This window comes from Xenorhabdus bovienii, assembly GCF_024721015.1.
Lineage (GTDB): Bacteria > Pseudomonadota > Gammaproteobacteria > Enterobacterales > Enterobacteriaceae > Xenorhabdus > Xenorhabdus bovienii.
The window spans coordinates 57672-98377 of sequence record NZ_JANAIF010000007.1 but is presented as its reverse complement, the minus strand read 5'-3'; the positions used below and the strand labels follow the sequence as shown (position 1 = coordinate 98377).

Sequence of the window (40706 nt, the reverse complement as noted above, 5' to 3'; positions counted from 1 at the left end):
CATCCACTTTAGCCATTAATGACTCTCCAGTAAATTGCCCTATATTACATGATGTTCACCGGATTGAATACATGACCCCAAATATACTACTCATAAAGCTATCAAATCCTTCTTATTGATTTCCATTATATTTAATATGTTTGCTAACGAAAGTTATATTGATCAAAAAATGATTTTATGTTGGAATAAAAATCTACATATAAGACATATATCAGCCAAATAACCCAATCATTAACTAATTAATAGATTTTGTTAACTGCCTTATGATGTATCAAGTCAGCCAATGTCGTGTGGTCAACATTCTATTTCGGCATTACTGGCGTTTTTTTATTGTTATAGGTATAGCTATGCACAGAAAATTCGATAAGTCGTGGCCGCAGAATCAGCCTCCCCTGCTGAAACGAATGGCTTGGGCGAACATTATCATCCAACTGACGTTACCGGTAGCAGGTGCATTTACCCCCATTATCGCCGCAGCCAAAACGCATACGACTTCTCACGATCAACAATTGACGGCACTACCGACAAAACCTTATATCCTGAAATCCGGGGAAACGATCGATTTAATAGCTAAACGTTATAGCTTAACCGTCGATGATCTAAAAAAAATCAATCAATTGCGTACCTTTAGCAAATCCTTTTCAACATTGGGTATCGGTGATGAAATTGATGTACCCCGACCTCGCCTCAATAAGTTTCTACCTTTTAATTATTCTCCGTTAGACGAATCTGACAGCAAAGATGGGACAAATAGCCGTCTGTCTAATGCCGCTATTCGCGTCGGCGATGTGCTGAAAAGTAATAACATCAGCAATAGCGCAAAAATCCAGTTAAACGGTCTTGCAGTCAGTGAAGTTAATCAGCAGATACAGAATTGGCTGGGACACTACGGCACTGCACGGGTACAGGCCAATATAAGTGATCGGGGCCGATTAGATGGCAGCCAGCTTGATATGCTACTCCCTCTGTATGATACAAAGAGCCAGCTGACTTTCACCCAATTCGGCCTGCGGCGGCTGAATAAACGCAATACCGTCAATCTCGGTGTTGGGCAACGCCGTTTCTTTGACGGCGGAATGCTGGGATATAACGCCTTTTTTGACCATGACTTTACCGGAGAAAATACCCGATGGGGGATTGGGGCTGAATATGCCCGCAATTATCTGAAATTGGGTGCTAATGGTTACTTCCGCTTAAGCAATTGGAAAGAATCCCACCTTCTGACCGATTACGATGAGCGCCCGGCTAATGGTTTTGATCTGCGAGTTCAGGGCTATGTACCTACCTTGCCACAACTCGGCGGCAAGTTGATGTATGAACATTACTTCGGGAGTGAAGTTGGGTTAATCAATCAAAATCATCGCCAGAAAGATCCTTCTGCCTTTACCGTAGGAATTAATTATACGCCGATCCCATTGCTGACTTTCGGCATTGTTCGAAAGCAGAGTACTTCCGGTGGTGGCGAAACCCAGTTCAATATGGAGTTGAACTATGAAATAGGGACACCGTGGGAGAAGCTAATTGATCCCGATGCCACGGATTTCAAGCGCACCCTACAAGGCAGTCGCTATGATCTGGTCGACCGCAATAACCAGATTGTGCTGGAATACCGCAAGCGTGAAATTATCCGCCTCACAATGGACAGCCTGATTACCGGACATGCTGGTGATATCAAGCCACTTCACCTTACCGTGGACAGTAAATATGGTTTGAAAAATATTCAGTGGGAAGCCGTAAATCTGTTTGCCGATGGGGGTGAGATCGAGCGCCAAGGCGGCTCTCACTATCTGCTGACTCTGCCGGAATACCACCATCAGGGCAACAATACTTATATTCTCAGTGCCGTGGCCTATGATGAGCACGGCAATGCTTCTCAGCGGGTAGAAACTCAAGTACAGGTGCTGCCAGCCGCAGTACGTGATAATAAGTCCACTTTCACAGCAAAAGATAATGAACTGCTGGCTGATGACCGTGCCACCACCATGCTGAAATTAACCTTAGAGGATAAAGAGGGTAAGCCAATCCGTGATGTTGCCGGCGATATCAAATGGGTTACTAATCAGTTGAGTGGAGAAGGCAGTGATCCGACGATCGGAAAAATAAAAGAAACTCAATCAGGTGTCTATGAAGCCATACTCACGGCTGGCAAAAAAATAGGGATACTGAAAATTACGCCTGAAGTGGATGGAGTTCATATCAAGCCATTAAAAATCATATTTGTGCATCCTGACGCACCGTTTGTCAAAAATCTGACTATTGTTGGTAAATTGGAAATCGGGCAAAAATTGAGTGCAACTTATACCTTTAACCCTAATGGTGGCGAAAAAGTGGATAAATCCCGCTATATATGGGGTGACAAAGGTAATATCGATATTACCAACGGTCATACGATCGTCGAATCAGGCAAGCTCCCTAACTATGCATTGGAACTGTCAGATGCAGGCCGGGTAAAAGCCGTTGCAGTGCAGGCACAAAATGGCCTTGGACTCATCGGGAATACTATGATTGTTAATACCAGCATGAGCCAAGAGAGTGGCAACCGTACTCACGGTGGCAGTGAAGGCGGAAAAGTCAGAGGGATTGCGGATGATATCGCTGCCACAGTGAATACTGATAATACTAAAAAAAGCAACGCAATCACTTTGACCGTAAAGACATTCAAACACGGGCAACCCGTCAGAAATGTGGCCGTTGAGGTGCAAGCGACCCAAGCCATAAACCGCCAGAATAAACCTCAGACGATTACCTTGCTGATAGGCGGCAAACCTGCTCTCTATCAAGGCGTGACAGATGAGCAGGGCGTGCTGTCTATTCCTGTCACCGATCCAAACGGGAACGGTGTAAAAACCGCTCTTAAGATAACAGCATATGGTTCTGCAAAACCTAAAACTCAGGATCTCATCTTTACCGTCCCGACCAGCCCCGATACCCCTCTGGCAAACTTTTGGGGACATATGTCCGAATCAGTAATGGGTGCCAATGGCGCTGTCTTTATGCGCCCCCAGTTGCAAATTGAACTGAAAGGGAATATGAAAGGGATGGCCACATTTTTTGAAAGCGGTGAAATATGGCCGCGTCGGGTTTACAGAGGAGCTAAATGGTACTGCGGAAAAATACATGCCAATTTGCCAACACAAGAGGATTTGCAGAGCCTGTATCGTGCATATTCGGCAAATGAAATGCACGATCTGCACGGCTGGCCACAACACCGCTCTTATCGTTCTTCAACGCCTGCAGAGGGTAACAAAGTGCATATTGCCGTGAATATAGACAATGGAATAGCACATCCCATCGAGGACAACATTGTCAGCGATTATGTCATTTGCCGTCAGTAAAACAATGAATATTTGACATACAAATCCGCCTCTCAAAGGGGCGGATCACCCTCTCTCTTCTCAACAGAATGATTTTCTCTTCCCAATGTCCTATTGACGGGCTTAAATTCAACCTTTGATAATGGCGATCTAAATTTATTTATAAAAATTAATCACGCAATGAAAATAGAAAAATATGCATGAATTTAATCTTGTTTTGTTACTACTTCAGCAAATGTGTGTCTATTTGGTTATCGCCTGGCTGCTGAGTAAAACGCCTCTGTTTATCCCCCTGCTGCAAGTTTCCGTTCGCTTGCCACATAAGCTGATGTGTTATCTCATTTTCTCCATTTTTTGCATTATGGGGACGTATTTTGGATTGAGTGTCAATGATTCCATCGCCAATACCCGCGCCATCGGTGCTGTACTGGGTGGCTTTCTCGGCGGGCCGGCGGTCGGTGCTATGGTAGGATTCACTGGGGGATTGCACCGCTATTCCCTCGGTGGAATGACCGCGTTTAGTTGTATGGTGTCCACTATTGTAGAAGGCATACTTGGCGGCCTTGTGCACAGTTATCTGATGAAGCGGGGACAAATCAATAAGCTGCTGAATCCGTGGACTGCCGCCATCGTCACCTTCCTGGCTGAATGTATCCAGATGGGCATTATCCTGCTGCTTGCCAATCCGTTCAGTGATGCTCTTAAGTTGGTGAAAAATATCGCCGCTCCCATGATTATTGCCAATAGCATCGGAGCGGCCATGTTCATTCGGATACTGCTCGACAGGCGCGCCATCTTTGAAAAATATACCAGCGCCTTTTCTGCCCAAGCCCTGAAAATCGCCGTCTGTACAGAAGGAATACTGCGTAAAGGGTTCAATGAGGATAACAGTATGCGCGTAGCAAAGGTTATTTATCAGGAGTTAGAAATCGGGGCGGTTGCAATTACCGACAGGGAAAAATTACTGGCGTTTATCGGTATCGGCTCCGATCACCATTTGTCTGGTACTCCCATTGTTTCCGAGCAATCACATCGTGCGATAGAAAATAATGAAGTCGTGTATGCCGATGGTAATGAAACGCCCTATTGCTGCTCTCTCAGCCCAATCTGTAAACTCGGCTCGGCTTTGGTGATCCCTTTACGGGGAGAAAACCAACAGGTGATTGGCACCATCAAACTTTATGAAGCCAAGAATCGTCTATTCAGTTCAATCAATCGTACATTAGGTGAGGGCATTGCCAGCCTGCTTTCTGCCCAAATTCTTGCCGGACAATACGAGCGGAACAAGCAATCTTTGCTGCAATCAGAAGTGAAGCTACTTCACGCGCAAGTAAATCCTCACTTTTTATTTAATGCCTTAAATACGTTACAGGCGGTGATCCGGCGGGATAGCCAACAGGCCGGGCAGCTTGTGCAATATCTTTCAACATTTTTCCGCAAGAATCTGAAACGACCAGAGGAAATTGCCACGCTGGAGAATGAAATAGAGCATGTGAATGCTTACTTACAAATAGAGAAAGCCCGTTTCCGTGAGCGTCTCCAGATTGCCATAGCAATACCTGAATCCCTGCGCAGCGCAAAATTGCCCGCCTTTTCCCTGCAACCTATGGTAGAAAACGCCATAAAACATGGCACTTCACAGTTACTGGATACAGGCCGAATTACTATCCGAGCCCATCAGGAAGCTAATTTATTACTGGTTGAGATTGAAGATAATGCAGGACTTTATTGTCTAAAAAAAATGGGGGATGGACTTGGAATGAGTCTGGTAGATAAACGTCTTCAGCTTCGCTATGGTGAGCGCTATGGTGTGCATGTTGATTGCCAACCAGAAAAATTTACCCGTGTCATTTTATGTTTACCATTGGAAAAAGAAGCTGACAAAGCGGTGTAAGTATGAATGTATTGATTGTTGATGATGAACCACTGGCTCGTGAGAATCTGCGTTGCCTGCTAGAAGAGGAAACGGATATTCAAATCATCGGTGAGTGTGCCAACGCAGTGGAAGCGATTGGTGCTATCCATCGCCTGAAACCGGATGTGGTTTTCCTCGATATTCAGATGCCCCGCATTACCGGGCTTGAAATGGTGGGGCTGCTTGATCCTGAGCATCGCCCTTATATTGTTTTTCTCACTGCCTTTGATGAATACGCAGTGCAAGCCTTTGAAGAACACGCGTTTGATTATTTGCTGAAACCGCTGGAAAAGGAGCGTCTGAGCAAAACGTTGCAGCGGCTGCGTTCAGGCTATCAGAAGCAAAATCTGGCAGATCTGCAACAGGAAGATGAGCAGCTTAAATATATTCCCTGTACAGGGCACAGCCGGATATGGCTGATGCAGCTGGATGAGGTGCTGTATGTCACCTCACGCCTGAGTGGAGTTTATGTGATGAGCGCTAATGAACAGGAAGGTTTTACCGAGTTAACCCTGCGCACGCTAGAAACCCGGACTTCCTTGACCCGCTGCCATCGCCAATATCTGGTCAATATGACTCATTTGCGGGAAATCATTTTTGGAGAGAATGGACAGGCAGAACTGGTGTTACGAAATAATGAGCGTATTCCAGTCAGTCGCCGGTATTTAAAACCACTAAAAGAAGTTCTGGGGTTAAATTAATCATTTTTCCGGGCGAAAACATCGGGTACTTATCCACCCGCTGGATCAAAACGAAGGGGGACTCTGTTCCGTAGAAGAACGTGTGCTGTTAGAAATGGTTCATGGTGGCTTTCAAGCCAGAACAAAGAAAGTCGTCATTCATCAAAGTGAGCGCTTACTTTCAGATGTCGAGGCCAAGAATGTGCTGAACATAAGCTGATGGGTATTGATGAAATCTAAATGTTAATGTTACTTCAATATTAAAAAGCCCCTTCTCTATTAGGAAAAGGGGCTTTATCTTCAAGGCATTATTTCAATGCACTTTGTCTTATAAGCTTATGCGTTGCCGCTGTTTTGACGACGACGTGGTGCGCTATTGCTCTCATCACCACTGCGGCCACGGGAATTAGCGCGATCGCCACGGCGTTCAGTGCTAAAACGACGGCCACCATTACCAAAGCCTTCACGATCACGACGTGGAGCATTACCGCTGTTGCTACCGTTACCGCCAGTGCTACCATTACCGCTATTGCTACCGTTGCTACCGTTACCAGTACGACCACTACCACCGCCACGACGTTCGCGACGTTCAAACGGTTGTGCATCACCCATCAACTGCATATTCAGTGGCTTGTTCAGGATGCGGGTACGTGTGAAGTGAGACAATAAATCCCCCGGCATTCCTTTTGGCAGCTCAATGGTGGCGTGAGTAGCGAACAGCTTGATGTTACCGATATAACGGCTGCTGATATCACCTTCGTTGGCGATTGCACCAACAATGTGACGCACTTCAACACCATCATCACGACCCACTTCAATACGGTACAGTTCCATGTCTCCTACGTCACGGCGTTCGCGGCGCGGACGATCACTTTTGTCGCCACGGTCACCTTTGTCAGCACGGTCGCCACGGTCGTTTCTGTCACCTCTGTCATTTCTTTCACGACTGACGAAACCATCACGGCGACGGTCATCACGATCATTGAATTCACGACGAGGACGACGAACTGGGTCTGGTGGCAGAATCAGTGGGCGCTCACCCTGTGCCATTTTCAGCAATGACGCTGCCAGCGTTTCCATATCCAGCTCATCGTTAGTGCTCAGTTTAGACAACAGTGCACGATACTGATCCAGATCGCTGCTTTCCAGTTGCTGCTGAACCTTAGCCGCAAATTTCTCCAGACGACGCTGGCTCAGAAGTTCTGCATTCGGCAGTTCAACTTCCGGGATGGTCAGTTTCATGGTACGTTCAACGTTACGCAGCAGACGACGCTCGCGGTTTTCAACAAACAGCAGAGCACGGCCAGCACGACCAGCACGACCAGTACGGCCGATTCGGTGTACATATGATTCCGCATCCATTGGGATATCGTAGTTCACGACCAGACTGATGCGCTCAACATCCAGACCACGAGCCGCTACATCTGTCGCAATCAGGATATCCAAACGGCCATCTTTCAAACGTTCCAGTGTCTGCTCACGCAGCGCCTGATTCATGTCACCATTCAATGCCGCAGAGTTATAACCATGACGTTCCAGGGTTTCTGCTACTTCCAGCGTTGCATTTTTGGTACGCACGAAAATAATCGTAGCGTCAAAATCTTCTGTTTCAAGGAAACGTACCAGTGCTTCGTTTTTACGCACGCCATGTACAGACCAGTAGCTCTGGCTGATATCTGGACGAGTAGTAACACTGCTCTGAATACGAACTTCCTGTGGATCCTTCATGAAACGACGAGTAATACGACGAATCGCTTCAGGCATAGTTGCTGAGAACAAGGCAGTCTGGTGCTCAGCAGGGATCTGGCTCATGATGTTCTCAACATCTTCGATAAAGCCCATGCGCAGCATTTCGTCGGCTTCATCCAGTACCAGACCTTTCAGGTTGGACAGATCCAAAGTACCACGCTTCAGGTGATCCAGCAGACGACCCGGCGTGCCTACCACAACCTGTGGCCCTTGACGCAGTGCACGCAATTGTACGTCGTAACGCTGTCCACCGTAGAGTGCAACAACGTTTACACTACGCATTTGCTTGGAGAACTCTGAACATGCTTCAGCAACCTGTACCGCCAGTTCACGGGTTGGCGCTAACACAAGGATCTGTGGAGCTTTAAGCTCAGCATCAATGTTGTGCAGCAAAGGCAAGGTAAATGCTGCAGTTTTACCACTACCGGTCTGTGCCATACCCAGCACATCACGACCGTTTAACAGGTGAGGAATACATTGTTGTTGGATAGGGGAAGGCTTCTCATAGCCCATGTCTCCCAGTGCAGCAAGAATAGGTGCTGATAAACCTAAATCAGCAAAAGAGATTTCAGTCTCAGTGGTCATGTAATGGTGCCTCATTAATCGTGGCGGCCAGTCTACATAACACAGTGAAAAGAATTTCTGTCATTTTCATTTAAAATGTGAACTGGCTCAAATTATGTTATTAAACGAACAAACAAGCCCCCACCTATCAAGATGTGGACTTAAAAATCTGTCATGAAAATGTTCGTCAGCTATTGTTGGTTCGATTCCGATAGGTCATCTTGTCTCTGGCCTAGCAGCGCTAATTCCAACAATGCATAGCGGTGCTCAACAAAATTATGGACATTGTTAGCTACCGTCAGCTTGAATAACGCAACCGCGTTATCCTCATCCCCCAGACTTAGGTAATGCTTACCTAAATAGAAGTCAGTTTCACTGAGATGCTCAGCGAGCGAAGTGTTATCTGATGAATTCTCCTTCAGGCGATCCATCAGTGTTTTCTCACTGATTTTGCCTAAATAGAACTCAACAATATTCCAGCCCCATAGCCCCCGGTTCGCTTTGTCAAAATGGCGTGACAAATTGGTCATTGCAACCTTGGGATCGATTTTATCTTCCACAAGGTACAACCACAACGAACGGAAGGGATCATTTGGATCGTCTTGATAAAACGCCTGCAGATCATCCTGCGCTAAACGATAGCGGCCACCATAATACAGTGTAATGCCGCGATTCATTCGCGCGTAGTTGTAAGTTGGATCAAGCTCTAAAACAGAATCAAACGCTTCATAGGCAGCATCAAAATTGCCTGCCTGCGTAAAATAAATCCCTAAGTAATTGAAAATTTCGGGAATATCAGGACGGATAGACAAAGCCACTGAAAAATCATTCTGCGCCAATGCCCTCAGCCCGAGGCTATCATACAGCACACCTCTCTCATATAAAAGCTGTGCATACTCATCTTCCGTAAGCGAGCGACTGGCAAGTATTTGTTCCATACGAGCCAGGATGACCTCTTGTTGCAATGTCGGTTGTAATGGAATAGCAATCATTTCATTTTTACGCCATCCAGTGCTGCTGCATCCCACAAGGAGAAAGATAACCGCAACATAACACCAGCGCAGAAAAGAATTCATTTCCTACTCCCGAAGTCAGACATTAATCAGAATGCCCTGTTACTCCACCCACATTGTATATTTCAGGCGTCCTGCCCAAAATTGACTAAACGGCGCCCTTTTTACAGGACGCCGTTCTTTACGTCAAATTTATTCTACTGATGATTCCGGTGATTGTAGTGCTTCATCGGTAGTGGTATTGGTCACAGCTTCTTTCATGCTCAGACGAATACGGCCCTGACGGTCGATCTCCAGTACCTTGACAGGCACTTCCTGAGCGAGTTGCAGATAGTCTGTCACTTTCTCAACACGCTTGTCTGCGATCTGAGAAATATGTACCAGACCTTCTTTGCCACCACCAATAGCAACGAACGCACCGAAGTCAACAATACGGGTCACTTTACCATTATAAATGCGGCCAACTTCAACTTCAGCAGTAATCTCTTCGATACGTCTGATAGCGTGATGGGCTTTATCACTGTCAGTGGCTGCAATCTTCACAGTACCATCATCTTCGATTTCGATGGTTGTGCCAGTTTCTTCTGTCAGCGCACGGATCACTGAACCGCCTTTACCAATCACATCTTTGATTTTGTCTGGATTGATCTTAATAGTGTGGATGCGTGGCGCAAATTCAGAGATATCATTGCGTGGGCTTTGGATAGCCTGTTCCATCACGCCAAGAATGTGCAGACGAGCACCTTTGGCTTGATTCAGAGCAACCTGCATGATTTCGCTGGTGATACCTTCAATTTTGATATCCATCTGCAATGCGCTGATACCATCACGGCTACCCGCGACTTTAAAGTCCATGTCACCCAGATGATCTTCGTCACCCAGAATATCAGACAGAACAACAAAGTTATCCCCTTCTTTCACCAGACCCATAGCGATACCAGCAACCGCAGCCTTAATGGGTACACCAGCATCCATCAGTGCCAGTGAAGCACCACAGACAGAAGCCATAGAAGAAGAACCGTTAGATTCGGTAATTTCAGAAACTACGCGAATAGTATATGGGAATTCGTTGGCGGTTGGCATTACAGCCAGAACACCACGTTTCGCCAGACGACCGTGACCAATTTCACGACGTTTTGGTGAGCCGACCATACCCGTTTCACCAACAGAGTACGGAGGGAAGTTGTAATGGAACAAGAAGCGATCGGCACGCTCGCCCATCAGTTCATCAATAACTTGGGCATCACGCTCAGTACCCAGTGTCGCTGCAACCAACGCCTGAGTCTCCCCACGGGTGAACAGGGATGAACCGTGAGTACGTGGCAGTACACCAGTACGAACGTCCAGCGCGCGAACCATGTCTTTTTCACGGCCGTCAATGCGAGGCTCACCACGCAGGACACGGCCACGAACGACGTTTTTCTCCAGAACAGACAGCACGTCAAGAACTTCTGATCCTTCCAGTTCAACACCTTTTTCTGCTGCTTCTGTAACGATAATCGCAGAAACTTCTTCTTTGATGGCATTAACCTGAGCGTAACGTTCCTGTTTTTCGGTAATACGGTAAGCATCACCCAGACGGCTTTCTGCCAGTTCAGCAACGCGATCATGCAGTGGCTGGTTGATAGATTCTGGTGCCCAGTCCCACTTATCTTTACCCGTTTCAGCAACTAATGCATTGATGTGATCAATCACAATCTGCTGCTGTTCGTGACCAAAGACAACGGCACCCAGCATCTGCTCTTCAGTCAGCAGCTCCGCTTCAGATTCGACCATCAGTACCGCGCCTGCTGTACCCGCAACCACTAAATCTAAACGGCTGTTTTTCAGTTCATCACTGGTTGGGTTCAACACGTATTGATCGTTGATGTAACCGACGCGTGCAGCACCAATTGGGCCATTGAATGGAATGCCTGACAGTGCCAGTGCAGCGGATGCACCAATCATGGCAACGATATCAGGGTTCACCAGTGGATTAACAGAAACAACTGTCGCGATGATTTGAACTTCGTTCAGAAAACCTTCTGGGAACAGTGGACGCAGAGGACGGTCAATCAAACGGGCAACAAGGGTTTCACCTTCACCTGGACGGCCTTCACGGCGAAAGAAACTTCCTGGAATACGACCAGCAGCGTAGGTACGCTCCTGATAGTTAACGGTCAGTGGGAAGAAATTCTGACCTGCTTTCATTTTTTTCTGGCCAACAACGGTAACAAATACCGCAGTGTCATCCATATTTACCATAACGGCCGCTGTCGCCTGACGAGCCATCATGCCGGTTTCAATGGTCACGGTATGCTGACCATACTGGAATTTACGAACAATCGGATTCAGCAAAATCATATTCCTTGGTTAGTGTTGCCGACTCTAAATATCAGCAACAATAGACATTCTCTTTTTGCTACACCCTCACGACTAATGACAACACTTAATTCCCTTAAGCACTCTCATTAGCCGCGCGAGTCCCTGTAGCGGAAGAGGTTAAAATTTCAGAAACAGAACTTAAGTTTTTAACGTTCCGCTTCCCGCTTCGCTTCCTAGAAGAAAAGGGGCCCTATTAGGCCCCTTTTCACTGAAACTCATCAATTAGCGACGCAGTCCCAGACGCTCGATCAGTGCAGTGTAACGTGCAAGATCTTTACGCTTCAGGTAGTTCAGTAGCTTACGACGCTGTGCAACCATGCGCAGCAGACCACGACGGCTGTGGTGATCTTTTTTGTGCTCTGAAAAGTGGCCTTGCAGGTGGTTGATTTGAGCGGTCAGCAGGGCAACCTGAACTTCGCTAGAACCACTGTCGTTAGTGCCACGGCCAAACTCAGCAACGATTTGCGCTTTTGCTTCAGTACTTAGAGACATAGTATAACTCCAAATATAAATTAAAAATCATGAGTGCCAATCTCTAATTCAGCAACTCATATATAGACGCGCTATTCTACGCTGCAAATAGGTGAAGCGCAAGACAGCCCAGTGATCACCATTTCCATGCTCCAGTACAATTTGTCTGTTTCTTATCTATGCCAAATTGCCTGTTTTAAACCACACACAATTTATGCGATTGGTTTTTATAGTTGTTCTGTTTCTACCACCAGACGACGCGGAGCTACCAGACCATCATCATCAATTACTGCGATGCCGATGAATTTGTTTTCATCCCCTTCAGTGACTCGCACCCATTCACCGGACGTTAAACTGTGTTTACTGCGAACTGGCTGCCCCTGCTTAAAATAAGCAGCAACAACTGATGCCAACTGAATGACTGGAAAATGTGCAACCGCTGTATCCATTGGCAATAACAATGAGTCGAGCAATTCTCCCGCATCAATCTCTTGCTCTTCAGATTGTTTTTTTAATTCATGCAACTGTTCCAGTGTCACCATTCTATGAGTGGGATAATTGGCAACCTGCAAACGGCGCAGATAAATCACATGCGCACCACAGCCCAATAGCTCGCCTAAATCATCAATGATGGTACGGATATACGTTCCCTTGGAACAGTGTATTTCCAGCTCTAGCTCATCACCTTCCCAGCGAATGAACTGCAATTCGTAAACAGTAATCGGACGCGCTTCCCGCTTAATTTCAATTCCCTGACGGGCATATTCATACAGCGGTTTTCCATGATGTTTCAGCGCAGAATACATGGAAGGAACCTGCATGGTATCACCACGGAATGTATCCAATGCGGCTGCAAGCTGGGGCTGGGTGATCTGCACTTCACGTTCACAAATGATTTTTCCATGTGAATCCGAAGTGTCTGTGCGCTGTCCCAAACGGGCAATTACCCGATAGCGTTTGTCAGAATCCAGCAGGAACTGGGAAAATTTGGTCGCTTCACCAAGGCAAATTGGCAGCATTCCGGTAGCCAGTGGATCTAGTGCCCCCGTATGGCCCGCTTTGCTGGCATTGAAGATCCGCCTTACTTTCTGTAACGCATCATTAGAGGAAATATCCTGCGGCTTATCCAGCAGCAATACGCCGTGTATCGCACGGCCCCTACGACGACGCCCCATCACTTTTCCTCGTTGTGATCCGCAGAAACACGACGCTGCTCATCGTTTTTCACGACTTTAGTAACAAGGTTCGACATGCGCATTCCGTCTACCAGAGAGCTGTCGTAAGAGAACGTGAGTTCGGGGATAACACGCAGACGCATAGCTTTGCCCAGCAAGGAACGAATAAAACCAGAAGCTTCATTCAAGGCCTTAATGCCCCCGTTGACCATCTCCGAATCTTGTCCTTCGACCAGCACATTCAGAAAAGTTACAAATACTTTGGCATAAGCCAGATCACGAGAAACCTCAACACCAGAGACTGTTGCCATACCGATACGGGGATCTTTAACTTCGCGCTGTAAAATGATGGCAATTTCTTTTTGCATTTCCTGTGCAACGCGCTGAGTTCGACTGAATTCTCTTGCCATTGTTTTATCTCCTGACATTTTGGGGGGCATAAAGCCCCCCAAGAATGGAATGAATCTATGATGGTATTAAACGATGGAGCGTTTGATTTCAATAATTTCAAAGACTTCAATCATGTCACCAACACGGACGTCATTGTAGTTCTTCACACCGATACCACATTCCATACCATTACGGACTTCGTTAACGTCATCCTTAAAGCGACGCAGGGATTCCAGCTCACCTTCGTAGATAACCACGTTGTCACGCAGGACGCGGATAGGATTATTACGCTTGATGGAGCCTTCTGTCACCATACAGCCAGCAATAGCACCAAACTTCGGTGATTTAAAGACATCACGGACTTCTGCAAGACCCATGATCTGCTGTTTGTATTCTGGCGCCAGCATACCACTCATTGCCTGTTTGATTTCATCAATCAGACTATAGATAACGGAGTAGTAACGCAGATCAACACTTTCGCTTTCAATAATACGACGTGCAGAAGCATCCGCACGGACGTTGAAGCCCAGAATGATTGCGTTAGACGCTGCGGCAAGAGTCGCATCAGTTTCAGTGATTCCGCCGACACCAGAACCGATGATTTTCACTTTCACTTCATCAGTAGACAGTTTCAGCAGTGAGTCGCAGATCGCTTCACATGTACCCTGAACGTCGGTTTTCAGAACGATGTTCAGTTCAGATACCTTACCTTCTTCCATGTTAGCAAACATGTTTTCCAGTTTAGATTTCTGCTGGCGAGCCAGTTTCACTTCGCGGAATTTACCCTGACGGTACAAGGCCACTTCACGAGCTTTCTTCTCGTCACGTACCACAGTCGCTTCATCACCCGCTGACGGTACGCTGGAAAGACCTAGAATTTCGACTGGAATGGATGGGCCAGCAGACATGACTTCAAAGCCAAGTTCGTCACGCATCGCACGGATACGGCCATATTCAAAGCCACACAGGACGATGTCGCCCTTATTCAGAGTACCTGATTGAACCAGAATGGTTGCAACTGGGCCACGGCCTTTATCCAAGAAGGATTCAATGACCACACCATTAGCCATACCAGTACGCACAGCGTTCAGTTCAAGCAGTTCAGCCTGTAGCAGAATAGATTCCAGCAATTCATCAATACCGATACCTGCTTTAGCAGAAACGTTCATGAACTGGTTTTCACCACCCCATTCCTCAGGAATGATACCGTATTGTGTCAGTTCATTCTTGACGCGATCTGGATCTGCGTCTGGCTTATCGATTTTGTTCACAGCAACAACAACAGGTACGTTAGCTGCCTTGGCGTGCTGGATGGCTTCCACGGTCTGAGGCATCACGCCATCATCCGCTGCGACAACCAGAACTACGATATCCGTCGCCTTGGCACCACGAGCACGCATAGAAGTAAACGCAGCATGTCCTGGGGTATCAAGGAAGGTGATCATACCTTTTTCAGTTTGTACATGGTACGCACCGATATGCTGGGTAATGCCACCTGCTTCGCCAGAAGCTACTTTAGTAGAACGAATGTAGTCCAGCAGTGAGGTTTTACCGTGGTCAACGTGACCCATGATGGTAACAACAGGCGCACGTGATTCAGCTAGCGTTTCACCTGTGTCACGATCGCTCATCAGCGCTTCTTCCAGTTCGTTTTCACGACGCAGGATAACTTTGTGCCCCATTTCTTCAGCAACTAGCTGTGCGGTTTCCTGATCAACAACTTGATTAATGGTCGCCATTGCGCCCATCTTCATCATGGTCTTGATAACTTGGGAACCTTTGACCGCCATCTTGTTGGCTAGTTCAGCTACGGTAATGGTTTCACCAATCACAACATCACGGTTAACCGCGGCAACTGGCTTGGTGAAGCTCTGCTGTAAGGTACTCGGTTTACGCTGTTTGCCTTTGGTACGGCCGACTGCACGTGCTTCTTCGCGATCAGCTTTCGATTCAGAATGTTTGTTATTCTTCTTCTGGCGGGTAGCTTTGCCGCCACGGCTACGGGTACGGCGATCGCCTTCAACTTTAGCGTCATTTTCGTCTTCCGCAGCACGGGCGTGTTGGGAAGTGGTTACGTGATAATCATCAGTACTTTCGCTGGGTTCAGCGGTTTCTGACCATTTATCTTTATTTTCTTCTGCCATGCGACGCGCTTCTTCCGCGACACGTTTCGCTTCCGCTTCAACTTTGCGGTGCACCTCTTCTTCAGCTTTGCGTTTTAAATCTGCTGCTTCGGCTTCACGGCGTGCTTTTTCACTTTGCACGGCAGGCTCAGTCTGAACTGATTTTGGTTTGTTTTCGGTATGTTGCTTAGTCACTTTTTCTTTTTCCGCCGCCTCACGCTGAGTCATTTCAACCCCTTCGCGTTTAGCTTTTTCTTCTGCTTCACGTTGAGCGCTCTTTGCTGCTTCACGTTTTGCCTGTTCTTCAGCATCACGTTTAGCTTGCTCTTCCGCGAATTTTTTCGCTTCAGTTTCAAGCCGCGCCTTTTCTTCTACCTCGCGCCGAGCCTGCTCTTCCGCTTCACGCTTCGCCTGTTCTTCCGTTTGAGATTGTTCAATCGCATCACGGTTCACATATGTGCGTTTTTTGCGGACTTCAATCGCTACCGATTTACTTTTGCCACCGGTGCCAGGAACGTTTAGTGTACTGCGAGTCTTACGCTGTAGTGTCAATTTACCTGGCTGGCCGCCAGAACCACCTTGTTCGCGGTTCAAGTGTGCCAGCAAAGATTCTTTTTCTCTCTGGGAAACAGAGTCAGTTGCGGTTTTCTGAATGCCAGCATCAGCGAATTGCTGGATCAGGCGTTCAACCGATGTCTGGATCTCTTCTGCCAGTAATTTTACGGTTACCTCTGTCATTCTGTTCCTTCCTGCTACAGTTTATTTATGCATCATCGCCAAACCAACAGATATTACGGGCTGCCATAATGAGTTCTCCTGCTTTCTCATCACTCAGTCCTTCGATATCAGATAAGTCGTCGATACCCTGCTCGGCAAGATCTTCCAGAGTACAGATGCCATGGGCAGCCAGGTTAAACGCCAAAGTACGATCCATGCCAGATAAATTCAATAAATCTTCGGCAGGTTGCTGATCACCAAGGCTCTCTTTCTGAGCCAGTTCCAGCGTCGTCAAGGCCGCTTTTGCACGTTCACGAAGAACTTCAACGGTTTCCTCATCAAGGCCTTCTATTGCCAGAAGTTCATTGATTGGCACATAAGCCAGTTCTTCTAGCGTAGAGAAGCCTTCCTCGACCAATACGGTGGCGAAATCTACATCAATGTCGAGATGCTTGGTAAATGTATCAATAGAAGCATGTGCTTCTGCCTGATGTTTTGCTTGCAACTCTTCCGCAGTCATGACGTTCAGTTCCCACTTGTCATCACCACGATGTTTTTTCAGCAGTTGTGCCGCCAGGCGGACGTTTTGACCATTACGGCCAATCGCCTGAGCAAGATTGCTGTTTTCCACGGCAACATCCATCGTGCAGTTATCTTCATCAACTACGATAGATGCAACATCCGCCGGAGCCATTGCATTAATGACAAACTGTGCAGGATTATCATCCCACAGCACAATGTCAATTCTTTCACCGCCCAGTTCGCTGGAAACGGCCTGTACCCTCGCACCACGCATACCTACGCAGGCACCAACTGGATCGATACGTTTGTCGTTGGTTTTTACTGCGATTTTCGCGCGAGAACCTGGATCACGGGCGGCTGCTTTAATCTCAATGATCTCTTCGCCAATCTCAGGCACCTCAATGCGGAACAGCTCAACCAACATCTCAGGACGAGAGCGGGTGATGAAAAGCTGTGCACCACGAGCTTCTGGACGAACATCATACAGGACACCACGCACACGGTCACCTGGACGGAAGTTTTCCCGTGGCAACATATCTTCACGTAAAATGACCGCTTCAGCGTTATTACCCAAATCAAGGGTAATATTCTCACGGTTCACTTTCTTGACCTGAGCAGTCACGATCTCACCCTGCTGCTCACGGAACTGATCAACCACCATCGCACGTTCAGCTTCACGTACTTTTTGTACGATAACCTGTTTTGCGGTCTGGGTCGTGATACGGTCAAAAGTTACTGATTCAATTTGATCTTCAATATAACCACCCAGTTCCATTTCTGGGTCTTCATATTTTGCAGCTTCCAGCGTGATTTCGCGGGTTGGCAGGGTTACTTCATCAACCGCCACCCAACGACGGAAGGTATCGAAATCACCGGATTTACGATCGATGCAAACACGAACGTCGATTTCCTGCTCATACTTTTTCTTGGTGGCTGTCGCCAGTGCAATTTCTAATGCTTCGAAGATTTTTTCGCGGGGGAGAGATTTTTCATTAGAAACCGCTTCCACAACAGCCAGAATTTCTTTATTCATCCTAGTTGCCTCATCCGAACTTTAAAAGTGGGGTACCAGGTTCGCTTTCTGGATGTTGCTCAGTGCGAACACTTCGTCTTTTCCATCCACCGTAACCGTAATCATTTCACCATCGACAACTTTGATAATACCTTGCCATCTACGGCGATTCTGCATTGCCATACGTAAAACCAGACTAACTTCTTCACCCATAAAACGCTGGTAATGTTCAGCCTTAAACAGTGGACGTTCAAGTCCTGGTGAAGATATTTCCAGGTTATAAAGCACTGAGATCGGATCTTCGACATCGAGTACTGCACTGACCTGGTGGCTCACATCAGCACAATTATCAACAGTGATACCCTCCTCACTATCGATATAGACCCGCAGTGTTGATACACGTGCACGGATAAACTCCAGGCCCACTAATTCAAACCCCAAAGCTTCAACTGGTGCTGAAATCATCGCTGTTAATTTTTGCTCTAATGTGGACAAGCCCACCCCCAAGACATAAAAAAAGGGCTATATTAGCCCAGTAGTTCTGCTGTCAAATAACAAAAAACCCCGATACTCGGGGCTTTATGCAACTGGACCCTGTTTACTGCCAGTGGTCTCAACCAACTTCTTTTATACCTATCAAAACAACCTTTCAAATCAGGATCGATATCTCTATGGCTGCTGAATTATGACTCTTGAAAAGGTACATGTTGTTAAGAAGTGGTTGCGGGAGCCGGATTTGAACCGACGACCTTCGGGTTATGAGCCCGACGAGCTACCATGCTGCTCCATCCCGCGTTCGAAAACGTGGCAAATCTTACGCTGATAATACTAAAAACGCAAGTTTCTAGATTATGGTGCCGAGGACGGGACTTGAACCCGTACGCCCGTTGTTTAGGCACTACCACCTCAAGGTAGCGTGTATACCAATTTCACCACCTCGGCACTGATTATAAAACTGTTATTTCAACCTGTCGCTTCTTACTACTTAAACTAACAACCTGGTTAAACTAACAACTCCATTTTAATTCTTTTACTGAAAATTACTGTGGGATATCACTATTTGGTTTTACTGGCGACGCTGGTACTTCTGCTTGTTTTTCAACTTTTACAGGCTCAGCAAGATTTTCCCACTTACTGTCTGAACCAGTTCGGTTACTGGTCATGTTACCCAGAATCAAACTGATAACAAAAAACAATGTAGCGAAAACAGCCGTCATACGGGTCATAAAATTACTAGAGCCCGATGAACCAAACAGTGTTGCAGACGCACCCGCACCGAAAGAAGCACCCATATCAGCACCTTTACCCTGCTGTAGCAGAACCAGAGCAATCACTCCAAGACCAGCCAGCAAGAATACACCTAAAAGAGCTTCATACATATGTCGTACCCGTTTTCTCGTGGGGATTTACCACAATTCTGTAGCAACGTTATACTGCATCACCCGCTCATAATTAGAAAAATTAACTTATTGAGCGGGTGTGAATACTAACCAAAGCGTTTCAGACAAGCAAGGTTAATTTCAAATACTGGCGTTGATCGAAGAAAAAATCAACAAATCATCCTATTTTTTTCACGGCATCAGCAATACGGTGTGCCAATGCAGTGACCAATTCTTCATCTTCACCTTCCACCATCACACGGATAAGTGGCTCTGTACCCGATTTACGTAGCAGTACTCGACCACGGCCGTTCAATTCAGCCTCAACCGATTTAACGGCTTCTAGCACAGGCTCTGATTGCAGAGGATCGTTGTCACCCGTAAAACGGACATTTACCAGAATTTGTGGCAGAAGTTTCATGCCGCTGCACAAATCATGCAGGCTCATATTATTCCGTACCATTGCGCTCAGTACCTGCAATCCTGCCACAATGCCATCGCCAGTCGTGGTTTTGTCCAGCAAAATCACATGGCCGGAATTTTCCGCTCCCAGACGCCAACCTTTTTCTTGCAATTTTTCCAGTACGTAGCGATCGCCCACTTTTGCTCGCTCAAATGGGATACCAAGCTGTTTAAGCGCTAATTCCAGCCCCATATTGCTCATCAGAGTACCAACCGCACCACCGCGCAGTTGCCCCTGTCTCAATGCCTCACGCGCGATGATATAGAGGATCTGGTCTCCATCCACTTTCTGTCCCAGATGATCAACCATGATAATGCGATCACCATCACCATCAAATGCCAGACCAACATCAGCCTGCTCTTCCTGTACCCGCTTCTGTAACAGGCGAACATCTGTTGCACCACACTCTTCATTAATGTTGATGCCATTCGGCTCACAGCCAATGGTCACAACATTCGCACCCAGTTCTCTGAGAACGTTCGGGGCAATATGGTAGGTTGCCCCATTGGCACAATCCAATACAACTTTCAATCCATTCAGGCTTTGTTCACTCGGGAATGTGCCTTTACAGAATTCAATGTAACGACCAGCCGCATCAACAATCCGATTGGCACGCCCCAACTCAGCAGACTCTACGCAGGTCAGTGGTTTTTCCATTTCAGCCTCAATGGCTTCTTCAACATTATCAGGCAGTTTGGTTCCATCGATAGAGAAGAATTTAATACCGTTGTCATAGTAAGGATTGTGAGAGGCTGAAATGACAATTCCCGCTTCTGCGCGGAAAGTACGTGTCAAATAGGCCACAGCCGGTGTTGGCATGGGGCCAGTAAAAGATGCCGATAGACCCGCTGCTGCCAACCCTGCTTCTAGAGCAGACTCCAGCATATAGCCGGAAATACGCGTATCTTTACCAATGATAATTTTGCGAGAACCATGACGCGCCAGTACTTTTCCCGCAGCCCAACCGAGTTTCAAAACAAAATCAGGGGTAATTGGGCTATCACCCACTTTGCCACGAATACCATCAGTACCAAAATATTTACGGCTACTCATAAATTTTTTCTTCCTTTGCTGAACGTGTTCTTTGCTCACAGCGTGTTCTTGGCAGCCAGTGTGTTTTTCGCTGACAGTGTTGCCTGAACAATTTGCATTGTCTGTACAGTTTCTTTTACATCATGCACACGGATAATCTGGGCACCTTGCATCGCTGCAATCACAGCGCAGGCGATGCTTCCTGTCACACGCTCCTGCGGTGGTACATGAAGCAATTGGCCAATCATCGATTTGCGTGACATTCCAGCCAGAATAGGCAAGCCAAGATGATGGAATTCTTCCAAATGAGCCAATAGCTGATAATTATGCGATAAGTTCTTCCCGAAGCCGAAGCCTGGATCAATGATCAGTTTGTTTTTTGCGATGCCTGCCGCACCACAGCGATCAATCTGCCTCGTCAAAAATGTTTTGGCTTCCCAAACGACATCTTCGTAGTATGGCTCTGCCTGCATCGTGCAGGGCTGTCCCTGCATATGCATCAGGCAAACAGGCAATCCCGTCTTTACCGCTGCGTCAAGTGCACCAAACTCCTGCAACGAACGAATGTCATTGATCATATGAGCACCGACTTTAGCAGATTCCTGCATCACTATGGCTTTTGAGGTATCGATGGAGATCCATACATCAAAGCGCTGCGCCAATGCTTCAACCACGGCGACAACGCGATCCAGTTCTTCCTGCTCACTCACATCCACGGCACCAGGGCGTGTCGATTCTCCACCCACATCAATAATGGCTGCACCTTCCTCGATCATGGTGGCTGCGTACCGCAGCGCGGCATCAAAGGTATTGTGATTGCCTCCATCTGAAAAAGAATCAGGAGTAACGTTCAGAATCCCCATCACTTGTGGACGGGAAAGATCGAGGACACTGCCTCTGGCTGTCAGTTTCATCGCTAGGGGGCCTTAATGTCAAAACCCCAGGAAGACCTGGGGTTTAATAAGTACAGTCTGTCAAATCCAAGGGCAACAGCCTGTAATTGCCCTTGATTTGATAAAGGTTGTTAACTGCGTTATGCGGTTGGATTACCATCCGCAGGTTTCACAGTCTGCTGCGGGGATGACGTATTATGACGGTTATTACCGCCATTATTGTTGTCACCTTCCCAACCTGCTGGTGGACGTACTGTTGTTCGATTCATCAAGTCATCAATCTGAGGTGCATCAATGGTTTCATACTTCATCAACGCATCTTTCATCGAATGCAGGATATCCAGATTATCCATCAGAATTTTACGGGCGCGTTGATAGTTACGATCGACGATAGCTTTCACTTCATGATCAATTAAACGCGCAGTATCTTCCGACATATGTTTCGCTTTAGCAACCGAACGGCCAAGGAAGATTTCGCCTTCTTCTTCCGCATACAGCAGTGGGCCCAGTTTTTCCGAGAAGCCCCACTGTGTCACCATGTTACGGGCAATGGATGTCGCCACCTTAATATCGTTGGATGCGCCAGTAGAAACACTGTCTACACCGTAGATAATTTCTTCTGCCAAACGGCCACCGTATAATGTTGAAAGCTGGCTTTCCAGTTTCTGGCGGCTCGCGCTGATCTGATCACCTTCTGGCAGGAAGAAAGTCACACCCAACGCACGACCGCGAGGAATAATCGTGACTTTATGAACAGGATCATGTTCTGGTACTAGACGGCCAATGATGGCGTGTCCTGCTTCATGATAAGCCGTGGATTCTTTCTGCTCTTCCGTCATGACCATGGAACGGCGTTCTGCACCCATCATGATCTTATCTTTTGCTTTTTCAAACTCCACCATGGAAACAACACGCTTATTGCCACGAGCGGCAAACAAGGCAGCTTCGTTCGCAAGGTTCGCAAGATCCGCACCAGAGAAACCTGGTGTACCACGAGCAATGATGGAAGCGTCAACGTCGGTATCCAGCGGGATACGACGCATATGCACTTTCAGAATCTGCTCACGACCGCGAACATCTGGCAGGCCAACAACGACTTGGCGGTCGAAGCGACCCGGACGCAGCAATGCAGGGTCCAGCACATCAGGACGGTTAGTTGCGGCAATAACGATGATGCCTTCGTTACCTTCGAAACCATCCATTTCAACCAGCATCTGGTTCAGTGTCTGTTCACGCTCATCGTGTCCACCACCCAGACCAGCACCACGTTGACGACCTACAGCATCAATTTCGTCGATGAAGATGATACAAGGCGCGGATTTTTTCGCCTGTTCAAACATATCACGAACACGGGAAGCTCCCACACCAACGAACATTTCAACGAAGTCAGAACCGGAAATGGTAAAGAAAGGCACTTTAGCCTCACCTGCGATGGCTTTTGCCAGCAACGTTTTACCTGTACCAGGAGGACCAACCATTAAGATACCTTTCGGGATCTTACCACCCAGTTTCTGGAAACGGCCAGGTTCACGCAGATATTCCACCAGTTCTCCCACTTCTTCTTTTGCTTCATCGCAGCCAGCAACATCCGCAAACGTGGTTTTAATCTGATCTTCTGTCAACATGCGAGCTTTGCTCTTACCAAAAGACATCGCCCCTTTACCGCCACCACCTTGCATTTGGCGCATAAAGAATATCCAGACGCCAATCAGCAATAGCATTGGGAACCAGGAAATAAAGAGAGTCGCAAGCAGACCCTGTTGTTCTGGTGGTTCACCAACAACTTTCACCTGCTTATTCAGTAGAGTATCCAGCAGCTTCTCATCCTGAATTGGCATGTAAGTGCTGTATTTTTTACCGTCGTCTTTCTTACTGTAATCAATATCACGACCCGATATACGTACTTCTCGCACTTGATTCTGAGATAACTCACTGATGAAATTAGAGTAATCTACCCTGCGACCGCTAGAATCGCCAGGACCAAAACTCTGGAACAATACCATCAAGACAACTGCGATGACTAACCAGAGAATCAGGTTTTTCGCCATGTCACTCAAGGGATTAACCTCATATTACAACTGTGTTAACAAATAGTAGTCAGGGTACTACAGTTTCCGCCCTGTCGCTACAATGTATACTTCACGCGATCGTGCCCGCGAAGCTTCTGGTTTACGAACTTTAACCTTCGTAAAAAGGGAGCGTATTTCCCTCAGGTATTCATCAAAGCCTTCTCCCTGAAACACTTTAACGATAAAACTACCGCCAGGGGCCAGCACATCACGACACATACCTAACGCTAACTCAATCAGATACATGGATCGAGGAATATCGACCGCGGGGGTTCCACTCATATTGGGAGCCATATCCGACATGACGACCTGGACTTTATTATCACCCACTCTCTCAAGCAATGCTTTCAATACAAGTTCATCACGAAAATCGCCTTGAAGGAAATCGACTCCAACAATCGGATCCATTGGTAAAAGGTCGCAGGCAATCACCCGCCCACGATCACCAATCTGACTGACTACGTATTGAGACCACCCTCCCGGAGCAGCGCCTAGATCAACAACGGTCATACCCGGTTTAAAGATTTTGTCGCTTTGCTGTATCCCATCAAGTTTAAACCAAGCACGAGAGCGAAGCCCTTTTTTCTGCGCCTGAAGAACATATTTATCACTAAAATGTTCCTGTAACCAGCGACTGGAGCTTGCTGAGCGTTTTTTATTGGCCATTGTTCTTTCCAACTATACGAATAGAGAGCTATATTTTTGCACTCTCCTATCAAATCACGCCATACTTTTATGGTGATAGATACGAGATGGCGGTAGAATAGGCCGTTTTCAATCCCAACATAAGCAAAAAAACGATGACTCTTAACAAGAAACAAGTGCAATACCTGAAAAGTCTCGCTCATTCATTAAAACCTGTCGTTATGATTGGTAACAACGGGCTGACTGAAGGCGTGTTGGCTGAAATCGAGCAAACTCTTTCGCATCACGAGCTTATCAAAGTCAAAGTTGCAGGCGAAGACCGTGAAATCAAAACTTTGATCGCTGAAGCGATTGTTCGTGAAACTGGTGCATATAATGTGCAAATCATTGGGAAAATGCTAGTTCTCTACCGTCCATCGAAAGAACGCAGGATTAGTTTACCGAAATAATCACAGCATATTTATACAAAAGTGCCATATCTACCATGATAAAAAAGGCCATCTCAGGCCTTTTTTATTTCCATATCAGCATAATGGCCGCTTGCCACGATTTCTCTGTAACAGTTTCTCACCCTCACAGGCAAGATTAAACTGTTTCCCAACATCAGAGATACTCGACATTCAGAACTTCATATTCCACTTTGCCGCCTGGCGTACTGATCACAACAGCATCATCCACTTCTTTACCAATCAGCCCACGAGCAATGGGTGAATTCACCGAAATCAGGTTCTCTTTGATATTCGCTTCATCGTCACCCACGATACGGTAAGTCTGCTCTTCATCAGAACCCACATTCAATACCGTTACCGTTGCCCCAAAGATCACACGACCATTATTAGTCATCTTCGTGATATCAATCACCTGCGCATTGGAAAGTTTAGCTTCGATTTCCTGAATACGGCCTTCGCAGAACCCTTGCTGCTCACGAGCAGCATGATATTCCGCATTTTCTTTCAAATCACCATGCGCACGCGCATCAGCGATTGCGGTAATAATTTTAGGGCGACGTACATTTTTCAGATTTTCTAATTCTTCGCGCAATTTATCCGCGCCACGTACCGTCATCGGAATTTGTTTCATTTATCAAACCTCTAAATCAATCCTAAACCCAAACAACATCTTCCTGATTTTTGCAATAACAGCACAATGAGCACACCTTATCAGGCGGGTCTCCAGACAATAAAAGGAGAGCAAACTACAGTATACCCTGAAGTTCACATACCTATTTTGCCTGCTAATCTATTATTCTAACGTAGAGTTGATGATGGATCATCGTTTACTTTTACCTGAATTGCACCTTAGTATTATTGATGTAAATATTATTAGAATACTTCCACCTTCATATGCGAGATCTATGGCTCTTTTAAAAATTACCAGCAAAATAGCTTGTATGCTCAGTTTTAGCCTGGGCATTTTCAGCGCAAATGCGTCCTCAATAGAAGAAGATGCTCAATATTTGCCTGCGGGAACTGACTTCTCATTTATTGCCCAGAAAATCGGCTCAAAAACGTCCTTATTTGATTATAATGGGCAGCAGTTGGCATTACCTGCCAGTACTCAGAAAATTGTGACGGCATTGGCAGCCTTGTTACAGCTTGGCAAGGATTACCGTTTTATCACCACACTGGAAAGTAATGCTGATATTTCAGATGGGATATTGAGAGGCAACCTAACTGCTCGCTTTGTTGGTGATCCAACCCTGACACGTTCGCAACTGCGCAATATGGTAGAAACGTTGAAACAATCCGGCATAAAACAGATTGATGGCGATCTCATCATAGACAGTTCAATTTTCTCAAGCCATGATAAAGCTCCGGGTTGGGTATGGAATGACATGACCCAATGCTTCAGTGCACCTCCAGCCGCCGCAATTGTCGATAAAAACTGCTTTTCTGTTTCGCTGTATAGTTCAGAACAACCCGGTGAACTGGCGTTTGTCCGCGTTCCTTCTTTTTATCCTGTCAGTATATTCAGTGAAGTAAAAACGCTGTCTAAAGGCTCTCCAGAAGCAAAATACTGTGAGCTGGATGTTACCTCAGGTGAATTAAACCGATTTACTCTGACAGGCTGTCTGACACAGCGCAGTGAACCACTGCCACTGGCATTCGCCATCCAGAATGGAGCAAGTTATGTGGGTGCTATTTTGAAAAATGAACTGCACATCGCTGACATTGAGCTAAAAGGCCATCTACGGCGCCAATCGAATCCTGAGCAACCAGAGAAGATTCTCGCTTTGAATGAATCTGTTCCATTACATGATCTGCTCAAAATCATGCTGAAAAAGTCAGATAACATGATTGCCGATACCATCTTTCGCACCCTCGGCCATCGCTATTTTAACGTACCCGGAACATGGCGGACTGGTTCTGATGCCATTCGTCAGATACTGAAACAAAAAGCAGGCATTGATCTAGGCAGTACCGTCATGGTTGATGGTTCCGGCCTTTCACGTCACAATTTAATCACACCAGCAACCATGATGGAAATCTTGCAATTTATCGCGCAGCACAATGATGATCTCGATTTTATATCCATGCTGCCAAAATCAGGTTATGACGGTACCCTGTCCTATCGTCCGGGACTCCATGAAGCAGGTGTAAATGGTCAAGTCTTTGCAAAAACAGGGTCACTGCAAGGGGTTTATAATCTTGCGGGCTTTATTACCGCAGCCAGCGGACAGCAGATCGCCTTTGTCCAGTTTATCTCTTCTTATTCTGTTTTACCTGACGCTCAACGTACCCGCCGTGTTCCTTTGGCTCGTTTCGAAAGCCATTTATATAAATCGTTATACCAAAATCATTGATCGAAAAAGGGCGCTTAAAAAGCGCCCTTTTGTCATTCTAGTACATCAGGAGTGAAGATCTAGTGTTTATAAATAAACTCAATGCCTTCTTCGTCTCCCTCATCCCAGTCATCATCCAAATCATCGTCAACATCCGTATCAGATGATTGTTGTAACTGTTCCTTATGGTAATCATCCCACATGAATTCAACTTTTTCCGGCTGGGCTTCTTCCTCCACGTCCATATGGCGAGGCTGAGTTTTCATGAATTCCATGATGTCCCAGCAAAGATCTTTCACACCCTGACGATTTATCGCCGAAATCATATAATAGTCGCCTTCCCAGCCAAGCTCATCAGCAATAGCTTTTGCCCGCTGTTTAGCTTCTTCCGGATCGGTTAAATCGACTTTATTGAATACCAGCCAACGCGGTTTTTCTGCCAGTTTTTCGCTGTATTTGTGCAGCTCTTTAATGATGATACGGGCATTTTCAACCGGATCAGATTCATCGATCGGGCAAAGATCAATTAAGTGAAGTAAGACACGGCAACGCTCCAAATGTTTCAGGAAACGAATACCCAAGCCCACACCGTCTGACGCACCTTCGATCAAACCGGGAATATCTGCCACGACAAAGCTTTGCTCGTTATCCATCCGCACGACGCCAAGGCTTGGCACCAGTGTCGTAAATGGATAATCCGCCACTTTAGGTTTCGCCGCCGAAACAGAGCGAATGAAGGTGGATTTACCTGCATTTGGCATCCCCAACATTCCCACGTCTGCCAGCAGCATCAGTTCCAGCATCAGCTCACGGCTTTCACCTGGCGTCCCCATCGTTTTTTGGCGAGGAGCGCGGTTAACAGAAGATTTAAAGCGGGTATTACCAAGGCCGTGAAATCCCCCTTTGGCAACCATCTGACGCTGCTCATGACGCACCATATCCGCAAGGACTTCCCCAGTCGCGATATCGCGCACACGGGTTCCTACTGGTACTTTGATGGTAATGTCTTGGCCACGTCTACCGGTACAACCACGGCTTTGTCCGTTTTGACCACGTTCAGCACGGAAGGATTTTTCAAAACGGTAGTCAATCAGCGTATTGAGATTTTCATCTGCCAGCAGATAGACATCACCGCCGTCACCACCATCACCGCCGTCTGGCCCACCTTTTGGAATATATTTTTCTCGACGGAAGCTGACACAACCATTGCCACCATCTCCCGCTACAACCAGTATGCTGGCTTCATCTACAAATTTCATCACTTTTCTCCGTAGGATAACCACCGTAAAGCTGGATGGCTGCTGTACCCAGAGATGGCGTAATCCAGAATATAAAAAGCCCCGCAACACACATTGCAGGGCTTCCGATTCGATTTAGACTCAAAAAATTTATTCAGCTACGATACTGATAAACTTACGATTTTTTGAACCTTTAACTTCGAATTTAATTTTTCCGTCAGCTAATGCGAACAGGGTGTGGTCACGGCCGCAACCTACGTTGCTGCCTGCGTGGAATTTAGTACCACGTTGACGAACAATGATGCTGCCTGCCAAAACAGACTCACCGCCAAAACGTTTTACACCCAGACGTTTGCTTTCAGAATCGCGACCGTTACGAGTCGAGCCGCCAGCCTTTTTGTGTGCCATTAATCTGCTCTCCTAAAATCTTAAGCGATGCCAGTGATTTTAACATCAGTGAACCACTGACGGTGGCCCTGCTGCTTACGGCTGTGTTTACGACGACGAAACTTAACGATTTTAATTTTCTCGCCACGGCCATGAGCAACAACTTCAGCTTTAACTTTAACGCCTTCAACTACTGGAGCGCCGATCTTGATATCTTCACCATTAGCGACCATCAGAACCTGGTCAAACTCAACAGTTTCACCGGTTGCGATGTCCAGCTTTTCCAAGCGAATTGTCTGACCTTCGCTTACTCGGTGTTGTTTACCACCACTTTGGAAAACTGCGTACATATAAACTCCGCTTTCCGCGCACCCCCTAAAATGTCTTTCCAGAGCGCGCTATAAAATATTCACAATAGGGCGCGAATTCTACGCAAAAACCGATTCGAAGACAAGTGCAGAATTAGAACAGATGAGAAAAAAACAGAGTTTTTCGATTGTCATTTATTTGAACGGTTTTTCAAGTACAATCGATACATCGTGATATCTGTTGATATGCTAATTTAATGAGCACAGCTCTGAATCAGAGTCCAAAGCCAAAACATGAATTTAGAATCAATAATTAAACTTACCGCTGATGATATGGCAGCGGTTAATGAAACCATTCTTAATCAATTAAATTCTGATGTTGCGCTGATCAACCAACTTGGCTACTACATTATCAGCGGCGGTGGTAAGCGTATTCGCCCAATGATTGCGGTACTGGCTGGGAAAGCACTTCATTGTGAAGAAGAAAAACATATCACAGTTGCCGCCTTGATCGAATTTATTCACACGGCAACGCTATTGCATGACGATGTTGTCGATGAATCCGACATGCGCCGAGGTAAGGCGACAGCCAACGCTATGTATGGCAATGCGGCCAGTGTTCTGGTTGGTGATTTCATCTACACTCGATCGTTTCAGATGATGACTGATCTCGATTCCATGCGGGTACTGAAATTGATGTCCGACGCCACGAATGTCATTGCCGAAGGTGAGGTGATGCAGTTGATGAACTGCAATGATCCTGATACCTCAGAAGATGATTATATGCGTGTGATTTACAGTAAAACCGCTCGCCTGTTTGAGGTAGCGGCGCACTCTGCGGCCATTTTATCCGGCGCGACACCAGAGCAGGAAGCTGCACTGCGTGACTATGGCCGTTATCTTGGCACGGCGTTTCAATTGATTGATGACCTGCTGGATTACGATTCAGATGATAACACGCTCGGTAAAAACACCGGGGACGACTTAAACGAAGGCAAACCTACACTGCCCCTTCTGCATGCCATGCATCATGGAGCCCCTGAGCAGTCTGCATTGATACGCAGTGCCATTGAGCAAGGCAATGGCCGCCATTTGTTAGATACCGTACTAGCAACAATGAAACAGTGTGGTTCACTTAAGTACACCCGCCAACGGGCGGAAGAAGAAGCAGATAAAGCCATTTCAGCGTTACAAGTACTGGATGAGTCTCCATATAAGGCGGCCCTTGTGGGATTAGCCCATGTCGCGGTACAGCGACTTTCCTGATCTGAGCTAATCAGTATCCCAGATTGCTCAATCTGGGATACTGTCTTTATTTTCAACCTCTTGAATTCCTATGTATTGGACTAGGCTAGCCAGCCCTTTCCTCAAAATGAACTTAACCATGCGTTCCCTTTCGGGTTTGGTCAATTGATAATAAGCTTCAATCCAAATCATGAACGGATCCTGTCGCTTATTCCGATAATACTCAACCGAATTTTCACTGACGGACAGTACATTCAGAACTTCTTCGGGCAAGCTGTTGACATGATATTCGAGAGCTTTCCCCTGCACTCCGCGCTTACGGCGTTGTTCCCAACCCTCGCGCCTTGCCATCAAGTTGACGCCTTGGGGAGACGATGGCAGACCTGCGAGGCCAATGAGTTCCTTTGCAGAATACCAATCTTTTTTCATCTCTTTATCCTCGCTTTACATCGGAGCAGTGAAGAGGAAGCCAAATTTTGAACATTTGGCTTTTCAAAAGCTGCCTCAAGTCGCTATGATTTTTTCCAAAAAACTTCTTATGCCATCTCGTAATATCACTTCTGTAATCGCCTCCTTTTCTTCATCGGCGAGTAAATTAAATGCACTCACCCAAATGGATAGAGGATCTTGTTTCTGAACCTGATATTCAGGTGATATTTCATGAAGCTCCAGAGCCGACAATGTTGATTCAGGAAAACACGAATAGTGATATTCAATCGCCCTACCTTGAACACCTGCTCGTTTCTGTCTCAACCATTCTTCACGTTTTGCTCTGGCATTAACTCCTTGTGGTGATCTAGGTAACTCACCTACACCGGTCAACTCCATTGCCGTATACCACTCTTTTTTCATAATGTTTCTCTATTTTTGTAACCAAGTTCAAAAAAGAAGTTATTAAGAAAAAATTAGAAATATTTTTAGAAAAAATAATGTTATTTTATTTTCTTAATAACAGATTCGTGTTCGTTATTAATTTCACACTAACGCTTTAGTTATACCACTAATGTGGCTTCAAATTTAATAGGAAAGGATTAAAAAAATGATTTCTATGAAATCGGATTGGCATCCTGCTGATATTATTGCTGCTTTACGTAAACGCGGAACGACACTGGCTGCCGTTTCACGCGAAGCAGGGTTAAGCTCATCAACTTTGGCGAATACACTTTCTCGCCCATGGCCTAAGGGAGAATGGATAATAGCGAATTACTTAGGATTACATCCGTCTGAAATATGGCCTAGTCGTTATTTCGATCCACATACAGGAGAACTATTAGAAAGGAAAGTTAGAGAAAAAAAGAATAATTAGCTATTAATATAATTATTGAAAGAAAAACCGCTAGCTATTTCTAAGCTAGCGGTTTCAGTTATCTAATATATTTAACTTAGTTCGTATATTAATAAATTACGAATTAAATGAATTAACTGTTAATAAATTTCTCGCCTAATTCGATATCTTTTTTGAGAACGTCCAACATACTATCCAGTGACTTCTGTTCAAAATCGCTAAGTTTGCCGATATCTAAACGTTCTTCGATACCATTTTTACCTAAGCGAACAGGCTGAGCGAAGAATCGGGCATATTTGCCATCACCTTCTACATAGCTGCACTCGATGACATTGCTTTCACCCTGCAAGCCACGGATCAAAGAAAGACCCAGACGTGCCGCTGCCTGCCCCATAGACAGAGTGGCAGATCCGCCACCTGCTTTCGCTTCAACCACTTCAGTACCTGCGTTCTGAATACGTTTGGTTAACGCTTCAACTTCTTCATCAGTGAAGCTGACGCCCTGAATTTGTGACAGCAATGGTAGGATAGTCACACCAGAGTGCCCACCAATAACAGGCACTTCCAACTCCTCAGAGTTCTTACCTTTCAGTTCTGCAACAAAAGTATTGGAACGGATGATATCCAGCGTCGTAACACCGAACAGACGGTTTCTGTCGTAAACGCCTTCTTTTTTCAGAACCTCAGCCGCGATCGCCACAGTAGTATTCACAGGGTTCGTGATAATACCGATTAATGCTTTTGGACAAGCCTTAGCTGCCTGCTGGACCAGATTACGAATGATCCCCGCATTAATATTGAACAGATCTGAACGATCCATGCCTGGTTTACGCGCCACACCCGCAGAGATTAATACAACATCTGCGCCTACCAATGCAGGGGTTGCATCTTCACCAGCAAAACCAGTGACTTTGACTTCCGTTGGGATATGACTAAGATCGGCTGCCACACCTGGAGTCACCGGAGCAATGTCATACAAGGAAAGTTCTGAACCTGAAGGAAGTTGGGTCTTGAGTAGAAGGGCAAGTGCCTGACCAATACCACCGGCTGCACCGAGAACTGCAACTTTCATCCTGATACTCCTTAAATAAAGTGCTGTAAAAAACTTAAACCTGTCTGGTTAAGAGCCTGAATCTGTTTCCCCACATTCAATGCATGTATGGGATAGACTCTCAGCCCCACTGATCACTACGTATTAAGAACAATCTGTTAACAGACAGATTATCTACCTAATGGCTTGATGATGAAATACCAAAGTTATTTTATTCTAGACAAAAGGCTTATCTGTTAATGAGATAACGGACACTTTTTTGAGAATTAATCCTGTTATATTATTAATAACTTAGTTGATTACCTTACTCTTATCTCCCAAACCAAACAATACCATTTAATTAACAATATATTTACCATACTCAATATGTGGGAAAGGAAACACAGAGAAAATGAACGCATGAATACACTGATGATTAATAAGGATATATCATGGAAATGAAAATAATGTAATTATGCTTATTATTTTAGTTTTTTCTTCTCTTCCTTGAATAAAAATTCACTCTTTCGCATAATAATAGCTTCATAACGGATTCAACGATGGTGAAATATGCGTGCTCCTTCGAAACAGGAAGATTTGGTCAAGGCTTTCAAAGCCTTATTGAAAGAAGAAAAATTCAGCTCTCAAGGTGAAATTGTCGCAGCACTTCAGGAAGAGGGCTTTGAAAACATTAACCAATCTAAAGTTTCTAGAATGCTGACTAAATTTGGCGCAGTCCGAACCCGTAATGCAAAAATGGAGATGGTCTACTGCTTACCCGCAGAATTAGGTGTTCCCACAGCCACAAGCCCATTGAAAAATCTGGTCTTGGATGTCGATTATAATCATTGTGTTGTGGTTATTCGCACCAGCCCGGGCGCTGCACAGTTGATTGCACGCCTGCTGGATTCCCTGGGTAAAGCAGAAGGAATACTTGGCAGTATTGCGGGAGATGACACTATTTTTACGACACCAGCACAGGACTTTACAACAAAGCAACTCTACGAGGCTATTCTCGATCTCTTTGATCAAGAACTTTAACCCTGTCGTATAGCCAAACTACATATACCCAATAGATTTCAAGTTGCAGCACGGTGGCAGACAAACGGAACCCTGGGAATAGAGATAAAGAGGATCGCACGACTCATGCGATCCTCTCACTCTGATGATTTTGACAATCAAGCCTCGTGCACTTTCTTACCCAGCTCAGTCAGCAACTTCTCGTGAATGCCATCGAATCCACCATTACTCATGATAAGAATGTAATCACCCGGTTGTGCCACCTCAACAATCATACGTACCAAAGCATCAATATCCGCACTCCAGCGAGCAGGTTGGATGCAGTGTTCCGCAATTTCTGCGACCTGCCACGGAATATTGGCAGGCTGATACAAGAAGACTTCATCAGCACGTCCCAGAGAAGGCGCAATATCATTTTTGCTCATGCCCATTTTCATGGTATTTGAACGCGGTTCTAGCACAGCAAGGATACGAGCGACACCGCCAACTTTACTTCTCAGCGCTGCCAGTGTCGCCAAAATTGCAGTGGGATGATGAGCAAAATCATCATAAACTGAGATACCATTCACTTCACCACGCAATTCAAGACGGCGGCGCGCATTGATAAAATCGCCCAGTACCTGACAAGCATCCGCAGGCTGAACACCAACATGATGGGCAGCCGCAATTGCGATCAAACCATTGTGCATGTTGTGTTCACCCACCAATGACCAGTTCACTTCGCCAACCTGTTCACTTTGATGGAACACTTGGTAGATGCTGCTATCCTGACTGACTTTCTTCGCTTGCCAGTTACCCGTTTCCCCGATATGTTCCAGCTCACTCCAGCATCCCATTCCGAGCACATGTTTCAGGTTAATGTCATTATCGGGTACCAGAATCTTACCACTGCCCGGCACAACCCTGACGAGATGGTGGAACTGTTTTTGGACGGCCGCTAGATTTTCAAAAATATCAGCATGATCAAATTCAAGGTTATTCATGATTAGTGTGCGGGGGCCGTAATGCACGAATTTTGAACGTTTATCAAAAAACGCGCAGTCATACTCATCCGCTTCAATCACGAAAAATGGACTTTCACCGATTTGTGCTGAAACGTCAAAATTGCCCGGCACACCGCCGATCAGGAATCCCGGCTTATAACCGCAGGCTTCTAAGATCCATGCTAGCATTCCTGCGGTTGTCGTTTTACCATGCGTTCCCGCGACGGCTAACACCCAGCGTTCTGGCAAAACATGATCATGTAGCCACTGTGGGCCAGATGTATAAGGAATGCCACGATCCAGCACCGCTTCCACACAGGGATTACCACGTGTCATGGCATTGCCAATGATTACCATGTCTGGCTCAGGATCGAGCTGTGAAGGATCATATCCTTGAATCAGCTCAATGCCCTGTTTTTCCAGAAGGGTACTCATTGGAGGATACACATTGGCATCAGAGCCGGTAACTTCATGACCCAGTGAACGAGCGAGGATCGCCAGCCCTCCCATGAAAGTACCGCAGATGCCAAGAATATGAATACGCATTTATTTCTATCCAATATCATGAGGTGTGTCACTATTCTAACCATCAATGCTGAGATTAGAAATGCAATAGCCTATCAATCACCCCATTCTTTAGCTAAACTGCCGCGCATGAGTGCGACACGCAAGTGCAGCACGCTCTCTAAAACCACAACAAAATTCAGGGCTTTCGTCATGAAAACATTAGGCGAATTCATCGTCGAGAAACAGCACGACTTTCCTCATGCTACGGGTGAACTGACCGCACTGCTTTCTGCCATCAAACTGGGTGCCAAGATCATTCATCGGGACATCAATAAGGCTGGTCTGGTGGATATTTTAGGCACCAGCGGCGTATCGAATGTTCAGGGCGAAGTTCAGATGAAGCTGGATTTGTATGCCAATGAAAAACTGAAGGCTGCATTGAAAGCGCGCGGTGAAGTAGCAGGTATTGCTTCCGAAGAAGAAGATGAGATCGTTGTCTTTGATGGCGACCGTGCAGAAAATGCGAAGTATGTTGTTTTGATGGACCCACTGGATGGTTCTTCGAATATTGATGTAAACGTTTCCGTCGGGACTATTTTCTCAATTTACCGTCGAATTACACCTATTGGGCAGCCGGTTACCGAAGAAGATTTCCTGCAACCGGGGAATCGTCAGGTTGCGGCGGGTTATGTGGTCTATGGCTCGTCCACTATGTTGGTTTACACCACGGGTTGCGGAGTTCATACATTCACTTACGATCCCTCACTCGGCGTATTTTGCCTGACTCATGAGAAAGTTCAATTCCCTGCCAAAGGCAATATGTACTCCATCAACGAAGGGAACTACATCAAATTCCCGATGGGCGTGAAGAAGTACATCAAATATTGCCAAGAGCAAGACGAAGCCACCCAGCGCCCTTACACCACCCGCTATATTGGCTCGCTGGTTGCAGATTTCCACCGCAACCTGCTGAAAGGCGGTATCTATATTTATCCAAGCACCGCAAGTCACCCAACAGGAAAATTGCGTCTGCTGTATGAATGCAACCCAATTGCTTTTTTGGCTGAGCAGGCTGGCGGCAAGGCCAGTGATGGCAAAAACCGAATTCTAGATATCACACCAACCCAATTGCATCAGCGAGTTCCTTTCTTCGTGGGAACAGAATCAATGGTGGAAAAAGCTGAAAGCTTTATGGCTGAATTTCCAGGTGAGTAAGTAGGTTTGTTGATTGAATAGTTAATTTAATGAAGGGGCGAAGTGTCGCCTCTTTAATAAACGACACGACTTATCCTTTAATTTGTTGAGCAACACGCTTAACGCAACGACTTACTCTCAACGTTAACATCATTTTTTCCCTGCCGATTATCTATATTGTTCCCTTAAGTTCTATACATACTCTTTCTCTATTTATATTTGTTCACGAAATCATTCTGTTCATGACTCATGAACAAGGCAGAAGTGTGAACAATAAAAAAGTAAATAATCACTTTTTATCCACTACAACAGATTTTATAACACCCAATTCCTGAGCTGTATGGCGTTCAACGACTGGAAAAATGCGGGGACTTTAAGTCTGTTTTGGCTATAATAGCCCGCACTCCATTTTGGTTTGAAATTAAAGGAAACCTTTTATGAGCCTGAACAATGTACCGGCCGGTAAAGAACTGCCTGAAGATATCTATGTCATCATTGAGATCCCTGCAAACGCAGATCCGATCAAATATGAAGTAGATAAAGACTCCGGCGCACTGTTTGTAGACCGTTTCATGTCTACGGCAATGTTCTATCCTTGCAACTACGGTTACATCAACAATACTCTGTCCCTTGATGGCGACCCTGTTGACGTGCTGGTTCCTACGCCATACCCATTACAACCAGGTTCCGTTATTCGCTGCCGTCCAGTTGGCGTTCTGAAAATGTCCGACGAATCCGGTGAAGATGCGAAATTGGTCGCTGTTCCTCACACCAAACTGAGCAAAGAATACGATCACATCAAAGATGTGAACGATCTGCCAGAACTGCTGCGTGCCCAAATCACCCATTTCTTTGAACATTATAAAGATCTGGAAAAAGGCAAATGGGTGAAAGTTGACGGTTGGGACAATGTTGAAGCCGCTAAAGCTGAAATTCTGTCTTCTTTCGAACGCGCTGCTAAAAAATAATCCTAAAGGATAACAGCGGGTTTTGATCATAAAAAACCTCTGCCACCACATAGAGGCAGAGGTTTTTATTTATTCTTCTTCGTGGCGCTTGATCCAGTCACCACATGTTATCCGATGCAGTCCATCGACAGGCAGTCTATATAAATAGATCCATGCACTGCCGTAAGGTGTTTTAATCAGTTCCCTTTCGTATTCCTGAGAATTCTTTTTCAAAGCATCCAGTTCTGTCAGGATGGATGGCGTAATGCGATATACTTCGCATTCAATTGTCCCTTCGCCACGGATCACCGCTGGATAATGTCCCAGGTCATAAATTTCATAACCTTCTAACCTATGTTCTCCTAGAAGTTGGGCATAGGTCATCCAGTGATGGTTACCTTGTTTGCGCCTCAGGCTGCCATAAACAATCACTCGCATTTTTAAAACTCAAACTCATAGAGCAGATCTAAAGCCTGATCAATACCAGATACCGCATCGAGATACAATCTTGGCATTACACGATAGCGTAATGTCAAGGTCGCCAGAGAATCAAAAATACCAACACCGTATTTCACCTGCAAGTTGTTGGTTATCTTGCCACTGACGACAACCTGAGATTTGTCACCCACACCCTGAGTATCTAAAGCTAAATCAGAAACACCAAAAGTTTCACCAATCTTGCCAACCAATTGACCACTTTGGGAAACGCCCAAACCAATCAGCATGGAAGTCATTTGGTTATTGTCAGAACCACTCTTCTCCAAACCTTCACCACGCAGAAGATAAGACAGTGCTTCCTGCTGTGATTTTGCTGGCTCAGAGAAAATTTCAACTTTGGGTTTATCCGCCAATCCCGTAACTTTCACACCAGCGACAACCTTATTCGCCGTCGAGTCGGGGTTACGGATTGCTTCAATGTTCAACATCGGCTGTTCCGGCGGGCCAGAAAATATGATTGTACCCTTGCGTACCAGCAAATCCTGCCCGTAGGCATGGAAACGACCATCTGGAATATCAATCTGGCCATTCAGCCCCAGCCCCTGTTTATCCTGAATGACTTTCAAGGCTCCCTTAAGTTGAGCTTTCAGACCAAATGCATTCAAACGGACATCATCACCAATGCGAATATTTAAGTTACTTTTAACCAGAATGGACGATTTTTTCTTCTCTATCGGCTGGAGATTTTTATCCAGCATGACTTCGTCAGAAGAAATACCCACAGCAGACTCTGGTAATTCCTGCACCGTAATGCGTGCCCATGGAATATCCACATTCCCATCAAGTTTCAGTAGATCAGGCGTGGCTTCAAGTACCAGATTAGGGCTAACATCAATTTTCACCATTGGCGGCACTGTCACACGCAATTTTTCACCATTCGCGGCAATCTTGGCATACCATGCGTTCAAATTACGCCAGTCAGCATTGCCGTTAAGGTTTAGCTGCCCTTTAGGCGTTTTGATAACGCCCTCCAAGCCAGAGCGGACACCATCAAAATAGATAGCTAGCTGGCCTTGGGTGATATCAAAAGGCAGCCAATAACTGACGATTTGGAGATCATCCGTCTTAAGCTGACCAAACAACAGCGGGTTTTTTACATTACCACCGAGACGGAGGTTAGCGTTCAAATCCCCTTCTGCTTTCTCGTCTTTACCCAAAATCGGTTTAATCAGCTTTAAAGAAAGAGCTTGAATATCCACATTCCCAGACAGCTTGCGGCGGCCTTCCAGGTCAGCCACCTGAACATTGCCATTCAATTGCCCATTGCCTGCCAGCTTAAACAACCATGCCACATTTGCCTTACCATTTGTTAGTCCTGCATTCACTGTTAATGTTTCAAAATCAACAGGTAATGCAGTCCCCTCAACCATTTGGTGAAGCTGAACCCCATTTCCTTGCAAGACGACTTTAGCCTGTGGCAAAACCTGTCCCGCAGTCCATTTGACATTGGCATTCCCGCTGAACACGCCTTTAAGTTGGGTCATTTTATCAAGGAATGGCTGAATCATGGCCAAATCAAAACGCTTAAGCACCACTTCAGCATGACCACTGGCTCCCGCCTCAATCGGTTTGGGGACACAGATCTGTGCATTCGGGTTAAGCCAGCAATGTGTTCCTACTGTCACTTTCTGCTGTAGATTCAGGTAATCAATGGCAATCGCCTTACTTAAGCGCCACTCACCAACAGGAGTATCAAAGTAGGTATTGTTGATAGTCCCTTGCCAACGCTCCTGCCCGCGGTCAAAGCGGCCATTGAGTGCCAATTGACCTGATACGGGGTTACCCTCAATTTTCAAATGTAAATCATGCTGCTTTTCCGTGCCCTTGGCATTTAGCATCAAGTTATTGATGATTAAATCCGCCTGTTTCAATTGATGAACAGTAACTAAGAGCTGTCCTTCAATCTGTTCAGCCGAGCGCACATCTCCCTTAATCGTGGCGCTATCCACTTTCAGCTCATTCTGCCACCGCACATTACGTGCATTTAAATCTGCCACTATTTGTGGCGCTTTCATGTTACCGCGCAGTTTCACATTACCGATAACCACACCAGCCAATCCCGGCAGTAGTCCATTTAACTGTGGTGCATTAATTTCACCGTCCAACTTCCACTTTTCATCTGTAAGCTGCCCTTGAATATTCAGCCTATTGCGGCCAAAAGTGAGGTCAAACTGCGGAATATTCCACTGTCCCGCCGCATTACCTGACGCCTTGCCATGCGCCTTGACGGTATTTTGTTTCACATCACCGTCAAGAGCAATTTCAGGGATCTGGAGTTGCCAACTACCACCATACAGGCTACCGCGCACAGCCATTTTGCCATTCATTTTAGCTGGCCATTCTGGCCACTGTTTAGCTGTATTGATGCCATCCAGAATCAGGTTCGCATTCCAGCTAATCGCTTTACGCCAGTCAACAACGCCAGTGATCTCCGCCTTCCCCTGCAAGGCAGACAGACGCAGACGGGTTAGCCTGAGCAGTTCTTCATTACCCTTCGCATCCAGCATCAGTAATGCAGGAGGAATATCACGACCTTTAATATCTGAACGGAGGGAGAGATCGTAGCCACTGGCTTTGCCATTCAGTCGAAGCTTAACACCATCAAGTCGATATTCCGGTTCACCCGTCAATGGCCACTGAAGTTGTTTGCTTTCCAATGTCAGGCGTACAGGCAAACCCGCCTTCGCCAACTCAGTCTGAGCACTCAGATTGGCAACAACAGGCCCTGAAAGATGCAATGCCAGATTAAGCTGCTGCAACAGAGCACCATTCAGGGTTAAATCAACCTTTTG

The 40706-nt window shown here is 46.1% G+C and carries 35 protein-coding genes and 2 tRNA genes (1 of these 37 only partly in view); 10 read left to right on the top strand and 27 right to left on the bottom strand.

Features of this window, described 5'->3' with window-relative positions:
• The first annotated feature begins 347 nt into the window (after positions 1 to 347).
• The 3 genes from NXS07_RS03875 to btsR all read left to right on the top strand — a co-directional run bounded on the left by NXS07_RS03875 (position 348) and on the right by btsR (position 5930).
• Positions 348 to 3335 carry an inverse autotransporter beta domain-containing protein gene (locus NXS07_RS03875; RefSeq protein WP_258086192.1) on the top strand — a complete coding sequence of 996 codons (2988 nt, stop codon included), beginning with the start codon at positions 348 to 350 and terminating at the stop codon, positions 3333 to 3335.
• 175 nt (positions 3336 to 3510) lie between these two features.
• Positions 3511 to 5208, top strand: a complete 1698-nt coding sequence (locus NXS07_RS03870; protein WP_038223007.1) for a sensor histidine kinase — start codon at positions 3511 to 3513, stop codon at positions 5206 to 5208.
• Positions 5209 to 5210: 2 nt separating this feature from the next.
• Positions 5211 to 5930, top strand: a complete 720-nt coding sequence (gene btsR / locus NXS07_RS03865; protein WP_038191683.1) for a two-component system response regulator BtsR — start codon at positions 5211 to 5213, stop codon at positions 5928 to 5930.
• Between the two features lie 315 nt (positions 5931 to 6245).
• Here btsR and NXS07_RS03860 read toward each other — a convergent pair whose 3' ends face one another.
• From NXS07_RS03860 to rlmE, 17 genes are all read right to left on the bottom strand, one after another.
• Entirely contained in the window at positions 6246 to 8243 is a 1998-nt protein-coding gene (locus NXS07_RS03860; RefSeq protein ID WP_258086191.1) for a DEAD/DEAH family ATP-dependent RNA helicase, read from the bottom strand.
• Positions 8233 to 8307, bottom strand: a complete 75-nt coding sequence (locus NXS07_RS22530; protein ID WP_489686875.1) for a hypothetical protein — start codon at positions 8305 to 8307, stop codon at positions 8233 to 8235. The genes NXS07_RS03860 and NXS07_RS22530 overlap by 11 nt, the downstream gene beginning before the upstream one ends.
• 106 nt (positions 8308 to 8413) lie before the next feature.
• Entirely contained in the window at positions 8414 to 9298 is an 885-nt protein-coding gene (gene nlpI / locus NXS07_RS03855) for a lipoprotein NlpI (protein ID WP_038191679.1), read from the bottom strand.
• Positions 9299 to 9427: 129 nt separating this feature from the next.
• Positions 9428 to 11572 (bottom strand): polyribonucleotide nucleotidyltransferase, encoded by a 2145-nt coding sequence (gene pnp / locus NXS07_RS03850; protein ID WP_038191691.1) that lies wholly within the window; start codon positions 11570 to 11572, stop codon positions 9428 to 9430.
• A 249-nt stretch (positions 11573 to 11821) separates the two neighbouring features.
• Positions 11822 to 12091, bottom strand: coding sequence for a 30S ribosomal protein S15 (gene rpsO / locus NXS07_RS03845; RefSeq protein ID WP_012986980.1), 270 nt, complete (start codon positions 12089 to 12091; stop codon positions 11822 to 11824).
• A gap of 206 nt (positions 12092 to 12297) precedes the next feature.
• Complete coding sequence (gene truB / locus NXS07_RS03840) at positions 12298 to 13245, bottom strand: tRNA pseudouridine(55) synthase TruB (RefSeq protein WP_038191677.1); 948 nt, start codon at positions 13243 to 13245, stop codon at positions 12298 to 12300.
• Positions 13245 to 13655: a 30S ribosome-binding factor RbfA gene (gene rbfA, locus NXS07_RS03835; protein WP_038191675.1), complete on the bottom strand. Its 411-nt coding sequence runs from the start codon at positions 13653 to 13655 to the stop codon at positions 13245 to 13247. Before rbfA ends, truB begins: the two co-directional genes overlap by 1 nt.
• A gap of 66 nt (positions 13656 to 13721) precedes the next feature.
• The gene (gene infB, locus NXS07_RS03830) at positions 13722 to 16496 is read right to left on the bottom strand and encodes a translation initiation factor IF-2 (RefSeq protein ID WP_038223010.1); all 2775 of its coding nucleotides are present in this window, start codon (positions 16494 to 16496) and stop codon (positions 13722 to 13724) included.
• Between the two features lie 25 nt (positions 16497 to 16521).
• Positions 16522 to 18030, bottom strand: coding sequence for a transcription termination factor NusA (nusA, locus tag NXS07_RS03825; protein ID WP_038191671.1), 1509 nt, complete (start codon positions 18028 to 18030; stop codon positions 16522 to 16524).
• A 21-nt stretch (positions 18031 to 18051) separates the two neighbouring features.
• Positions 18052 to 18504 (bottom strand): ribosome maturation factor RimP, encoded by a 453-nt coding sequence (rimP, locus tag NXS07_RS03820; protein WP_038184663.1) that lies wholly within the window; start codon positions 18502 to 18504, stop codon positions 18052 to 18054.
• A gap of 223 nt (positions 18505 to 18727) precedes the next feature.
• Positions 18728 to 18804: transfer RNA gene (locus tag NXS07_RS03815), tRNA-Met, on the bottom strand.
• Positions 18805 to 18861: 57 nt separating this feature from the next.
• Positions 18862 to 18951: transfer RNA gene (locus tag NXS07_RS03810), tRNA-Leu, on the bottom strand.
• Positions 18952 to 19049: 98 nt separating this feature from the next.
• Positions 19050 to 19388: a preprotein translocase subunit SecG gene (gene secG / locus NXS07_RS03805; protein ID WP_038218749.1), complete on the bottom strand. Its 339-nt coding sequence runs from the start codon at positions 19386 to 19388 to the stop codon at positions 19050 to 19052.
• Positions 19389 to 19566: 178 nt separating this feature from the next.
• A complete protein-coding gene (gene glmM / locus NXS07_RS03800) occupies positions 19567 to 20904 on the bottom strand; it encodes a phosphoglucosamine mutase (protein WP_038184656.1) in 1338 nt (445 codons plus the stop codon).
• A gap of 35 nt (positions 20905 to 20939) precedes the next feature.
• The gene (folP, locus tag NXS07_RS03795) at positions 20940 to 21797 is read right to left on the bottom strand and encodes a dihydropteroate synthase (RefSeq protein ID WP_038223015.1); all 858 of its coding nucleotides are present in this window, start codon (positions 21795 to 21797) and stop codon (positions 20940 to 20942) included.
• 119 nt (positions 21798 to 21916) lie between these two features.
• Positions 21917 to 23833 carry an ATP-dependent zinc metalloprotease FtsH gene (gene ftsH, locus NXS07_RS03790; RefSeq protein ID WP_038191666.1) on the bottom strand — a complete coding sequence of 639 codons (1917 nt, stop codon included), beginning with the start codon at positions 23831 to 23833 and terminating at the stop codon, positions 21917 to 21919.
• Between the two features lie 48 nt (positions 23834 to 23881).
• Entirely contained in the window at positions 23882 to 24511 is a 630-nt protein-coding gene (gene rlmE / locus NXS07_RS03785) for a 23S rRNA (uridine(2552)-2'-O)-methyltransferase RlmE (protein WP_038184648.1), read from the bottom strand.
• 134 nt (positions 24512 to 24645) lie between these two features.
• On the opposite strand from rlmE, the gene yhbY reads away from it, so the two are divergent.
• The gene (yhbY, locus tag NXS07_RS03780) at positions 24646 to 24939 is read left to right on the top strand and encodes a ribosome assembly RNA-binding protein YhbY (RefSeq protein ID WP_012986969.1); all 294 of its coding nucleotides are present in this window, start codon (positions 24646 to 24648) and stop codon (positions 24937 to 24939) included.
• A gap of 154 nt (positions 24940 to 25093) precedes the next feature.
• On the opposite strand, the gene greA is transcribed toward yhbY, so the two are convergent.
• The gene (gene greA / locus NXS07_RS03775; protein WP_038191663.1) at positions 25094 to 25570 is read right to left on the bottom strand and encodes a transcription elongation factor GreA; all 477 of its coding nucleotides are present in this window, start codon (positions 25568 to 25570) and stop codon (positions 25094 to 25096) included.
• A 274-nt stretch (positions 25571 to 25844) separates the two neighbouring features.
• On the opposite strand from greA, the gene dacB reads away from it, so the two are divergent.
• Positions 25845 to 27293, top strand: coding sequence for a serine-type D-Ala-D-Ala carboxypeptidase (gene dacB / locus NXS07_RS03770; protein WP_038223016.1), 1449 nt, complete (start codon positions 25845 to 25847; stop codon positions 27291 to 27293).
• Between the two features lie 59 nt (positions 27294 to 27352).
• Here the strand turns inward: dacB and cgtA are convergent, their stop codons facing one another.
• The 3 genes from cgtA to rplU all read right to left on the bottom strand — a co-directional run bounded on the left by cgtA (position 27353) and on the right by rplU (position 29247).
• Positions 27353 to 28531, bottom strand: a complete 1179-nt coding sequence (gene cgtA / locus NXS07_RS03765) for an Obg family GTPase CgtA (RefSeq protein WP_038191659.1) — start codon at positions 28529 to 28531, stop codon at positions 27353 to 27355.
• 129 nt (positions 28532 to 28660) lie between these two features.
• Positions 28661 to 28918 carry a 50S ribosomal protein L27 gene (gene rpmA, locus NXS07_RS03760; RefSeq protein ID WP_012986965.1) on the bottom strand — a complete coding sequence of 86 codons (258 nt, stop codon included), beginning with the start codon at positions 28916 to 28918 and terminating at the stop codon, positions 28661 to 28663.
• Positions 28919 to 28938: 20 nt separating this feature from the next.
• Positions 28939 to 29247, bottom strand: a complete 309-nt coding sequence (rplU, locus tag NXS07_RS03755; RefSeq protein ID WP_012986964.1) for a 50S ribosomal protein L21 — start codon at positions 29245 to 29247, stop codon at positions 28939 to 28941.
• Between the two features lie 252 nt (positions 29248 to 29499).
• Here rplU and ispB point away from each other — a divergent pair, with 252 nt between their 5' ends.
• Positions 29500 to 30471 (top strand): octaprenyl diphosphate synthase, encoded by a 972-nt coding sequence (gene ispB / locus NXS07_RS03750; RefSeq protein ID WP_038191658.1) that lies wholly within the window; start codon positions 29500 to 29502, stop codon positions 30469 to 30471.
• A 27-nt stretch (positions 30472 to 30498) separates the two neighbouring features.
• Here the strand turns inward: ispB and NXS07_RS03745 are convergent, their stop codons facing one another.
• The gene (locus tag NXS07_RS03745; protein ID WP_038191656.1) at positions 30499 to 30879 is read right to left on the bottom strand and encodes a DNA-binding protein; all 381 of its coding nucleotides are present in this window, start codon (positions 30877 to 30879) and stop codon (positions 30499 to 30501) included.
• Positions 30880 to 30954: 75 nt separating this feature from the next.
• Positions 30955 to 31302 carry a DNA-binding protein gene (locus NXS07_RS03740; protein WP_038191654.1) on the bottom strand — a complete coding sequence of 116 codons (348 nt, stop codon included), beginning with the start codon at positions 31300 to 31302 and terminating at the stop codon, positions 30955 to 30957.
• Between the two features lie 187 nt (positions 31303 to 31489).
• Between NXS07_RS03740 and NXS07_RS03735 the strand changes: the two genes are divergently transcribed.
• Positions 31490 to 31756 (top strand): helix-turn-helix domain-containing protein, encoded by a 267-nt coding sequence (locus NXS07_RS03735; protein WP_038184631.1) that lies wholly within the window; start codon positions 31490 to 31492, stop codon positions 31754 to 31756.
• 112 nt (positions 31757 to 31868) lie between these two features.
• On the opposite strand, the gene mdh is transcribed toward NXS07_RS03735, so the two are convergent.
• Positions 31869 to 32807, bottom strand: a complete 939-nt coding sequence (mdh, locus tag NXS07_RS03730; protein ID WP_038191650.1) for a malate dehydrogenase — start codon at positions 32805 to 32807, stop codon at positions 31869 to 31871.
• Between the two features lie 528 nt (positions 32808 to 33335).
• On the opposite strand from mdh, the gene argR reads away from it, so the two are divergent.
• Complete coding sequence (gene argR, locus NXS07_RS03725; RefSeq protein ID WP_038191648.1) at positions 33336 to 33806, top strand: transcriptional regulator ArgR; 471 nt, start codon at positions 33336 to 33338, stop codon at positions 33804 to 33806.
• Positions 33807 to 33943: 137 nt separating this feature from the next.
• Here the strand turns inward: argR and mpl are convergent, their stop codons facing one another.
• Entirely contained in the window at positions 33944 to 35314 is a 1371-nt protein-coding gene (mpl, locus tag NXS07_RS03720; RefSeq protein ID WP_038223050.1) for a UDP-N-acetylmuramate:L-alanyl-gamma-D-glutamyl-meso-diaminopimelate ligase, read from the bottom strand.
• Between the two features lie 171 nt (positions 35315 to 35485).
• On the opposite strand from mpl, the gene fbp reads away from it, so the two are divergent.
• Positions 35486 to 36490, top strand: coding sequence for a class 1 fructose-bisphosphatase (gene fbp, locus NXS07_RS03715; protein WP_038191644.1), 1005 nt, complete (start codon positions 35486 to 35488; stop codon positions 36488 to 36490).
• Between the two features lie 416 nt (positions 36491 to 36906).
• Entirely contained in the window at positions 36907 to 37437 is a 531-nt protein-coding gene (ppa, locus tag NXS07_RS03710; protein ID WP_038223053.1) for an inorganic diphosphatase, read from the top strand.
• Between the two features lie 69 nt (positions 37438 to 37506).
• Here ppa and NXS07_RS03705 read toward each other — a convergent pair whose 3' ends face one another.
• Both NXS07_RS03705 and tamB read right to left on the bottom strand, forming a co-directional pair.
• Positions 37507 to 37854, bottom strand: a complete 348-nt coding sequence (locus NXS07_RS03705) for a gamma-glutamylcyclotransferase family protein (RefSeq protein WP_038191640.1) — start codon at positions 37852 to 37854, stop codon at positions 37507 to 37509.
• A 2-nt stretch (positions 37855 to 37856) separates the two neighbouring features.
• Positions 37857 to 40706, bottom strand: partial view of an autotransporter assembly complex protein TamB gene (tamB, locus tag NXS07_RS03700; RefSeq protein WP_258086190.1) — the 3' portion only. Its footprint extends 930 nt past the window's final position; only the last 2850 of its 3780 coding nucleotides appear in the window; its start codon lies beyond the right edge, outside the window; its stop codon occupies positions 37857 to 37859.

Bases quoted from the DNA above. Each gene is read 5' to 3' on its own strand.
- NXS07_RS03875 (WP_258086192.1), top strand. From the start codon at position 348: ATGCACAGAAAATTCGATAAGTCGTGGCCGCAGAATCAGCCTCCCCTG.
- NXS07_RS03870 (WP_038223007.1), top strand. From the start codon at position 3,511: ATGCATGAATTTAATCTTGTTTTGTTACTACTTCAGCAAATGTGTGTC.
- btsR (WP_038191683.1), top strand. From the start codon at position 5,211: ATGAATGTATTGATTGTTGATGATGAACCACTGGCTCGTGAGAATCTG.
- NXS07_RS03860 (WP_258086191.1), bottom strand. From the start codon at position 8,243: ATGACCACTGAGACTGAAATCTCTTTTGCTGATTTAGGTTTATCAGCA.
- nlpI (WP_038191679.1), bottom strand. From the start codon at position 9,298: ATGAATTCTTTTCTGCGCTGGTGTTATGTTGCGGTTATCTTTCTCCTT.
- rpsO (WP_012986980.1), bottom strand. From the start codon at position 12,091: ATGTCTCTAAGTACTGAAGCAAAAGCGCAAATCGTTGCTGAGTTTGGC.
- truB (WP_038191677.1), bottom strand. From the start codon at position 13,245: ATGGGGCGTCGTCGTAGGGGCCGTGCGATACACGGCGTATTGCTGCTG.
- rbfA (WP_038191675.1), bottom strand. From the start codon at position 13,655: ATGGCAAGAGAATTCAGTCGAACTCAGCGCGTTGCACAGGAAATGCAA.
- infB (WP_038223010.1), bottom strand. From the start codon at position 16,496: ATGACAGAGGTAACCGTAAAATTACTGGCAGAAGAGATCCAGACATCG.
- nusA (WP_038191671.1), bottom strand. From the start codon at position 18,030: ATGAATAAAGAAATTCTGGCTGTTGTGGAAGCGGTTTCTAATGAAAAA.
- secG (WP_038218749.1), bottom strand. From the start codon at position 19,388: ATGTATGAAGCTCTTTTAGGTGTATTCTTGCTGGCTGGTCTTGGAGTG.
- glmM (WP_038184656.1), bottom strand. From the start codon at position 20,904: ATGAGTAGCCGTAAATATTTTGGTACTGATGGTATTCGTGGCAAAGTG.
- folP (WP_038223015.1), bottom strand. From the start codon at position 21,797: ATGAAACTGACAGCCAGAGGCAGTGTCCTCGATCTTTCCCGTCCACAA.
- rlmE (WP_038184648.1), bottom strand. From the start codon at position 24,511: ATGGCCAATAAAAAACGCTCAGCAAGCTCCAGTCGCTGGTTACAGGAA.
- yhbY (WP_012986969.1), top strand. From the start codon at position 24,646: ATGACTCTTAACAAGAAACAAGTGCAATACCTGAAAAGTCTCGCTCAT.
- greA (WP_038191663.1), bottom strand. From the start codon at position 25,570: ATGAAACAAATTCCGATGACGGTACGTGGCGCGGATAAATTGCGCGAA.
- dacB (WP_038223016.1), top strand. From the start codon at position 25,845: ATGGCTCTTTTAAAAATTACCAGCAAAATAGCTTGTATGCTCAGTTTT.
- cgtA (WP_038191659.1), bottom strand. From the start codon at position 28,531: ATGAAATTTGTAGATGAAGCCAGCATACTGGTTGTAGCGGGAGATGGT.
- rpmA (WP_012986965.1), bottom strand. From the start codon at position 28,918: ATGGCACACAAAAAGGCTGGCGGCTCGACTCGTAACGGTCGCGATTCT.
- rplU (WP_012986964.1), bottom strand. From the start codon at position 29,247: ATGTACGCAGTTTTCCAAAGTGGTGGTAAACAACACCGAGTAAGCGAA.
- ispB (WP_038191658.1), top strand. From the start codon at position 29,500: ATGAATTTAGAATCAATAATTAAACTTACCGCTGATGATATGGCAGCG.
- NXS07_RS03745 (WP_038191656.1), bottom strand. From the start codon at position 30,879: ATGAAAAAAGATTGGTATTCTGCAAAGGAACTCATTGGCCTCGCAGGT.
- NXS07_RS03740 (WP_038191654.1), bottom strand. From the start codon at position 31,302: ATGAAAAAAGAGTGGTATACGGCAATGGAGTTGACCGGTGTAGGTGAG.
- NXS07_RS03735 (WP_038184631.1), top strand. From the start codon at position 31,490: ATGATTTCTATGAAATCGGATTGGCATCCTGCTGATATTATTGCTGCT.
- mdh (WP_038191650.1), bottom strand. From the start codon at position 32,807: ATGAAAGTTGCAGTTCTCGGTGCAGCCGGTGGTATTGGTCAGGCACTT.
- argR (WP_038191648.1), top strand. From the start codon at position 33,336: ATGCGTGCTCCTTCGAAACAGGAAGATTTGGTCAAGGCTTTCAAAGCC.
- mpl (WP_038223050.1), bottom strand. From the start codon at position 35,314: ATGCGTATTCATATTCTTGGCATCTGCGGTACTTTCATGGGAGGGCTG.
- fbp (WP_038191644.1), top strand. From the start codon at position 35,486: ATGAAAACATTAGGCGAATTCATCGTCGAGAAACAGCACGACTTTCCT.
- ppa (WP_038223053.1), top strand. From the start codon at position 36,907: ATGAGCCTGAACAATGTACCGGCCGGTAAAGAACTGCCTGAAGATATC.
- NXS07_RS03705 (WP_038191640.1), bottom strand. From the start codon at position 37,854: ATGCGAGTGATTGTTTATGGCAGCCTGAGGCGCAAACAAGGTAACCAT.